At 43.6% G+C, this 57,671-nt stretch carries 57 protein-coding genes (2 of these 57 running past the window's edge); 18 read left to right on the top strand and 39 right to left on the bottom strand.

Annotated features, from left to right (window positions below; all coding sequences use genetic code 11):
* Nucleotides 1-1,625 carry the 5' portion of an LTA synthase family protein gene (locus BK120_RS17510; protein ID WP_305953891.1) on the bottom strand. Its footprint begins 262 nt before the window's first position, so only the first 1,625 of its 1,887 coding nucleotides appear in the window; the start codon lies at nucleotides 1,623-1,625; its stop codon lies beyond the left edge, outside the window.
* Nucleotides 1,626-1,751: 126 nt separating this feature from the next.
* The gene (locus BK120_RS17505; RefSeq protein ID WP_076268779.1) at nucleotides 1,752-2,219 is read right to left on the bottom strand and encodes a RidA family protein; all 468 of its coding nucleotides are present in this window, start codon (nucleotides 2,217-2,219) and stop codon (nucleotides 1,752-1,754) included.
* A 130-nt stretch (nucleotides 2,220-2,349) separates the two neighbouring features.
* Here BK120_RS17505 and pdxR point away from each other — a divergent pair, with 130 nt between their 5' ends.
* On the top strand, nucleotides 2,350-3,777 hold the full coding sequence (gene pdxR, locus BK120_RS17500) for a MocR-like pyridoxine biosynthesis transcription factor PdxR (RefSeq protein ID WP_076268778.1): 1,428 nt from the start codon (nucleotides 2,350-2,352) through the stop codon (nucleotides 3,775-3,777).
* A 15-nt stretch (nucleotides 3,778-3,792) separates the two neighbouring features.
* Nucleotides 3,793-4,638 (top strand): Cof-type HAD-IIB family hydrolase, encoded by an 846-nt coding sequence (locus BK120_RS17495; RefSeq protein WP_076268777.1) that lies wholly within the window; start codon nucleotides 3,793-3,795, stop codon nucleotides 4,636-4,638.
* Nucleotides 4,639-4,819: 181 nt separating this feature from the next.
* Here the strand turns inward: BK120_RS17495 and BK120_RS17490 are convergent, their stop codons facing one another.
* Nucleotides 4,820-5,425 (bottom strand): hypothetical protein, encoded by a 606-nt coding sequence (locus BK120_RS17490; protein WP_083682116.1) that lies wholly within the window; start codon nucleotides 5,423-5,425, stop codon nucleotides 4,820-4,822.
* A gap of 185 nt (nucleotides 5,426-5,610) precedes the next feature.
* Between BK120_RS17490 and BK120_RS17485 the strand changes: the two genes are divergently transcribed.
* A complete protein-coding gene (locus tag BK120_RS17485; protein ID WP_054026376.1) occupies nucleotides 5,611-6,000 on the top strand; it encodes an SET domain-containing protein in 390 nt (129 codons plus the stop codon).
* Nucleotides 6,001-6,102: 102 nt separating this feature from the next.
* Here the strand turns inward: BK120_RS17485 and BK120_RS17480 are convergent, their stop codons facing one another.
* The 5 genes from BK120_RS17480 to BK120_RS17460 all read right to left on the bottom strand — a co-directional run bounded on the left by BK120_RS17480 (nucleotide 6,103) and on the right by BK120_RS17460 (nucleotide 10,026).
* Nucleotides 6,103-6,846, bottom strand: a complete 744-nt coding sequence (locus BK120_RS17480; protein ID WP_076268775.1) for an SDR family oxidoreductase — start codon at nucleotides 6,844-6,846, stop codon at nucleotides 6,103-6,105.
* A 159-nt stretch (nucleotides 6,847-7,005) separates the two neighbouring features.
* Nucleotides 7,006-7,614: a TetR/AcrR family transcriptional regulator gene (locus BK120_RS17475; RefSeq protein ID WP_256710938.1), complete on the bottom strand. Its 609-nt coding sequence runs from the start codon at nucleotides 7,612-7,614 to the stop codon at nucleotides 7,006-7,008.
* Between the two features lie 306 nt (nucleotides 7,615-7,920).
* Nucleotides 7,921-8,373 (bottom strand): hypothetical protein, encoded by a 453-nt coding sequence (locus BK120_RS17470; protein ID WP_076268774.1) that lies wholly within the window; start codon nucleotides 8,371-8,373, stop codon nucleotides 7,921-7,923.
* 188 nt (nucleotides 8,374-8,561) lie between these two features.
* Complete coding sequence (locus BK120_RS17465; RefSeq protein ID WP_076268773.1) at nucleotides 8,562-9,005, bottom strand: OsmC family protein; 444 nt, start codon at nucleotides 9,003-9,005, stop codon at nucleotides 8,562-8,564.
* 136 nt (nucleotides 9,006-9,141) lie between these two features.
* Nucleotides 9,142-10,026: a helix-turn-helix transcriptional regulator gene (locus BK120_RS17460; protein ID WP_083682114.1), complete on the bottom strand. Its 885-nt coding sequence runs from the start codon at nucleotides 10,024-10,026 to the stop codon at nucleotides 9,142-9,144.
* Nucleotides 10,027-10,383: 357 nt separating this feature from the next.
* Between BK120_RS17460 and BK120_RS17455 the strand changes: the two genes are divergently transcribed.
* From BK120_RS17455 to BK120_RS17440, 4 genes are all read left to right on the top strand, one after another.
* Nucleotides 10,384-11,538, top strand: a complete 1,155-nt coding sequence (locus BK120_RS17455; protein ID WP_076268772.1) for a GNAT family N-acetyltransferase — start codon at nucleotides 10,384-10,386, stop codon at nucleotides 11,536-11,538.
* A gap of 76 nt (nucleotides 11,539-11,614) precedes the next feature.
* Entirely contained in the window at nucleotides 11,615-11,839 is a 225-nt protein-coding gene (locus BK120_RS17450) for a hypothetical protein (RefSeq protein ID WP_076268884.1), read from the top strand.
* 626 nt (nucleotides 11,840-12,465) lie between these two features.
* Nucleotides 12,466-14,079 carry an ABC transporter substrate-binding protein gene (locus BK120_RS17445; RefSeq protein ID WP_076268771.1) on the top strand — a complete coding sequence of 538 codons (1,614 nt, stop codon included), beginning with the start codon at nucleotides 12,466-12,468 and terminating at the stop codon, nucleotides 14,077-14,079.
* Nucleotides 14,080-14,165: 86 nt separating this feature from the next.
* Nucleotides 14,166-15,173, top strand: coding sequence for an ABC transporter substrate-binding protein (locus BK120_RS17440; RefSeq protein WP_144376786.1), 1,008 nt, complete (start codon nucleotides 14,166-14,168; stop codon nucleotides 15,171-15,173).
* A gap of 90 nt (nucleotides 15,174-15,263) precedes the next feature.
* On the opposite strand, the gene BK120_RS17435 is transcribed toward BK120_RS17440, so the two are convergent.
* The 5 genes from BK120_RS17435 to BK120_RS17415 are packed head-to-tail and all read right to left on the bottom strand — an operon-like array spanning nucleotide 15,264 to nucleotide 20,971.
* Nucleotides 15,264-17,120, bottom strand: coding sequence for an oligopeptide ABC transporter substrate-binding protein (locus BK120_RS17435; RefSeq protein ID WP_076268769.1), 1,857 nt, complete (start codon nucleotides 17,118-17,120; stop codon nucleotides 15,264-15,266).
* 15 nt (nucleotides 17,121-17,135) lie between these two features.
* Nucleotides 17,136-18,041, bottom strand: a complete 906-nt coding sequence (locus BK120_RS17430) for an ABC transporter permease (RefSeq protein WP_076268768.1) — start codon at nucleotides 18,039-18,041, stop codon at nucleotides 17,136-17,138.
* Nucleotides 18,042-18,067: 26 nt separating this feature from the next.
* Nucleotides 18,068-19,030, bottom strand: a complete 963-nt coding sequence (opp4B, locus tag BK120_RS17425) for an oligopeptide ABC transporter permease (RefSeq protein WP_076268767.1) — start codon at nucleotides 19,028-19,030, stop codon at nucleotides 18,068-18,070.
* 5 nt (nucleotides 19,031-19,035) lie between these two features.
* Nucleotides 19,036-19,971, bottom strand: coding sequence for an ABC transporter ATP-binding protein (locus BK120_RS17420; protein ID WP_076268766.1), 936 nt, complete (start codon nucleotides 19,969-19,971; stop codon nucleotides 19,036-19,038).
* Nucleotides 19,958-20,971 carry an ABC transporter ATP-binding protein gene (locus BK120_RS17415; RefSeq protein WP_076268765.1) on the bottom strand — a complete coding sequence of 338 codons (1,014 nt, stop codon included), beginning with the start codon at nucleotides 20,969-20,971 and terminating at the stop codon, nucleotides 19,958-19,960. Before BK120_RS17415 ends, BK120_RS17420 begins: the two co-directional genes overlap by 14 nt.
* Before the next feature lie 562 nt (nucleotides 20,972-21,533).
* On the opposite strand from BK120_RS17415, the gene BK120_RS17410 reads away from it, so the two are divergent.
* A complete protein-coding gene (locus BK120_RS17410) occupies nucleotides 21,534-22,613 on the top strand; it encodes an AI-2E family transporter (protein WP_076268883.1) in 1,080 nt (359 codons plus the stop codon).
* A 166-nt stretch (nucleotides 22,614-22,779) separates the two neighbouring features.
* On the opposite strand, the gene BK120_RS17405 is transcribed toward BK120_RS17410, so the two are convergent.
* The 11 genes from BK120_RS17405 to BK120_RS17360 form a co-directional block, all read right to left on the bottom strand.
* Nucleotides 22,780-23,472, bottom strand: a complete 693-nt coding sequence (locus BK120_RS17405; protein WP_076268764.1) for an ABC transporter permease — start codon at nucleotides 23,470-23,472, stop codon at nucleotides 22,780-22,782.
* Entirely contained in the window at nucleotides 23,469-24,395 is a 927-nt protein-coding gene (locus BK120_RS17400) for an ATP-binding cassette domain-containing protein (protein ID WP_076268763.1), read from the bottom strand. Before BK120_RS17400 ends, BK120_RS17405 begins: the two co-directional genes overlap by 4 nt.
* A gap of 95 nt (nucleotides 24,396-24,490) precedes the next feature.
* The gene (locus BK120_RS17395; RefSeq protein ID WP_076268762.1) at nucleotides 24,491-25,426 is read right to left on the bottom strand and encodes a sensor histidine kinase; all 936 of its coding nucleotides are present in this window, start codon (nucleotides 25,424-25,426) and stop codon (nucleotides 24,491-24,493) included.
* A 1-nt stretch (nucleotide 25,427) separates the two neighbouring features.
* Nucleotides 25,428-26,126 carry a response regulator transcription factor gene (locus tag BK120_RS17390; RefSeq protein WP_305953890.1) on the bottom strand — a complete coding sequence of 233 codons (699 nt, stop codon included), beginning with the start codon at nucleotides 26,124-26,126 and terminating at the stop codon, nucleotides 25,428-25,430.
* 147 nt (nucleotides 26,127-26,273) lie between these two features.
* Nucleotides 26,274-27,152 (bottom strand): hypothetical protein, encoded by an 879-nt coding sequence (locus tag BK120_RS17385; protein ID WP_076268761.1) that lies wholly within the window; start codon nucleotides 27,150-27,152, stop codon nucleotides 26,274-26,276.
* Between the two features lie 25 nt (nucleotides 27,153-27,177).
* The gene (locus tag BK120_RS17380) at nucleotides 27,178-29,607 is read right to left on the bottom strand and encodes a heavy metal translocating P-type ATPase (protein WP_076268881.1); all 2,430 of its coding nucleotides are present in this window, start codon (nucleotides 29,605-29,607) and stop codon (nucleotides 27,178-27,180) included.
* A gap of 50 nt (nucleotides 29,608-29,657) precedes the next feature.
* Complete coding sequence (locus BK120_RS17375; protein WP_076268760.1) at nucleotides 29,658-29,861, bottom strand: cation transporter; 204 nt, start codon at nucleotides 29,859-29,861, stop codon at nucleotides 29,658-29,660.
* Between the two features lie 100 nt (nucleotides 29,862-29,961).
* Entirely contained in the window at nucleotides 29,962-30,099 is a 138-nt protein-coding gene (locus tag BK120_RS35300) for a hypothetical protein (protein ID WP_179089819.1), read from the bottom strand.
* Nucleotides 30,100-30,278: 179 nt separating this feature from the next.
* Nucleotides 30,279-30,608, bottom strand: coding sequence for a metal-sensitive transcriptional regulator (locus BK120_RS17370; protein WP_076268759.1), 330 nt, complete (start codon nucleotides 30,606-30,608; stop codon nucleotides 30,279-30,281).
* A 116-nt stretch (nucleotides 30,609-30,724) separates the two neighbouring features.
* The gene (locus tag BK120_RS17365) at nucleotides 30,725-32,155 is read right to left on the bottom strand and encodes an MFS transporter (protein ID WP_076268758.1); all 1,431 of its coding nucleotides are present in this window, start codon (nucleotides 32,153-32,155) and stop codon (nucleotides 30,725-30,727) included.
* A gap of 127 nt (nucleotides 32,156-32,282) precedes the next feature.
* Entirely contained in the window at nucleotides 32,283-32,603 is a 321-nt protein-coding gene (locus BK120_RS17360) for a thioredoxin family protein (protein ID WP_076268757.1), read from the bottom strand.
* Between the two features lie 342 nt (nucleotides 32,604-32,945).
* Here BK120_RS17360 and BK120_RS17355 point away from each other — a divergent pair, with 342 nt between their 5' ends.
* Nucleotides 32,946-33,617 (top strand): DUF2306 domain-containing protein, encoded by a 672-nt coding sequence (locus BK120_RS17355; protein ID WP_076268756.1) that lies wholly within the window; start codon nucleotides 32,946-32,948, stop codon nucleotides 33,615-33,617.
* 63 nt (nucleotides 33,618-33,680) lie between these two features.
* On the opposite strand, the gene BK120_RS17350 is transcribed toward BK120_RS17355, so the two are convergent.
* Both BK120_RS17350 and BK120_RS35980 read right to left on the bottom strand, forming a co-directional pair.
* The gene (locus BK120_RS17350; protein WP_083682108.1) at nucleotides 33,681-34,112 is read right to left on the bottom strand and encodes a DUF6526 family protein; all 432 of its coding nucleotides are present in this window, start codon (nucleotides 34,110-34,112) and stop codon (nucleotides 33,681-33,683) included.
* 28 nt (nucleotides 34,113-34,140) lie between these two features.
* Nucleotides 34,141-34,275, bottom strand: coding sequence for a hypothetical protein (locus tag BK120_RS35980; RefSeq protein WP_256710933.1), 135 nt, complete (start codon nucleotides 34,273-34,275; stop codon nucleotides 34,141-34,143).
* Nucleotides 34,276-34,486: 211 nt separating this feature from the next.
* Here BK120_RS35980 and BK120_RS17345 point away from each other — a divergent pair, with 211 nt between their 5' ends.
* Complete coding sequence (locus BK120_RS17345; protein WP_076268755.1) at nucleotides 34,487-35,572, top strand: DUF3626 domain-containing protein; 1,086 nt, start codon at nucleotides 34,487-34,489, stop codon at nucleotides 35,570-35,572.
* A gap of 64 nt (nucleotides 35,573-35,636) precedes the next feature.
* Here BK120_RS17345 and BK120_RS17340 read toward each other — a convergent pair whose 3' ends face one another.
* The 6 genes from BK120_RS17340 to BK120_RS17315 form a co-directional block, all read right to left on the bottom strand.
* Nucleotides 35,637-37,235 carry a response regulator transcription factor gene (locus BK120_RS17340; RefSeq protein ID WP_076268754.1) on the bottom strand — a complete coding sequence of 533 codons (1,599 nt, stop codon included), beginning with the start codon at nucleotides 37,233-37,235 and terminating at the stop codon, nucleotides 35,637-35,639.
* The gene (locus BK120_RS17335; protein WP_256710932.1) at nucleotides 37,210-39,156 is read right to left on the bottom strand and encodes a sensor histidine kinase; all 1,947 of its coding nucleotides are present in this window, start codon (nucleotides 39,154-39,156) and stop codon (nucleotides 37,210-37,212) included. The genes BK120_RS17340 and BK120_RS17335 overlap by 26 nt, the downstream gene beginning before the upstream one ends.
* A gap of 125 nt (nucleotides 39,157-39,281) precedes the next feature.
* Nucleotides 39,282-40,946 carry an extracellular solute-binding protein gene (locus BK120_RS17330; RefSeq protein WP_076268753.1) on the bottom strand — a complete coding sequence of 555 codons (1,665 nt, stop codon included), beginning with the start codon at nucleotides 40,944-40,946 and terminating at the stop codon, nucleotides 39,282-39,284.
* 79 nt (nucleotides 40,947-41,025) lie between these two features.
* Nucleotides 41,026-41,850 carry a carbohydrate ABC transporter permease gene (locus tag BK120_RS17325; RefSeq protein ID WP_083682147.1) on the bottom strand — a complete coding sequence of 275 codons (825 nt, stop codon included), beginning with the start codon at nucleotides 41,848-41,850 and terminating at the stop codon, nucleotides 41,026-41,028.
* A gap of 81 nt (nucleotides 41,851-41,931) precedes the next feature.
* On the bottom strand, nucleotides 41,932-42,867 hold the full coding sequence (locus BK120_RS17320) for an ABC transporter permease (protein ID WP_076268878.1): 936 nt from the start codon (nucleotides 42,865-42,867) through the stop codon (nucleotides 41,932-41,934).
* A gap of 241 nt (nucleotides 42,868-43,108) precedes the next feature.
* Complete coding sequence (locus tag BK120_RS17315) at nucleotides 43,109-44,737, bottom strand: cellulase family glycosylhydrolase (RefSeq protein ID WP_256710931.1); 1,629 nt, start codon at nucleotides 44,735-44,737, stop codon at nucleotides 43,109-43,111.
* Nucleotides 44,738-45,641: 904 nt separating this feature from the next.
* On the opposite strand from BK120_RS17315, the gene BK120_RS17310 reads away from it, so the two are divergent.
* Complete coding sequence (locus BK120_RS17310; RefSeq protein ID WP_076268751.1) at nucleotides 45,642-46,094, top strand: hypothetical protein; 453 nt, start codon at nucleotides 45,642-45,644, stop codon at nucleotides 46,092-46,094.
* On the opposite strand, the gene BK120_RS17305 is transcribed toward BK120_RS17310, so the two are convergent.
* A complete protein-coding gene (locus BK120_RS17305) occupies nucleotides 46,081-46,434 on the bottom strand; it encodes a DUF3221 domain-containing protein (protein WP_076268750.1) in 354 nt (117 codons plus the stop codon). The genes BK120_RS17310 and BK120_RS17305 overlap by 14 nt on opposite strands.
* Before the next feature lie 27 nt (nucleotides 46,435-46,461).
* Nucleotides 46,462-47,088 (bottom strand): hypothetical protein, encoded by a 627-nt coding sequence (locus BK120_RS17300; RefSeq protein ID WP_076268749.1) that lies wholly within the window; start codon nucleotides 47,086-47,088, stop codon nucleotides 46,462-46,464.
* A 207-nt stretch (nucleotides 47,089-47,295) separates the two neighbouring features.
* Here BK120_RS17300 and BK120_RS17295 point away from each other — a divergent pair, with 207 nt between their 5' ends.
* Nucleotides 47,296-48,498: a carboxylate--amine ligase gene (locus BK120_RS17295; protein WP_076268876.1), complete on the top strand. Its 1,203-nt coding sequence runs from the start codon at nucleotides 47,296-47,298 to the stop codon at nucleotides 48,496-48,498.
* Nucleotides 48,499-48,596: 98 nt separating this feature from the next.
* Here the strand turns inward: BK120_RS17295 and BK120_RS17290 are convergent, their stop codons facing one another.
* Both BK120_RS17290 and BK120_RS17285 read right to left on the bottom strand, forming a co-directional pair.
* A complete protein-coding gene (locus BK120_RS17290) occupies nucleotides 48,597-49,217 on the bottom strand; it encodes a DUF1361 domain-containing protein (protein WP_076268748.1) in 621 nt (206 codons plus the stop codon).
* Nucleotides 49,218-49,307: 90 nt separating this feature from the next.
* Nucleotides 49,308-49,814, bottom strand: coding sequence for a HEAT repeat domain-containing protein (locus BK120_RS17285; protein WP_076268747.1), 507 nt, complete (start codon nucleotides 49,812-49,814; stop codon nucleotides 49,308-49,310).
* A gap of 285 nt (nucleotides 49,815-50,099) precedes the next feature.
* On the opposite strand from BK120_RS17285, the gene deoC reads away from it, so the two are divergent.
* From deoC to BK120_RS17255, 6 genes are all read left to right on the top strand, one after another.
* Nucleotides 50,100-50,768 (top strand): deoxyribose-phosphate aldolase, encoded by a 669-nt coding sequence (gene deoC, locus BK120_RS17280; RefSeq protein WP_076268746.1) that lies wholly within the window; start codon nucleotides 50,100-50,102, stop codon nucleotides 50,766-50,768.
* Nucleotides 50,769-50,793: 25 nt separating this feature from the next.
* A complete protein-coding gene (locus tag BK120_RS17275) occupies nucleotides 50,794-51,216 on the top strand; it encodes a cytidine deaminase (RefSeq protein WP_256710930.1) in 423 nt (140 codons plus the stop codon).
* A 76-nt stretch (nucleotides 51,217-51,292) separates the two neighbouring features.
* Complete coding sequence (locus BK120_RS17270; protein ID WP_076268744.1) at nucleotides 51,293-52,474, top strand: NupC/NupG family nucleoside CNT transporter; 1,182 nt, start codon at nucleotides 51,293-51,295, stop codon at nucleotides 52,472-52,474.
* A gap of 17 nt (nucleotides 52,475-52,491) precedes the next feature.
* A complete protein-coding gene (deoB, locus tag BK120_RS17265; RefSeq protein ID WP_076268743.1) occupies nucleotides 52,492-53,673 on the top strand; it encodes a phosphopentomutase in 1,182 nt (393 codons plus the stop codon).
* 21 nt (nucleotides 53,674-53,694) lie between these two features.
* Nucleotides 53,695-54,402, top strand: coding sequence for a purine-nucleoside phosphorylase (gene deoD, locus BK120_RS17260; RefSeq protein WP_076268742.1), 708 nt, complete (start codon nucleotides 53,695-53,697; stop codon nucleotides 54,400-54,402).
* A gap of 41 nt (nucleotides 54,403-54,443) precedes the next feature.
* Nucleotides 54,444-55,745, top strand: coding sequence for a pyrimidine-nucleoside phosphorylase (locus BK120_RS17255; protein WP_076268741.1), 1,302 nt, complete (start codon nucleotides 54,444-54,446; stop codon nucleotides 55,743-55,745).
* 79 nt (nucleotides 55,746-55,824) lie between these two features.
* On the opposite strand, the gene BK120_RS17250 is transcribed toward BK120_RS17255, so the two are convergent.
* The 3 genes from BK120_RS17250 to BK120_RS17240 form a co-directional block, all read right to left on the bottom strand.
* On the bottom strand, nucleotides 55,825-56,238 hold the full coding sequence (locus BK120_RS17250) for a rhodanese-like domain-containing protein (protein ID WP_076268740.1): 414 nt from the start codon (nucleotides 56,236-56,238) through the stop codon (nucleotides 55,825-55,827).
* 110 nt (nucleotides 56,239-56,348) lie between these two features.
* Nucleotides 56,349-57,233 (bottom strand): LysR family transcriptional regulator, encoded by an 885-nt coding sequence (locus tag BK120_RS17245; RefSeq protein ID WP_076268739.1) that lies wholly within the window; start codon nucleotides 57,231-57,233, stop codon nucleotides 56,349-56,351.
* Nucleotides 57,234-57,317: 84 nt separating this feature from the next.
* Nucleotides 57,318-57,671, bottom strand: the 3' portion of a protein-coding gene (locus BK120_RS17240) for a hypothetical protein (protein WP_076268738.1). It continues 234 nt past the right edge of the window; only the last 354 of its 588 coding nucleotides appear in the window; the start codon falls outside the window, past its right edge; its stop codon occupies nucleotides 57,318-57,320.

Here is a 57,671-nt window from a genome sequence, read left to right as displayed (position 1 = left end):
GCTTGGTCATCAAGCGATATGCCTAGCAGATTTGTAACGGTCGGCATAATATCAACCTGACCGCCAACCTGATTAACGGTTTTCCCCTCTACGCCTGGTACATGAACAATAAGCGGGATGTTTAAGCGGCTAATTTGCTCGTCATAGTCGATGCCAAGCTGCTCACTAACCCATGCAGGATCATTGTCTGTCGTTTGTAGACCAGCGTGATCGCCATAGGCGACCAAAACCGTGTTTTCCCACATGCCGCTCGCTTTGAGCCCCTCAATAAAACGGCCAAGTTCATAATCGGTATAATTTAATGCCGTCAAATAATTGCCCAGCTGCGTACCCTGCAAGGAATCCGGCATCGTAATATGCTGAAGCTCCGTTGGAACCTTAAAAGGATGATGACTCGATGCAGTTACGAATTGAGCATAAAAAGACTTGCCTTGCTCCTTCATATCCTGAAGCTTTTCAAGACCGACCCTGTAAAGCTCCTCATCCGATGCGCCAAAAGAATTAAAATGATCATTTTTAAATGATGCTTTATCATAATATGCCGTAAAACCTAGCGCAGGATACATTCGGTTGCGATCCCAAAAAGTCACATCATTGATATGAAAGGTTTCAGATTCGTACCCGCTTTCTCCAAGCAGTCTGGGAAGACTCGGCAGCTCTCGATCACCATAGCCTGTAGACATCGCCATATCCCCGGTTGGATAGATTGAAGTATTCGACATGAATTCAGCGTCCGCAGTATTCCCTTGTCCAATTTGTTGGAATACATAAGGAAAATAGAAGCTTTCCTTCGCTAGCTGATTAAGAACAGGTGTAACCGCCTGACCACCGACAGACAAATTGATGGCAAAGTTTTGGAATGCCTCCATTTGAACGACAATTACATTCTTACCTTCGGCAGATCCGAAATAATTAGGCATGCCTGCAACGACCATATCTCCAGCTTGATCAAAATAGGAGGATTTGAGCGCTATCGCATCAGCCCCTGTTTCTTCTACATTGCCATTTTTCAGCGCAGCCTGCTCTGTGCTCGCCTTAACCGCTGCCGCTACCTGATAATTGATATAGCCTAAATTCTCAGCTTTCACAATCTCGTTCGGAATCGTACTCGCAGACCAAATGAATCCACCCGAGATTGCAATACATAGAACAGCTGCAATAGCTGTATACAGAGGTTTCGCAATTCGCTTGCGCCCATCGCTGCGTACTCCTCTGACACGTTTAACAATATATAGAGCTGCCAAGACGGCAACATCCAGAAAGTAAATATAATAAGCAGGCAAAATAATTGACCCTACGCTTGTCCTAATTTGCAGCACCTGGTCAAGTCCGTGCAGTGCGGTATAAGTAGGCACTGTTCCGTAATAACTGACATACACCGTTGAAGCAAATAGCAGCAAGGAAAACACGGCATTCACGAGCCCATATACGGCTCCTCTCCACCTCGCAGAGGTGATTAGCTCCAGCAGCAGAAGCAGTGCAAGTACGGCTGCCGCATCAGGCAGCAAGCTCTTCACCTGTATGCCCGAAAAGACGAAATGGCGAAACAGGAGCATTTTCAACATCATAAAGATGAATATAACGATAAACAGTGATCTGTCATAACGTTTAGGGAAAAACTGCAAGACGCTCACTCCTTAGATATTTGCACTTCATTAAATATAAAAAAACCGTCATCACCTGACGGCTTTCTTAAACTTTAATGTTAAGGCAATATAAAAGCAAATGCAACGGCTAATAATTAGTAGACTTTATGCCGTGGCCACTTCAAAAATAGAATCAACAATGATCGGCAGCTGATTTCTTAAGGAGCTCGCCCCCATGACCGAACGTGCATGAATTCCTCTCTCGCCAAATACCTCCACCATCAAATCCGAGAAGCCATCGAGCACCTTATGATGCTCTTCATAGCTCGGATCAGCATTCACAAAACCTTGTACCTTTACTACGCGGGTCACAAGATCCAACCGCTCTAGTGAATGCTTTAATACGGCGAGAACTTCAATTCCTGTCTGCCTAGCAAGTTGATAACCTTCTGCTGTCGTGAACTCGTTGCCAAGCTTCCCTTTTATCGCGGCCGAAGGACCTTTTCCCGAAACAAACAGAAGTCCATTTGAAAATACACAGTTAGCGTATTTAGCTGCGGGCTCGCTCGCCTTCGGTACAATAATTCCCAATGTTGCTAATCTACTTTCTATAGTTCCTTCTACTTGCGGCATAGCAACCCCTTCTCTCCATTTATATTTCTTGTTATTGATGGAAGCCTATGCCAAAGTTTATACTGAAATTGACCTCTAAAACAGCGTCAGATTTATATGAATTTTAAGGGTCAGATTGTGTGGAGATAAGATGGATATCAACCTTTCAGAAGAAGAGCAAGGTCCTGTCTATTTGGTGTTGTACAGACATTTACGGAAACTCATCCAATCTGGTGCTTTAGCGGATGGAACAAAGCTGCCATCAATACGATCGCTCCGCGAGCAATCGAAGCTTAGCAAAACGACAATTGAAACGGCGTATCACATGCTGCTGGAAGAAGGTTATGCGGTTAGCAAGCCGCGCGCCGGTCTATTTGTCATACAATCACAATTAACTCCTGCTGCCGCAACGTTTCATAAAGAGATCTCGGAAGAGCATGCTAGCTTACACCGTCATTCCATTCCGATTCCTATCCAAAACGACGCAGTCGTCGATTTCAGCCTGCTCGCCGTGGACGGACAATCATTCCCCATTCGCGCATGGAAATCCGTTCTTCATGATGCATTATCTCTCCATGCGAACTATGTTCATCAGTATGGCGATCCGCGGGGCGAATATGATTTGCGTTTGCAATTGTCTTACTATTTAAAGCGTTCAAGAGGCGTCAATTGCACGCCTGAACAAATCATTATCGGATCAGGTTTTTCTTACAGCACACAAATTCTCGCTAAATTGCTACAAGGTGCATCGACAATTGCAGTCGAAGAAGCCGGTATCGCTCAGGTAAGAGCTGCCTTCCAGCAGCACGGCTACAACGTCGCTCCTGTCCCCGTCCATAACATGGAGAACTTCGTATCTATATTAGAAGACAAACAAATTCGAATCTTATATGTCACTCCTTCACATCGTCCTACTGGGAGCTCATTGCCGTACTCCACTAGGCAGCTGCTGCTCCACTGGGCCAGCACAAACAGCGCCTATATCATTGAGGATGACTACGACGGAGAATTTCGTTATTCGGGCAAAACCATCCCTTCCCTCCAAGGAATGGATCATCAGGGCAGCGTCATTTATATTGGGACGTTTTCCAAAGCCTTCACACCCGCGCTGCGTATGAATTATATGGTTGTCCCGACTCCGCTGCTCAGCAAGCTGCAATCTATAGAGCACACACTTACAAGTCCATCGCGCATCGATCAGTGGGCCATGCAGCTGTTCATGGAACGAGGGCATTGGTACAGGCATGTAAGGAAGGTTCGCAATCTTTATCGTAAAAAACGTGCAAAGCTGCTTGAACTCATTGACAATTATTTGCCCGAGTATGTGCAAGTTCATGGTGATTCTGCAGGGATGCATGTGGAAATCGCTGTTCAAACAACGTGCAGTGCCGAGGAGCTGATTAAGCTTGCTGCTTCGGAGGATGTTTACGTGTATGCTGCACAGGATACGCCTGTCCTGCCCAGTCGTTTTGCAAGATTATACTTGGGGTTCGGCGGACTAAACGAGAAAGAAATGGAACGAGGGATACGCCGGCTCGCGAAAGCATGGGTGGGAGCCCTATCTCCTAATCTTGAATAACAGGGGGCTTTATTAATGGCAAACAATCATTTCCTTACAGATCTCGATGGAACGCTGCTTCAATCGGATGCTACCTTGTCCAAGCATACGATTAACGTCATAAAGCATGCGATGAAGCAAGGTATCATCATTAGTTATGCAACGGCAAGAAGCTATATGAGCTCCAACAAAATTGTATCTGTCATTCCGTGGAAGTATCCGATCGTTTTATATAATGGCGCGGTTGTCTTTGATCCCCTTTCATCTAAGGTCATAGGCGGATACTGGCTGGATAACGAATCAACAAATCAAATTATTGATCTAGGAAGAAAACAAGGTCTAATTCCCTTCTTGTTCGCGCTTGATGCGGAGGATAAGGAACGTGTATTTCATGAGAAGCTGCTGCGAATTGGCGACATAACCTTCTACGAGAGCCGCCCTAATGATCCTCGTTTTGGAGAAATGCCGCTGCTCGAATGCTCGAATGCCTTTAGGACGCTGATTGTGACCTATATTGGCTTGCTGCATGAGCTTGAGCCGCTTAAGGATGAAGTACAGCGCACATTCGGCGATCGGGTTCATGTTCATCTCATGAAGGATCAATATATAAAAGATCATTATTTTCTAGAATTTAGCCACAGCAAAGCCAATAAAAAAGAAGGCTTGAAGCAGTGGGCGGAGCTGATGCAATGTACGCCTGAGGACGTTACAGTGTTCGGTGATAATTTGAATGACTTAGGGATGTTTGAAGCTGCCGGCACCAAGGTCGCTGTTTCCAATGCGCATCCCACTCTCATTGAGCTGTCCACGTTAGTCGTAGAGAGCAACGATGAGGATGGAGTAGCGAAGTATATTGAGCGTGTGATTGAGGAGCAGTCTTAGGCTGTATATCTAAAAGCATCATTGCTGGATAGCTGCTTCCTTTGCGCGAAGTACAATAAAAACCTATCGTGTGAATGAAAGAAGAAGCTGCCCCAAGGTCATCGACCTTCTGAGACAGCTTCTTCTTCGTTCTCGTCTTTTTGCACATATACAACCTATAAATATAACATTCCTCATCGCTTTATTGACGACGTCTTGCTCGCACAACAACAATCCCAATGATCATAAAAAGGGCTAGCGCACCTATGATGATCTGCAGCTTTGTTGGTCCGCTTTCGTTAGCCTTACCACCGTTGCTAGGCAAAACCTCGCCAGCGCTTAAGGGCAGCGGATTATAACCATTGCCTAATACCTTCAACTCTTCTCCTGCAGCAGAAACCAGCTTCGTTAAATCACATATCCCTGTTTCAAGCTTTCCTGATCTGTCATTAGCAGACACGATATAGGTATCACCTGCATTAAATTTTTCATATCCGCAGCTTGCAGAACTCATCGCTGTATATACAGCTGTCTGCTGCTTGAGTTTTCCTTTCCATACCGTTGCTACTTCAAAGTCTACTTGAACGAGATCAGCAGATGACATCGTTTTTTTCTTAGGAGGCTGTGTTACCTTTATTACTTTTCCAGTGAAAATGGCGGTCTTGCGTCCAAGCTCATCTTTTACCTGCGTCTCTGCAGACGGCGACATTGCACACGAGCATGCGAAAGCTGCTTTAGGGTTAACAATAAGTGCTGTACTTAACAGAATGACTCCACATAAAAGGTATATCAGAATTTTTTGGTTCATCATCATCACCTCATAACCTAGACGGGCTGAAAATGATAAATGTTCCCACAATAATGGATCGTTATGAAATAACGTTTACCGAAGCCGCTGGCTATTTACTCATTAAATTGATATATTACCTAAGGTGAGCGAGCTTAATGCAATGGCAACGAGCTCCTTAGACTAAAGAACCGTAGGTGACTAACATGATTGAGGTAAAGACTTCTAAGCTTAGCGATGGAGAATTTAATAGAGGAGTATTTGCGAAGGTTGATATTGCAAAAGGCGTACTGTTTCATGAAGCCCCAGTCATTCCTTTCCCGAATGAGGAGCATGAGCACATAGAGAAAACAATGCTTGCTGATTACGTGTTTGAGTATGGCGCTAATCACACTGCGATCCTGCTTGGATACGGCATGTTGTTCAACCATTCCTATACCCCAAATGCTTATCACGATCTTGATTTTGACAATCATGTCGTTAACTTCTTTACTTACTCAGACGTAAAAGCTGGCGAAGAGCTTCTTATCAACTACAACGTGGATAACGATGATCCGATGTGGTTTGATGAGAAAGTGAATGAGGACGAAAAATAGCAAGTGAGCTTTCCGCCCTTATTCTAAGCTTCACGGCGTAAATAAAGACGAGCCCGTTCCGCAGAAACTGCGATCGGACTCGTCTTTTTCGTTCACAACAAATTATACAAAACCACCATTCACCCGAATCGTCTGACCTGTCACCCACTGTGACTCGTCACTGGACAAAAACAGCACCACACTCGAAATATCCTCAGGTTCACCCAATCTTCCGAATGCATTCATATTGGCAATACCCGCTATTTGCTCTTCTGATTTCCCTACCTTAAAGAGCTCCGTGTTAACAGGACCAGGTGCAATCGCATTAATGGTGATCCCCTTTGGACCAAGCTCCTTCGCCAGCTGGCGAGTGATCTGTTCAACTGCGCCTTTCGTCGCTGCATATACGCTATACGTTGGGAACATCGCGCCAACAACCGAAGTCGAGAAATTGATAATTCTTCCGTTAGCGTTCATATGCAAAGCCGCTTGCTGGCAAGCAAAAAATGTGCCCTTCACATTAATAGCGAACTGCTTATCGAAGTCTTCCTCTGTCATATTAGCAATCGGCTTCGTGATCATAATACCCGCGTTATTCACAAGAATATCTATTTGTCCAAAAGCTTCTATCGTTTTGCTGAACATAGCCTCTACTTCTGCCACGATACTAATATCAGCTTGAATCGCTATGGCTTCACCACCTAAACGCTTAATACCATTTACTACTTCTTCTGCTTTACCTGGGCTACTCGTGAAGTTCACAACAACCTTTGCACCTTTACCCGCTAATTGCTCTGCAATCTCCCGACCAATTCCCCTTGACGCTCCCGTTACCAATGCTACTTTCCCAGCTAAACGATTCTCCAAAACTATTCCCTCCTTGGCATCTACATCATTATGCTCTGATTATATTCTCGTGACAGACAAATATCAAGTGACATTTTTTATTATTTGTCATTTTGTTTAAAGAAGATTTATCTATAAATAAAAAAGCCCCTCTGATTAAAATCATCATGGGGCTTCACATTATAGGATTCCACTAAGCAGTAAATTCCATACGAATTTGAATTGTTCATCAATGTCTTCTGCCAACCATTCATTGGCATGTGCAGGATGATGAAATTTCGATGTTGCAAAAAAAACGGCCTTCGCCAGACTCTCGGCATTTCCAGACTTAAATTCGTTTGAACGTATCCCTTCATCTATAATTTGCGTGACCTGCCCAATCAATCGATTCACATGATCGGTGATCATATCAACCGCATTTACAGTAACAGCCGCGTACATCGCAAACATCTCTGAATCATTGGCTGCATAATTCCGTTTGCTGCTGATGAGTGTCTCCATCCATAAACGCAAGCGCTCTGAAGAGCTGCCGCCGGTTTGATTGGCTATCGCTTCTAAAGGCAATGCGATGCATCTCTCCAGCCAGCGCCCCGTTACCGCTTCTCGCAATGCAGCTTTACTTGCAAAATGGCGATACAACGTACCATGGCTTACTTGCAGCACCTTAGCTACATCCACAACCGAGCTTTTATCAGGCCCATAACGTCTAAGCACCTGTTCAGCTGCATCTAAAATCGTTTCTTTATTCAACGGAAGATCATTTGTCATATTGGGCAGCGAGCGATTCATCCAGTACAAACAGCTGGAAGATCCTATAGCTCAGCACTCTCCCCCTCTCGGTGATTTTAGCCTACTATATCAAATCAAGAGTGTAATGACAATATCGTTATTTTGTTATTCGTTTATATGCTGTTAAAATATAAGCCAATTTAATTCGCAAGCAAACATGATAGACAATATTTAAGATCTTAACGTATGCTTGCAACATAATGACTTTGTAATAATAAAGCCGAATGTCCTCTAGTAAGAGGCATTCGGCTTTATTTGCGCTTATGACTTAAAGGTATAGCCCGCCCTTTTATGAAAAAAAGAGAGCTATTGACCAATAAAGGTTGCAGAGCCGTTATCACCAGTAAAAGGAGGTGCGCCAGGCGTTGTTACGTAACAAATAATCATTTTGTAGGACTTACCCTTGGATATGTTCTGGTTAAAGGTAAGCACAAAGCTTTGGTTTTGACTGTCTGCCGCAGCTATCGATACTTTACTCGCTGTTAATGAATTGCTTGGATTAACTTGATCATTTTTGCCAAGGGTTGCAATGCCTGTTGGCGTAACATCCGTTGTACTCTGAATCCAATAATTTGTTGGCGTTATGCCTTTTGTTCTGTCAACCGGCTGGTCGTAAGTGATGAGCAGCTGATTAGGCGATGTTTGCTTCACCTCGCGCAGCATTGGTATGGTCTGCTCCCTAGCACTTGCTGCCTGAGGAGCAACAATCGCCAGAGCAAAAATGCTGATCAACACGAGCTTTGTCATAAACCTACTCATTTTGTTCCTCCCTATTCAATAAGTGAAGTATTTGTTACTTTTAAGGATAATGCCCTTACGAGTAATCATTTATCCAAAAAGAAAAAAAATGTATAGCACAAAAAAAGACCAGGCTCCCCTCATAAAGGAGAAACCTAGCCTGCTTTGTCTTTATGTATGAACATTTAATGATAGCGAACAGCTTAAAATTAATGATCAATAACGATGCTTTCTAGTTTCACGTTAACCGGATGAGCGATTGTGTCGCCAACTGGACATTTGCTCTCTAGAAACTTCACGAATTCCTCAACCTTTTCTTTTGGTGAATCGGTTTTGATATGAAAGGTATAGCGAATATCCGAGTAGCCAGGACGTACATCCGATTTATTGAAAAATCCATCAAGATCGATGTCGCCTTCTACCTCTACTCTGAAATCATCCAGTTTAACATCAAACTTTGGAGCGTAAACTCTAGCAACAATCGATTGGCAAGCTCCTAATGAAGCGAGCAGCGCTTCAACAGGATTCATCCCCGTATCTGTCCCGCCCAAGCTTTTGGGCTCATCGATCGTGAGCTCGAAATGTCTAGACTTCGTTAAAACCTTTACTCCTTCTTGTAATTGAGCAGTTGCTTTAAACGTTTGAACAGCCATTTTGTAGTCTCCTCTAGTTCATTGGCTTTTTTGTAGACCATTTACAAAAAACCAAGTTATTTACTAGGTATTATATGTTCATTCTAAATTTATGTCAATCCTTGGAATCGCAGCCATCAAGCTTATCTACTCTTTATTATTCCTCGAATGAAAGATTAGACGGTCCATCCAGCAGCTCGCTTTCCATCTCAAGATTAGTTATTGGCACGCTAAGATCAACCTCTTCGAACTTGAAGCTATCCACCCATACATGCCCTTTGCCCATAAGCAGTACACCAATGGATATGGTCGCGCTGTTAGCAGGAACATCTAATACGATAGCGTAATGATTCCAGCCCGTATCGCCAATAATTTTTCTATTATTCATATTATCAAACTGCAAAATATCCTGTGCGTTGTTGTCGACCCTCATCCACAAGCCGCAATATTCCTGAACCCCGCTTGTCCTTACAAAACCTGTGAATCTCATTCTGCGACCGACAAACTTCTCAGCTTTAAATTGCTGCATCATCGTCCCAAATTGACCCGGGTCCTCTGCAATAAGCGCCTTCAAATACCCCGATGCATTTCCTTGATGAACGATGCTGCGGTCAATTCCCATTTCATAGTTTTGAGGCTGGCTTCCCGTCAGGAACCAGTCTTTCACAGGTGAAGCTTGATCCATATAATCTCCTCCTAAAGTAGAATACGTATGCGGTGTAAACATTTTACGGTAACGGCCCGGCGGCATGCTGTACATCTTCTTGAATGCTCTTGTAAATGCTTCCTGGCTTTCAAAATAGCAGTTCAACGAAATCGTAATGATCGTTTCATCCGTGTTTAGCAGCAGTCTAGATGCATAACAGAGACGGCGGCTTCTCAAATAATCCGCTATGTTTATGCCTACTTCCTTTCGGAATAAACGGTGAAAATGGTATGGAGAAAAACCAGCGTGTGCAGCTATTTGTTCAAGTGTCAGTTCATCCTGAAGGTTATCCTCCATGTACTGGATACTTTTTTGAATGATGTTGTGAGTAATCAAAGGTGCGCCTCCTTTGACTCTAGAATAGCAGAAGGAAGAAGGCTGTTTTTGATATTTTTTGCTAAGTTGTCATTGCTGCAAGCTTAATTCTCTATTTTAATAAAAATCACTTTTGGTGATATTGCACTTGTGTGAAATCAGTAAAGTTTAAATATAAATAAACAACACCTTGCCGTGCCTATTTCCACTAAGCATAATGAATTTAGACATGGTATAACCAGCACCTAGAGTATGACCTCTACTACGTTCAAAGGAGTGATGATGTTTGAATAAGAACAATCAAATCAAAAAACATGTGAGAGGTTTACATTTATAATCAAATAAACCTCTCACATACTTCTGGGAGGAAATAAGTTTATGTATATTTCGAAAGCGATAGGAACGGAACTTGCCAGCGAAAACTTCACTAAAGCAGCAGCACTTTTTGGAGCTTTGAAGCACCATTTATCGATTCAAGGTGTCATTGAAGGTGTTTTGCACGGTAGAGTTTTCTTGTCCATTGACAGCGCTACAGCTGTATTAACAAGCCCTCAAGGTATATTTTTAGGCGGCAGTCCGGAAAATCATTTGTTTTTCGAAGAAGTTAACAAGCTGTTTAAAGAAGAGTTTTTGCCCAAGCTTGCAGCGATCGGACGGCTGGATTATGTGCTCTTCTATCCCTCGGATGAGAAATGGGAAAATATGCTCAGCCTCGTGATGAAGGATCTGCTACCTCTGCGAAGCGGCCGAATGACGTTTACTCACGATCTGGACGGCATAGAGACTACGCTTGCTGATCATATTTATCAGGTAGATAGCAGCTTTCTTAAAAGAGAAGAGTTAATAGGGCTCGATGGCATCATCAGTGAAATTCAAGGTGGCTGGGCCTCCATTGAAGCTTATGAGGATAGAGGTTTTGGATGCGCTGCAATTCAAGACACGGATGAAGGACCCGCCATCATCAGCTGGTGCCTGACCGATTGGGTAGTCGGGGATGAATGTGAGCTCGGCATTCAAACAGATGAACAATATCGAGGCAACGGATGGGCTCGAAAAACAGCGTTAGGTGCACTCTCACTTGCGAAGCAACGAGGCATGACAAGAGTAGGCTGGCAATGCTGGTCAAGCAATATAGGCTCGCAAAAAACCGCTATAGCTGCTGGGTTCAAGCTTCTTATTGATTTCCCCGTATTGTTCGGGTGGAATCTGCCTTTAAACAATCTCCTCGTTAACGGGAACCACTATCTGCGCGGCGATACAAGGTATGGCGTGGAACGAGACTATGCCCGCGCAGCATGGAGCTACGCACAAGCGCTTGATCAAGGCTGGGATTGGAACGGAGATGCCGCGCTGTATTGGAATGCCGCTTGCTTGTTTTATTTGACCGGAGAGCAGGATCGTGCCCTACATTATTACAAAAGCGCGGTGGAAAAAGGTTGGCAGGGCATTCATAAGCCCCATTATCATGATTATGTCTATAGAGAAGCGGACAGTGAGCAGATGGCTCGTATTTTCGCTGAAGCATGTAAGTAACAGAGGTTGACCTCTGTTACCCTCCGCCAATGTCTAACATACAATGCATGGTGGAGGTGATTCTTTTATGCTTCAAATGTCATGGTATTCAAAGGCTTTAGGATTAGTCGGCCAGCCAGTTGGGGTCTCTTTACTGAACGGACAAGGTGTAACGGGCGTTTTATGCAGCATTACCGGCGGTAATTTAGTGCTGCAGGAATACTTGTATCAGAGTCAATTTGCGACGAAGCAATATCCCCTTAATACGATTCAAGATGTTAATTCCTTTCCAGGCTGCAGCGTGCCTGGTCCGTTATTCTAATACCAATTCACAGACCACCAAGAGTACGGGGCGTTTTAAAAGTCATATTGCGATTTTTTGAGCACTACTTATAACTTATTATTCGAGAAAAAGGACCTCAAGCTCCACTATACAGTGGAATTAGGGGTCCTTTCATTTGAAAACGAGGATGTTCCCCTGTCATGCGAAGACTTTTACGGCAGCGCCTGCAGCAGCTTCATCTAAGCACAGAAATGCACTTATTTAACCAAATCTTTTTCAATTCTGCTCAATTTAGAGGTATTTGTACACCTATTTGCATCATTTCAATCTTGTTTATTAAAAACAGATGCACTTTTGCACTTGTTTACTCTCCACTATCGGTTCACGCACATTACAATCATACAACATGCATCGCAGATGCTGGATATGGTGGAGAAGAGAATTACGCTAAAAATAGCAGTACAGGAATAGCTCTCCTGTACTGCTATTTTTCATATATTTACCAATTATTCCGTTCAACGCGAGCTATTCCTCCGTGAACTTGATGCTTATGGGACAGCCCCTTTTCTTTATGATAAGCGCTATCCATTGTAATTGAGAACAGTTATCATTTATAATGATAGAAGTCGATGGAATTATCATCATCCAGAAAGAGTGAACTGCCTATGTCCCCTGCTTGTGAAGAAATGTCCCTTGCCTCCCATTTATTTTATATGCCTGTCCAAGTAACTAGAATAGATAATGAAACGGTGGCAGACCGCTTCTTTGAAGAATTGGCGCCATTCTCCCGTATTCTCATCGTATCGAGCGGTGCAGCTGAGCTTTCTATTAACGATCAGCTGTATGAGATAGCGCGTGGAAGCGTCGTGTTATGCGATGCCCATCAGCGATTAAAATGGAAGGCATCTCCCTCGCTGCGCGGTATCCAGATTTCCTACCGCTGCTTGACTGCAGAGGGCTCCGAGCATCGTGGGCTCAATCACCCTGCACCGCTGCATCGCTGTCCAGTCGGAATCCTTAGATTAGCCGGCGAGCTGGAAACGGTGTGGAGAGAGCCCCAATTAAGTGAACCGCTTCAGTCTCAACAGTTGTTTATTGAGCTGCTTGTCGAGCTGTACAAAGAACGTAATGCTTTGCAGCAGCCCTCCAACTACTGGTTGGAACATGCCATTCAATATATGGAGACGCATTATAATAAGGATCTGACGCGGGAGCAAATGGCTGAACAAGCTCATGTAAGCCAAGAGCATTTCTCACGTACATTCCGCAAAAATACAGGACGCACTTTCAATGCCTATCTGACCTTGCTGAGAATTCGCAGCGCGCAGCGGCGTATCCTTGTCGGAGCTCCTGATCTGAATACTCTCGCTCAAGAAGTCGGCTATAAGGAAGGCTTTTATTTAAGCCGTAAATTCAAAGAAGCTGTCGGGCTTTCCCCCACCGCTTATCAACGGAAGCACAAACGGATTGCCGCATTGAATCTAAATCACACTGCTAGCCTAATGGCGCTCGGCGTTATCCCAGAGCTAGGCGTCTATACAACCTGGTTGGAGCATTCCAATAACAAGTTGAATGTAAACACCAGTCAGAAGCTAAATACCTATGGCCAAACTCCCTCCACCTATTATGAAGCGATCGCCGCCGCAAGGCCTGATGTCATTATCAGCTACAACATGGCTGAAGAGAATAAAGGCCTGCTTCCGCTCGCGCCAGTGGTGGAACTTCCTTTTATGACGATGAACTGGCGCGAACAATTCCTTATGATTGCTGACATTGTAGATAAACGTCAGACAGCTGAAGCATGGCTCGCCTATTATGATCAATTGATTATTAGAAGCAATCATAGGCTGGATCGCCAGCTTGGCTATCGTGGTACCGCCGTTGTATGGGAGATTGATTCGAACAAAGCTTATTGCTGCAGCAGCAGTCACGGCAGAGGCAGTCAAATTCTTTATGATGATCTCGGCTTTCAGCCTCCCTCCGAATTGCTGGAACAAGGCTTTTTCGCTCGTGGATATGTGGAAGCAGATATCGAAACCATTGCTTCTTATCCGGCCGACCATATTTTCATTACTTCATTGCCTTCTTGCCCGCGTGAACTGAGCCAAATGGATCGTTTATTTCGCTCCCCTCGCTGGCTTGAGCTGAAAGCTGTCCAGAATAAGCAGGTATACCTACTCAATGAGCCAGATATGTTTTGCGGATACGACCCGATCTCTACGCAAGCGCAGCTTCGAGAGCTGCTTCGTGCGATGACCTCACGTCACAAATCTGCATGACTACACATCATTTTAGTCCATAGTCATTTTCAAGATTACACGGTAAAGTGTTACTGAGAATGATTATCGTTTTAAATAAGGGGGATATGACATTGTTTTCTTTTCAACAGAAGTTTTACAGCAGCCGTCGTTTCATTTTTGCCGTTTCATTACTACTATTAGCGGTTCTCGTTTCCGCTTGTGGAACAGAAAAAGCTCCAACCAACGCTGGAGCACCATCAAGCAGCACCGAAGAGACTACACCGGAAACGGCCGTGCCGGAAGCTGCGAAATTTAAGACGGTGTCCACGGTTAAAGGCGACATCGAAATTCCGGTTCATCCGAAGCGAATTGTAGCTGAAGAATACTTGGGCAGCCTGATTGCTCTTGATGTAATTCCGGTAGGATCTCCGGGTGTTACGATAGAAAACTACTATTTCAAAGAAGCGCTGGCTGGCGTTGCAGATACAGGAGTTTATGGAGAGCCATCCGCTGAAAACATAATCAGCCTCTCCCCCGATCTCATCATTACAGCCAACGGAGACAGCTACGAGCAGCTCCGTAAAATTGCGCCAACGATTGTTATCCCATACGGAGAATTAAAAAATGTTCATGCAGAGTTGACCTATTTCGGAGATTTATTCGGCAAAGAAGATGTAGCTAAGTCATGGCTGGCCGAATATGACCGCCGCATTGCGGAAGCCAAAGCTAAAGTAGATAAAGCTATTCCTGCTGGTGCAACCTTCTCCATCATGGAGTACAGCGATAAAACGACTTGGGTTTACGGTGACAACTTCGGTCGCGGCGGCCAGCCCATCTATCAATCATTAGGCCGTAAGCCTCCTGTCGATGTTGCCGATGAAATCATGAAGAAGCAGTGGGCTGAAATTCCATCAGAAACGCTGTCCAAGTATGCAGGCGATTATATTATTTTGACATCCAATGATCGTACGTTAGAATATTTTCAAAACGACCCGATCTGGGGCAATCTTCCGGCTGTAAAAAATGGTCACATCTACATATGGCCTGAAGAGAGATCCTGGTATTTTGACCCCATCGCTGTTCTAGCTCAATCTGAAGAGCTGACAGAGTGGCTCGTCAATCAAGGAAAATAATAAAAAGCCTTCAAAACCACTAGCAGCGTGGCTTTGAAGGCTCTTTTAACTATAATAAGTTCTACTTAGTCGAAAATAATAGCCACCGCTTTACTTCGCTACAACCGGTTTATCTTGAGATACTGCAAGCTGATGCAGATAAATGCCCGTTCCATCTCCAATAGCGTAATTGAGTACCCGTTTATTAACTGGAACGATAACGGCGCGATACAGCGTTGGGAATACAGGAATGTCTTTCACCATCAGCTCCTGCCATTCCTTATAAATGCCTTGACGTACCTTCACATCAAAGGCCGCTTCTGAAATCCCTTCTTTAAGCAAGCGATCCTGTTCGTCACTAGCATAACGCGGGAAGTTATAGATCGCATCGCGCCCGTATAGGCCAGCTGGATCGACGTCAATGCCTACGCCCCAAGCCCCTTGATACACATCTACTGTTGGATCGTCTTTTCCTGTGCTGCCTACACGATCATAGAAAGTGTTGAACTCCACCATTTCCAGCTTTACGTTCAAGCCAATTGCTTGCCATGACTGTACATAATATTGAGCAAGCGGCTGTGCAATATCTCCGCCTGTCATGGAAATAAAGTTAATAGCTAATTCGCTGCCATCTGGATTTGTGCGGAATTTGCCATTCATTTTGTAGCCGGCATCATCCAAAATCTTGTTAGCCAAATCTTTATCAAAGGCAAGGCCTTTATTAGTAGCATCATGGTACTCTGGGTGAGAAGGCGGAATAAGTGTCGTCGCATTCCAGCGCAGGCCGTGATAGAATTGCTTGCCGACCTGATCGTTATCGACCGCATGCCACATCGCTTTCCGCAGGTTTACATCGCCCATTTTCGATTTTGGATCAGGAACGACTTTGCCAGCCTCAGCATCCCACTTGCCTAGTTTAAAGCCAATATACGTATATGCACGGTCAATTGCACCTAAGTATTCAAGATTTGATAGACTCGCATTATCTGGATATTGATCCGCCGGGAAGGAATCAACGAGATCGACACCGCCAGTTTTCAATTGTTGTACGACGGTTGTTTGATTAATTACTTTCAATACAACCTCATCTAGTGCAGGCTCACCGCGCCAGTAATCTGTATTTTTCTCAAAAACAACAGATTCCCCAGGAACGATGCTTTTTACTTTAAATGGCCCGAAGCCGATTGGTTTCTCACGAACCTCTGGAGAAGCCGAAATTTTAGCTACATCCATATTGCCGAATATGTGCTTCGCTAATGGATAATTCCATACACCACCGGTCAAAAGGGAAGGAGATGATTGAATATACGTAATTTTAAGCTTTTTCTCGCCTAAAACTTCAATTCCTGAGATCGTTTTTGCTTTTCCTTCATGGAATTCCGTCATCCCTACGATATTAGTGAAATTCGAATCATACCGTGGTCCGTCATATTTGGGGTTGCCGATGACTTCATGAGCGAATAACCAATCCTCTGCAGTTACTGGCTTGCCGTCATGCCAGTTTACATTATCGCGAATCGTAAGCGTAAATGTTTTGCCATCCTCAGACACTTCATACGTTGCTGCCCCATCATTCGTATATACATAGCTTTTATCCCAAGTAAGCAGCCCTTCATCAAACCAGTTTAGTACTTGTGAATCCGGATCACCGGAATAAAAGTTCCAGTTCAGCGTCCCTTCAAATGGTGTATCTGATACAAGGCCAAATGTAATGGAACCACCCTTTATGGCTTCGCCCTCATTTTTCTTCACATTGCTGAAATCCTCAATGGAATAAAGACCATCGTCTGGAGCAGGCTTCTCGGTTTCCGCAGGAGCGGCACTCTCCGTGGGCTTCGCCGCACCATCAGTCGGGCTCGGCGTGTCTACACTCCCATTATTAGATGAACAAGCTGCAAGAAAGACTAGCAATGCCACCATAAGCGGTAAAAATAAAGACCTTGAAAACATCGTGTTCTTCTTCACCATCATTCTCCTCCTTTATTATCCTTTTCTTTGTCTTGCATCTGTCGCACGCTTTAGCGCTTGACCGACATTGTTTATACTCAACATCAGTACCAAAATCAGTATCGATGCAGGTAACCATATCCACCATCTAAGCTCGAGCGTTTGCGGGTCTCTAGCATAGCTGACTAACGTGCCTAAGCTGGGCATGCTCTCTGGAAACCCGAAGCCAAGAAACGATAGTCCAGACTCTAAACCGATATTTGCCGCCAAGTTCAAAGTCATCGTAACAATTATGATGGAGCTTAAATTCGGCAATACCTGGACCATCATGATTTTAAAATTGGAGGAGCCTAATGTTTTGGATGCCTGAACATAATCAAGCTCCTTCTCCTGCAGCGCTTTTGAACGAATTAATCTTGCAATCCCCATCCATAAAAAAGCGGTCATAATAAGCGAGAAAGACCAAATATTATATTTGGGTACGGCTGTCACAAACGCAATCACGATCATCAAGGTCGGCAGGATCATAAAAAAGTCAACAAATCTCATAAAGATGTTATCAACCGTACCACCGAAATAACCGGAAATGAGTCCAACACATACGCCAATTACTCCTGTAAATGCAGTAACAATAATAGCAATCGTTAATGAATTTCGAGTCCCAATAATTAATTGCCCAAAAACATCGCGGCCTCCATAGTCCGTACCTAACAAATGCTCGGATGACGGCGGCTTTTTCAGTGCGAATAAATCAACCGATACAATTTGCTCCTGATTCAGAACAAGAGAGATCCCATACACAGAAAGAATAACTACGCTCAAAAAAATTAATGATACGAATGCGACTTTGTCTCGTACGATTTCCCGCCAAATAATATTCAAGCTTGACGGGCTTTTATCCGGCACCTGGAGCGCGGTTATGGGAATGTTTGTCTTTCTCATTTCTTTCACCTCAACATCTCGAGTTCTTATTTAATTCGAATACGAGGATCAACGATACTCAAAACAATGTCAGAGATTAATGCCCCTACAATAGAAGCCACTCCATACAATAAAACAAGCGCAGTAACGACGCTGAAATCCCGCAGAGCGATAGAGCTTAAGAATAGTTGACCCATTCCTGGATAACTGAAGATACCCTCTATGAACACCGTGCCTCCGATGAGTCCAGTAATTTCATAACCAAAAAAAGCTGCGATCGGCAATAACGAATTTCTTAAAATATGGCGATTATAAACGCGGGATTCTGAGGCGCCTTTCGCTCTTGCTGTGATAATGAAATCCTTTTGCTTCGTATCAATGATTTCGCTTCGAAGATATTGAACCGTCGACACGGTTGCGATAAGAGCCATCGAAATGGCTGGGAGCAGCAAATGATAAAATTTGCTCATAACATATTGAAGAGTACTTGGTTCCAGTCCTGGAGCGGCGCTTCCTCCCGTTGGAAACCAACCAAAATGAAAGCCGAACACCCATAACATCAATAAAGCGAAAATAAATAGTGGGGCTGCAAATCCAATATAGGTATAGCCTGTAATCAATCGATCTCCCCACGTGTCGTTATAACGGCCGCTTGTAATCCCAAGCGGTATTGCTATCAAGTAAGTAAGGATGAGAGTGACGATGGATAACCAAACGGTATTCATCATGCGCTGGCCAATCAGATCAGACACTGGCATTTTAAAACGAAACGACTGTCCGAAGTCACCTTGCACAGCTTTCGTAATCCAGTCCCAATACTGTACATACCACGGATTGTTAAGGCCCAGCCTCTCACGCTGTGCATCCATTGCAGCTGGATCTATACTCGGATCGATCATTCCAGTCAATGCGTCCCCCGGCATAGCCTTCGCTATTAGAAAGACGAGGATGCTTAACAATATAATTTGAGGGATCATAATGACTATTCTTCGTGAAACTGTGCGCCACATCGTCCTCACCCTCTCCCAGGCAAAGCCACGAAATGTGTTTCTGAAACGGGTTTTAACGGATAAGCCAAACCGTCCTCGTCAAAATAATTCTCATAGGCTTGTTCATATTCCGCCTTAACCGCCTTGCGAAACGAATGTTTTTCCTCTCGTTTCGTTGGATCAATATCAGGTATAGCCGAGATAAGACGCTTGGTATAAATATGCTGAGGTTGATTGAAAATATCAGCTGTCGTTCCTCGTTCAACGTAACGGCCTTTGTACATAATGCCAATATGATCGCACATATGCCTTATAATGCCGAGATCATGACTAATGATCAGATAAGTAAGGTTTAGCTCTTTCTGAATATCCTGCATGAAGTTTAGTACCTGCGCTTGAACGGATACGTCCAGCGCTGACACGGGTTCATCGGCTATAATCAGCTTTGGTTTTAAAGCGATAGCTCTCGCAATCCCAATTCGCTGACGCTGGCCTCCTGAAAATTCATGAGGATATTTATAAATCGATTCTGGGCTCAAGCCCACTTGCTCCAACAATTGTTGTACACTGCGCTTCTCTTCGCCAGCAGACTGCTTCTCAAAATTTCGCAGCGGCTCAGCGATAATATCAAGCACGCGTTTCTTAGGATTCAAGGAGGAATAGGGATCTTGGAAGATCATTTGAATATCTCTGCGGAAGCCTGCATGGCTTCGAAGTCCGCCAGCAGCAAGCTGCTGACCTTGGAAGAGAACACTTCCTGATGTAATTGCATTTAAGCCTATGATGGCTCTGCCTGTCGTGGTCTTGCCAGAGCCAGACTCGCCTACTAGTCCATAGGTCTGTCCCTGCTCCAAGGAGAATTGTATACCGTCTACCGCTTTGATCGGTGGACCCTTTTTACTGAAAAGACTCCCGCGATTCGGAAAATGTACCTTTAGATCGCTGATCTCAAGAAATGACATGTTGATGATCCTCCTTCTCGTCAGGGAAGTGAAAATGCTTGTAGCAGCTGCATCTGACGAAATGGCCCGGAGAAATCTCATGCATTTCCGGGTTCGCTTCATGAGCAGCCTCAGCAATCCAAGGCGTCCTCGATCGAAAACGGCAGCCCTGCCTCGGGAGGTTCTGAAGAGACGGCACAATTCCCTGAATAACATGGAGCTTAGACTTTGCTTCATTCACAGTTGGTATCGATTGCAATAATGATTTGGTATAGGGATGCTGTGCTTTAGCAATGATTGTGTAGATATCGGCAATTTCAACAATTTGTCCGGCATACATAACAGCAACTCGGTCAGCCATCTCGGCCACAACGCCCAAGTCATGCGTGATTAAGACGATGCCAGCCTTGCTTTCATCCTTCAAACGCCGCAGCAATTCAAGAATTTGCAATTGTATCGTTACATCCAGTGCTGTAGTCGGTTCATCTGCAATTAATAGCTTAGGATCATTGGCAATCGCGATAGCAATAATGACACGCTGCCTCATCCCGCCGGACAATTCATGGGGGTAACGCCCGTATGTATGCTCTGGGCGAGGAATACCCACTTTAGTTAAAAGCTCGATCGCCCTGTCCGCTCTTTCCTTACTAGAGAGTTTGGGCTGGTGCAGGAGAATAACTTCTTCAATCTGAGAACCGATAATCATAAGGGGATTTAATGCGGATAATGGGTCTTGGAAGATCATGCCTATTTCTTTCCCTCTCAGCTTATTTAGCGTGGAGGGTGACATCTGGACAATATCCTGTCCTTGGTAATAAATATTTCCTTCTATTTTCGCTCTCGTATGGAGGCCCATGATGGAGTAGGCCAGCGCACTCTTGCCAGAGCCCGACTCCCCCACTATGGCAAGAACCTCATTTTCTTTTACCGTTAGCGTCACATCATCCACTGCTGCATAATAATGATCCGCAATGCGAAAAGAAGTCGTCAAATTCTCAATTTTCAGCAGCTCTTTTTTCAATAGAATCCTCCTAACGTAGTGATTCTAAACTTGCAATATTCATAATTTTCGGAATTTTCAAACCATAGATTTATCATATCTAATATAAGCATAAAACAATTTAACTGCAACTACAATTTATAGCATATTCAATATATATATTCTTGTTTTTGGATTTCATTACTCTAATGGATCATATACTAATGTCTATAGTAAACGCTGTCAAGCTTTAATGTGATGTATTACATTTTGGTGATAGTTATTTGTTAGGTTTGTACTGTTATATAATTACATTTAACAAAATATGTATTTTCTTTTTGTAAATATAATCTCCGTTTTACTCATTACTTCAATCATTACTTTAAAAATATTTAAGAAATTTTCAGCAAACGAAACTCTTATAAACTATTTTTCAATATTAGTTTACGTGTTAGATTCCTCTCTGTTTTTATGCAATAATATGTACATAATCTTTTAAAATGAAACAAAAACAGAAAAGATTTCCCTTAGTCTAAACGAATTTATTAATGGCGATAATAATATTCGATACTAAAAACAATTCATAGCAGATGGAGTGAGCGCCCTGATTTCTTTAAACCGATTTATTAAAATTTGTTTCGCTGTTATTTTAGTTCTTGCCATTATTTATTTAGCATCACTTGTCGATTTTATTTTCAAACCCTTCGTTTCTTTGTTCAGTATTGTTATGATTCCATTGATGCTCGCCTCTTTTTTCTATTATCTACTACGCCCGCTTGTAAACTGGATGGAGCGACCTAAATTAAAGAGACCTTGGGTCATTCTCATTATTTATTTAGCAGCTGCTGTGCTGTTTAGTTTATTTATCGTTGGCGTATTTCCTTCGCTTCGCACTCAGTTTTTCAATTTAGTAAATAATGCGCCTAATCTTTTCAATACGCTGGGCAAGCAGCTGCAAGATCTGGAACAGAACGGGTTTTTAGCAGACATTTTGCCTGAAGATGTAAGTCCTTTTTCAAAAATAACCGAATACCTGAATAAAGGATTTTCATTGTTGACTAACTATTTAACGGGGATGTTTTCTTTTATCTCTAATTTCGCACTCATTTTGTTCACCTTCCCTATTCTTCTTTTTTACATGTTGAAGGAAGGGGACAAATTCGCCCAGAAAATCGTCAGCTTCATGCCTAAGAGATACCATGCTGAAGGTGAAAAAACGATGCAGGAGATTGATACGGCTCTAAGCGGATTCATTGTGGGGAGAGTCGTTGTAAATCTGGCGCTCGGTGTTCTGATGTATATCGGCTTCCTTATCATCGGTTTGCCCTATGCTCTTTTACTGACTGTCGTTGCTGTTATTATGAACTTTATTCCTTTTATAGGCGCCATACTGTCTGCTGTACCGATCGTCATTATTGGTTTAATTGAATCGCCATCTGTTGCGATTTGGTCATTAGTGGTCATCCTACTCTCACAACAAATACAGGATAATATTATTTCACCTTATATTTTCGGAAAACAGCTCGATATTCACCCTATTACAACTATTCTATTGGTGCTGGTGGGCAGTGACGCTTTTGGAATCATAGGCGTAATCATTATTATACCGGTATATATGATGCTGAAAATCGTTGCTACCAAGGTATATCAGCTGTTCTTCAAACAGAAATGGGAAGACGCATAAGTATTTACAAGCAAAAGGGGATCACATCGATGTGGTCCCCTTTTGCTTACCCGTAGCCATTGTTGATTTCTGTTTTTGCCAAAATCGTATTGCCGTCATCCACCACCAATCTCGATTCTAATTTTTTCACCCTCAAATATTCTATGATAATTAATAGATTTTGGTGTTACAAAACATCCCTATTCTCGATATGCCGAACCGTTGACCAGGCGATCGCTACGCCAAATACTGCTAAAGCAAGCGGAATGTAAATGATGGTTGCCAGTGAGAAGACAGGATTACTCGAACTTGTCAGTATGACGATTAGGAGTGAAGAGAGAATAGTTGCAGGCACCGAATGCTTGCGCATGCCGAAATAAAGCGGCACTAAACTTGCTCCTGCTGCTGCAAAGGCAAAGCTTACGATGCTTGCTAGCTGCGCAGCATAATCCATCGGTACAGGCGCTTCCTCAATAATATGAAAAAAGTGATTTATGCCAATAAGCATAGATAATGTGAAAATATGCGAGATGACGATTGCAACAAAAGTAAGGATAGCTACAATCGCCAGCTTGGAAGCAAACAGCTTTTTGCGACTAACCGGGTACATAAACATAACTAGAATTGTCTTTTTCTTATACTCATCAATGATTAACTTGCTAATTAGAACGGCAGCCATGACGATAAACGTCGACCTAACCATAGCGCCAGCTATAATATACAGCTCTCCAATATTTGTGATCTCGTTTTTAACTTCCACACCCTCAAAGTAACCGATCATGAACATTAGCGTAACAATCACGACGTTCGCTATGATCGCTGCCTTCACATACCAGCCTAATCCCATTTTTGCTATTTCCAGCTTCATAAGTTTAATCACGGATGCTTCACCTCGTCTCCTTGAATCAAATCGAGGAAATACTGCTCCAAAGAAGTGTACTTCTTGTTCAGCGACTCGATATTCACATCGTTTAGTGCAAGCGACTTTGAAATCGTCGTCTGCATCGCTCCTGATTCAAAGATGCGAATCATATTGTCATCTATAATTTTAAAATTAGTGAGCTGGAGCTCGTTGGCTAGCACAGCGCATGCCTTTGTCCGATCCGGCGTTATGAGCTCGATATATTCTGAGTTCTGGCCCCGTACATCTACCATCGACACCTGTTTAATGAGCCTGCCGCCGCTGATCACGCCAATCGTATTGGCCATTTGCTCTATTTCACTGAGCAAATGGCTCGATATGAGAATAGTAACTCCATAATCTGTACTTAGCATTTGAAGCAGATTACGAATTTCTTTAATGCCGGCAGGATCAAGCCCATTAATCGGCTCATCCAATATGAGCAATTCAGGTCTGTTCATAATCGCTCTAGCGATCGCCAGTCTTTGCTTCATCCCGAGCGAGAAGTTTTTAACCGCTTTATCATCCACGTTACGCAGGGCAACCATGCCGAGCACCTCTCCGATAACCTTGTCATCATGGCAGCCCATGTACTCGTTATGCAGCTGCAGGTTTTGTTTGGCAGTCAGCTTGTCATAAAAAACCGGCATTTCAATGATGCTTCCCATTCTTTTAAATACATCATACGTGTTAGGCCTAAGCGGCTCATTAAACAATTCGATCTGACCCGCAGTCGGCTTAATCAAATTCGTGAGCATTTTCATAACGGTCGTTTTCCCTGCGCCATTTGGGCCAAGGAAGCCATATATTTCGCCCTTCCGCACGCTCATGCTTACATTGCTTACGACTTCTTTGCCCTCAAATGCTTTCGTCAGGCCGCTCGTTCTCAAAATATAATCCACTCGTTCTCTCCTTCTTTCCATGTTGTAACTAGTTCTCAGTTTATCGAACACCTTTATCTTATTTGTTGCTTATTTCTAACAAAAATCTTAAGTTGCTAATAGGTCATGCGTTTGAGCTTAACCGTGAACGTCGTTTTCTCAAACGGGATGCTATGCAATGTGATCTCGCCATTCATTTCCTCCACGAGTCTTTTCGTAATCGTTAAGCCCAATCCACTTCCCTGGAAAGCCTTGTTTCTAGACTCCTCCAGCGTAAACATCCTTTCAAAAACAAGCTCCTGATTTCGAGCCCTAATCCCTTTGCCGCAATCCGAAACGTCAATCCTAACATGCGAAGCGTCAACGCTCATAGCAAGCCCAATTCTCTTCCCATCGCTGCCGTAACGAATGGCATTGGACAATAAATTGCTGAGCACCCGCTCCAGCGCTTCCTCGTTCCCTAAAGCATAGATCGCTTCTTCTGGAATTTGAATATCTGCTTCATAGCCGCTTGCCTGCACCAGATCGTAAAAGGACAAAATGCTTTTTTTGCACAGCTCGTTCATATGTATTCGCGATAGCGTGATATCGTTGTCACCCGCTTCTAATCTAGCTAAATCGAAAAAACCGTTCATCAGCTTAATGATCTCCAGCGTTTTTTCATGAATCAGCCGAAGAAGACGTTCTCTTTCTTCAGATGCCATCTCGCGGCTGCCTTGTATCATCTCGGCATAGCCGAGTACGACGGTTAGCGGTGTTTTTAGATCATGCGAGAAGTTAGCAAGCATTTTCCTCATGGAATGGTTCGTTTTAGTAAACTGCGCCAGCTTATTTTGATTATCTGTGAAGAGGCGGTTTAACTCGACCAGCAGCAGCTTCAATTCGCGATCATCTGTCATGAGGAGCAGCATTTCCGAAGAGTGCTGCTCCAGCTGTCTGCTGATCTGGTTTGCAATATACCGTAAGTCGGAGCTTCTAGCCCGCTTCATTTGATACTGAATGACATTTAAAATGGCGAGTATGACAATGATACCTACTAAGCTATAAACCATATTAAAATTCTCCCAGCTTATATCCGATGCCCCATAACGTCTTAATATATTGCGGCGCTGATGGATCGTCTTCGATCTTCTCTCTCAAACGGCTGATATGAACGTTTATAACATTCTCATCTCCAAAGTAATCATCGTTCCAGACAGATCTGTAAATTTGCTCCTTCGTAAACACTTTGGTTGGGTTCATCGTTAGAAGCTTTATGATCTGCCATTCCTTTGAAGTAAGCTTAATCGACTTGCCCCGTTTACTTACATCAATATTGTCCGTATCGATCGTAAGCTCATGAACACGAAGTACACTAGGCGCTGCCTGATTCTGAACACCTGAGTATTGCGTTGCTCTGCGAATTGCAGCTTTTACTCTTGCGAGCAGTTCGATCATAGAGAACGGTTTGGCCAGATAGTCATCCGCTCCGAAGCCTAATCCTAAAGCTTTGTCCACATCGCCATCCTTAGCAGATAAAATGAGGACTGGAAGCAGACTATGCTCCCTAATCTTCTTCAGAAAATCAATGCCATTCAGCTTAGGCAGCATGACATCCAGCAATATTAAATCATACGTTTCCTGAGAAAATAACCGCAGTGCTTCTTCACCATCTGCCGCATGTACGATATGGAAGCCTTCCAACGTCAAATAAGCCTCTACCATTTCGCTAATCGATCGATCGTCCTCTACGAGCAATATGCGTTGTTTCAAGCCGTCCCACCTATCCTATCTATGTAAAGTCATTATATATTTTCAATCTGTTTCCTTACTATACCATAGCCTATTTGTGTCAGATGACAGGAACATTGTCCAATAACTAAAAAAAAGCCCGCGATTTTACGCGGACTTAAGATTCGTTTATTTCACTTCAACTACAAAAGGGCTGATAAACGTTTTACCGTTTCGTTGAAATTGCCCCCAGATCTTATATACACCAGCACTCGGGAAAGTCGTCATGAATTTCGCATCCGGGCCTTTCGCTTTTTCCTCCAGCGGGTGTACATGCAAATACTGCTCTGTATCTTCGCTAAGAATCACAACGTGCCCAACTGCGCCTAAGTAAGGCTCTAAATCCGTTATTGGATCTTTGGACTTCGCATCCGTAAGTTTGAAGTTCAACTCCATTTCTTTGCCGGCTTCCGAATGATTGTTTTCGAGTGTGATTTCTACCCCGTCCACAATCACGGACTGTTCATCCGATGGCTTAATCGGAACTTGTTCAGCGGCTAGCCCTTCTACCTTGATCCATTCAGACTTCGTTGTGGCGGAGCCGCCGGTAGGGATATAGTCGGCGAATAACTTATAGTCTCCACCCAAAGGGAACGATGTCGTGATTTCAAATTGCCCATTCCCTTTGTACTCCGGATGGATGTGGTCAAAGTAAGATAAATCTTTGCTGACTGCGATGAGATGAAGCTTCTTCTCGTGATTAATATCAAATGCCTCGATGGCCATTCCGTCCGTATCTTGAATTTGTACGGTTATTACGGTGTTCTCTCCAGATTTCGGCGTTTCTTCTGACCATTTCCAATCGGCATTCGTCTCTAGCTTCTTCGTCTCGCCAGCATGTTCTTCTCCGTGAGCTCCGTGCTCTTCGGCACTGGATGCAGCGGGTGATGCTGCTTGAGAATTCCCGCCATGAGCACCATGATTATCTGTTTCTTGTTTATTTTGTTTTCCGCAAGCAGCAACAAAAACGAGTACAGCTAGCAATCCGATCAAATAAATTCGTTTCATTTTAGCCTCCAGGATATGAATAACTTTAAACTTTTGCCCTTTGTAGACGCAGCGCATTCAGCACAACGGAAACGGAGCTTAAAGCCATAGCTGCTCCAGCGAGCCATGGTGCAAGGAATCCAAGCGCTGCAATCGGGATGCCGATGACGTTATAAGCAAGCGCCCAGAACAAGTTTTGCTTAATGTTTACCATCGTTTTCTTACTCATCGAGATCGCGTCCGGAATACTGTTCAAGTCACCGCGCATTAAAGTAACATCCGCAGCCTCCATGGCCACATCAGTTCCCGTTCCGATAGCCATTCCGATATCCGCAATAGCCAATGCCGGCGCATCGTTAATTCCATCTCCAACCATCGCGACCTTCTTACCGCTTTCTTGCAATCGCTTGACCTCGTTGGCTTTGCCACCCGGCAGCACTTCCGCCAGCACATGGTCGATTCCAACTTGGCTCGCAATGGCTTTCGCCGTACGTTCATTGTCGCCTGTCATCATCACGACTTCCAAACCGAGCTGCTTTAATCTGGCAACTGCCTGCTTTGACGTATCTTTAATCGTGTCCGCTACGGCTACCATACCAGCGTACTTCCCGTTAACCGCAACCAGCATCGCTGTTTTTCCAACCGACTCCAGTCGGCTCATTTCTTCAAAAGCGGACTCCGCGTTCACGCTAGCTTTCGCCAATAACTTTCGGGTCCCTATTAGCAATTCGTTCCCTTCGACTGTAGCTTCAATGCCAAACCCAGGTATCGCTTGAAAGGAATCGGTCGATGGGAGAGAAATACCTTGCTCTTGAATACCAGCCACGATCGCTTCCGCTAACGGATGCTCCGAATTTTTCTCCGCTGCAGCAATCCAGGACAAGAGCTGTTCCCGATTATAGCCTTGCTCAATCCGTACATCCGTCAATTCCGGCTTGCCTTTTGTTACCGTTCCCGTTTTATCCAATATAATGGTGTTAATGCGATGCGTGGATTCTAAATGCTCGCCGCCTTTGAACAAAATACCGAGTTCAGCGGATCGACCCGAACCGGCCATAATCGATGTTGGCGTAGCAAGACCTAGCGCACACGGGCATGCTATAACCAGAACGGCAATTGCCTTCTCCAACGCCTCTGCGAAATTGCCTGCATCAACAGCGAAGTACCAGATCAAGAAAGTGACGATCGCGATCCCTACAACGATCGGGACGAATATTCCCGAGATCACGTCGGCTACCCTTTGAATCGGCGCTTTCGAGCCTTGCGCTTCCTCTACAACTTTGATGATTTGGGAAAGCGCCGTTTCTTTGCCAACTTTAGTCGCTCTAACTTTAAGCACGCCGTTTTTGTTCAGCGTTGCTCCAATGACTTGATCTCCTGTCTGCTTATCTACCGGGATACTTTCACCGGTTAACATCGATTCATCAACTGCCGATAACCCTTCAAGCACTACACCATCGACTGGCACTTTCTCGCCGGGTTTAACTAGGAATACATCTCCAGTTACTACGTCTTCTATTGGAATACTAACTTCCTGACCATCCCGTATGACGATAGCCGACTTGGCTTGTAAGCCCATCAATGCTTTAATCGCTTCGGAAGATCGGCCTTTCGCCAGCGTTTCGAATAATTTACCCAGCAATATTAACGTAATCAGCACGGCACTCGTCTCATAATACATCTCAACCTGATGATGTGCGGATGCATTTATTGATTCGATGGTTAAGTAAACACTATAGAAGTAGGCGGCAGATGTGCCGAGCGCTACCAATACATCCATATTCGCACTGCCATTGCGCAGCGCCTTGTAGGCTCCGACATAGAATCGGCTGCCAATAATGAACTGTACTGGGGTAGCCAATATCAATTGGAACCATGGATTCATGAAAATCTCAGGCACCCATATCCATGACGTAAAGGAGAAATGCCCAACCATAGCCCAGAGAAGCGGCAAAGAGAGAATAGCTGATACAATCAACCGGATCTGCAGGCTGCGGACTTCCTTTTTCTTATGATCGCTTTCACTCGTCTGCTCGTTCTTTGGTTTAGCTTTATAGCCGATCTGTTCGACTTTCTTGATCATATCCGCAGCACTTGTCATGGATGGAATAAATTCCACATGCGCCGTCTCCAAAGCTAAGTTTACCGTCGCTTTTACACCGCTCATTTTGTTAAGGCCCTTCTCGATGCGCGTGGCGCACGCTGCGCAGGTCATGCCTACAATATCGAAGTCAATGGACTCCTTTACCGTACCGTATCCCAAGGCTTGAATTTTCTGTTCCAATTGGGACATGTTCACTTGAGAAGGGTCAAAGTTGACGGATGCTTGCTCCATGGCGAAGTTCACGTTTGCTTGTGCAACGCCTTCCAGCTTATTCAGACCTTTCTCTATACGGCTCGCACATGCTGCGCAAGTCATGCCAGTGATCTGTAGTGTGGCTTGTTGATTAGATACTGCTTGATTAGAACTGCTCATGATCATCACCTATTCTTCTGTCGTATTACCATCTTAACTATGTGACGTTTTTACTTCACGACATCGTAACCCTGTTTCTCAATCGTTTCGACAATGGCTTCCAATGAGGTTTCACTGTCGTCATACACCAATTCAACCAGGCCTGCGGCTCGATCAACAGTCGCTTTGGCACCGAGAGTTTCGACTGCACCTTCAATCCTACGAACACAACTGCCGCAAGTCATTCCTTCTACATTTAACATTACGTTTTTCATTTTTAATTCCTCCGTCTCATTTATTTTGTTAATATACAATACTACCCTATAGTATATTAACGACAAAATAATAATTATTGATGACTTCCTTGAAGTTGATTCAACCGACAAGCTTAGTCACACTTCCCTTTCGCAAACGGTTCACTTGCTCCAAGGGTGCAGCCTGCATATCCGATTTTATTAGAATCGACACTCTCAAGCCCGTGAACGCTTTATCCAGCCAATGAACGAATGGCATGCCCACTTCTTCCGCACCTTTACGAGAGTGGAGTTGCTACGAAGAGTCAAGCTCCAACACAACCTTTGTAATTAATGGTAACGATAAATATAGAATACCCCCGTACCCTATGTAATGTCAAGCGAAGTTGATGAATAAAATTTAAAAGCAAATGTACACAAGCACATTTGCTCCGATTATCATTTCATTAGTTTATTTATTGTCGTCAACAACTCATCAATGACTCCATGTTCACCCGATTGAATTTTTTCAACGACACAGCTTTTCATATGGTTCTCGAGAAGTAATTTTCCGACGCCGTTTAGAGCCGATTGAACCGACGCGATCTGATTGAGCACATCATCGCAATACGTATCTTTTTCAATTAACCCTTTGATCCCTCGAATTTGCCCTTCAATTCGGTTCAAGCGACTGGTCAGGTTTATCTTGGTCTTCTCGGAGTGATGGCTATGTTGATGGTGGTGATGATTTTCATGTCCAGCGGATGCAACCGTTAATTCATTTTCCATGGCTTATCCCCTCCCCTTAAGCCCTATTATACCCCCTAACCCTATCCGATGCAAAGTTCTGATAAAGCAGCAAATCAGCCGTGAATAACACGACTGATTATTATGCTATCTCATTTTCAATTCTCTGACGTTTTCCCTTTACGAATAAAAATCAACGCGATAAGCGCACCCACGATAGCTATGATAGCTGCTCCAACGAATGCGGAGTGAAACCCCGTATTTAATGCTGCAATTTGATCGATCCCTTTATCCAGCTCCCCTTTTGTCCAGGAAGAAGATACGGCAACCATGACAGCTAATCCGATGGCTGAACCAATCTGATAGCTCATATTGGATAAGCCCGACGCCAAACCGGATTCTTCCGGCCTTGCCCCCGACAAGGAGGAAATCGTTGCCGGGATATAAGCCATTGACATGCCAAGTGCCCCGAGTAGAGAAGCCCATAGTACGTTGGTAACGAAGTTTCCATCCTCTGGCGTATTCCCAGCGAACAGCAACAGTGATCCTGCTAATATAAGCATACCAATGACGAGATTTCCTTTGATGCCGAACTTGCCGACAAGCCTTCCCATGACTGCGACCATCAAGATCATGATGAGGATCGTCATCGGCACCAGAGCAACCCCGCCCATGAATGCCGAATAGTTCAAAACCTGTTGAAGATACAGATTTAAGAAAAACCAAAGCGGAATCCAAGCACCTGAAAGAGTTGCCAAAATGATATTGCTCGCAAGTAGATTTGGAGCTCTAAATATCCGTAGAGGTACGAGCGGGTCTTTTTTCTTCGCTTGCACGATCAGAAACAGAATGAACAGTACAGCAGCAATGGCCAATAGACCAAATGTTTGCGCCCCCCATCCGTTATGCTCCGAAGTGACGATCGCATATACCGCCAGCACCAACGCAGCTGTGACCGTCAGTGATCCTAAGATATCGATGCTGCCTTTACTTTTTGTTCCTTTTGGAAGGACATACAGACTGTACAAAATAGCGAACAAGCCCACGGGGATGTTGATTAGGAATGTCCAATTCCAACTGAGCCATTCCGTGATGACTCCTCCAAGGAAAACCCCGGCGGTTCCGCCTGCTGCTGCGGATGCTCCCCAGAAGCCGAAAGCTTTGTTTAACTCCTTAGGGTTAGCGGCAAAGAGTTGCATGATGATGGTCAATGCAGCTGGAGCGATTAGCGCAGATCCAAATCCTTGAATGGCACGGCCGATATTCATCGACTCCTGGGACCAAGCTAATCCGGCTAACAGCGAAGCAAGTGACAAAATTATAAAGCCGAGCATAAACATCTTGCGTTGACCGAATAGATCGGAAAGTCGGCCTCCTAGCAGCAATAATCCCCCGAAGAAAATGACATACGCATTAAATACCCATTGCAGGTTGTTTTGCGAGTAACCAAGTGCTTCTTTAACAGCTGGCAGAGCAACCCCGATGATGGATGTATCCATGATAACGATGAACTGAGCCAAGCATAGCAAGAACAATGCCTTCCATCTTAGCGGATTCACATTAGTCAAAGCCTTTGAATTTCCTGACATTTCGTATTCCTCCTTGATTTGATTTACATTCGTATAGTATACCCCCCTACCCTATATTGTCAACAACTATTTCCATAAAAAAACTGCTGACTTTAGATCAGCAGTGACTTGATTTGATTTAAATCCACTATGGGATGAGTTGATTGATGGCGCCCGTTAACGTTTCTTTCGGTACAAATCCTGTCACTTTCCCGACTAGCTCACCCTTTTTGTAAATAAACAAAGCTGGTAAACTCATGACTCCCATTTGCTCTGTCACCTTCGTTTCCGTCGCTACATCCACCATGGCCACCGTTACTTTTCCTGCATAAGCTTGGTCGATTTCCTCTAGAATCGGCTTCATTTGTTTACAGAGCGTACACCATTCCGCCCAAAATTCCACCAAGACGGCATCCTGTTCAGAAACCAACTTATCGTACGTGTTGTCCGTTAAATTTAAGATAGCCATTGCTATATCCCTCCTCTTATGTAATTCTCCCTGATAGGTACATAACCACCACACGCAACACACAGTTTTTGTTGATGGAGAATCTTAATATACTTTAACTTCATAAAATCTGACAAACACTATAATAACTCTAATATCGCCAAATTGAAATTTAAGATAAAAATCTATTTATAAGTTAACATCATCTCCGTCGGAATTGAGGCAATTTGGTCTTTAGCAGCGGATCGACCTATTAGACTTAAGACGTAGTCGCAGCTCCGTCGCCAGCCGCTTGAGGCGGAATAAGCTTAAATGATACATTTTCATTAACAGTAAATAACGATGAAATTCGGAGGTAAACTGATGCGTGTACGAGGAAGTGCCGGTCGTTCATGGTCGCTTGGACTATTGGCTTTTTTGGCGTTAGTGGTTGGGGCATACGCCTTGTTTTTGTACGGATCACCTGATGGCATTAAGGAGCAGGGCTTTGTCACAGAAAAAGGAAGCATGCCAGACCTATGGTACAGCGTTCTATGGGGCCATGCCGTCTCTGCTGGAATAGCGATTGCAATCGGCTGGTTTCAATTCATCAAGCGGTTTCGGCATCGCTCGCCAAAAGTACACCGCACGATCGGCTATATTTATGCTGCAATGATTGGAATTGGCGGCATCACTGGCCTGTATCTCGCTTTTTACGCGAACGGCGGGCTGATCGCTAAGGTTGGCTTCGGCACCTTATCTATTTTATGGCTGTATTCCCTTTATCGCGCGTTAAAAAGCATTATCGTCCACCGGAATAAGGCTGAGCATGGACGCTGGATGGCGAGAAACTATGCTCTTACCTGCGCTGCAATTACACTCCGCTTGTATACTGCACTCGCAGCTGGCATTTGGAAAATAACCGATACGAATGAATCGTTTTTCGTTATTGCTTGGATTTGCTGGGTACCAAATCTACTGTTTATTGAAATGCTAATGAGTAGAAAAAAGCGTATTGGCATGACGCATGAGACCGGCATACATCCAAAGATATAAACAAAAAAAAGAGCAAGGACGGCTGCAACCCATCCTTGCTCTTTCCTTGTTATCGTCCTGCTTTTAAACGCGGTTATGATCCGCTCGCCAATTCGTAATCGATTTCTTGATCGTCCCGGAATTCATTCCCGCTTCAACTGCCTTCACGCATAATGCAGGAAAATCATCATCCTCCGCAAAACGTAGAGCAATGATTTGCTGCACGCTAAGTCTTGTATCCAATGGTTTGCCTGTAAGCCTGAAATGCCGAAAGTTCTCCTCGTGAACAATGCTGCGATCCTGCAGCTTCGTTGCGAACTGACGGACAACCGCACCCAAGAGAACTACACATACAGCAAGACCAAAAATTAATAGCGAAGAGAAGCTGAATTGCTCTTTAAATATATGAACAATCGACGCGATAAATAAGATAAGCGCAATGGGCGCCAGTATAAAATGATACAAAGGTGCATATTGCCCATGGTTCTCATAGCTTTGCGTTTTCACATTGCTCATAACGATTTCCCCCAATGTAATGTCTAATTCATTCTTTTTTGAAAAACTGAATCACGCCAAAAGCAACAATTGCTGCTTTTACAGCGACTTCATGATCAGATTCCGTCGTTTGCTTCAAGCCTGCCGTCTTTTTTTCGTAAACTTCTTGAACGGAGTGACTCACACCATTACTACCCCACCTCTGCCATGTAGTCTTCCTATTAGAATCATTAAACATGGTGACGTTGAATACTTACAACATATGTAAATCATTATACATGATAACTTTCTATTGTCAGAAAAAAATAAAGTATTTTTAATAACGTTATCTGCATTTCCCTTACTGTCCATCCTGTATTATGATTCTATAAAAAAGGGAAGGGACTCTTCTGCCTATGGAATTATCGAGGTCTCAGCAATTAGCTCAAGAGTATATTACAAATTACGCAAAAAGCCGCAAAAATGAGGCGGAGCAAACTATTAGGGAAATCCTTCAAATGTCCAGCATCGAGCTGAAGACATTTGAAGATGCTATCACTAAACTAAAATCTCATGCAAGTATTGCGCTGCACTTTCACCCTGATCGACTAGATCCGAACATGAAAAGCGTCGCTGAAGCACTGCTTGAGCAGGGGATTTATAAAAGCCAGTTCGAGACTTTCCTATCGAATGGAAGTGTTTCAGCATTTCCAGGTGGTGAACGAGACCTTTGGGAAAATAAAATGTTTGGCGGAGCGTACCAAATAAATGGCTCAACCAATAGCGAACGGCCCAAGTATGGGGCACTCAATGTCATGTTACATCCCGATGGACCTGCTCCACGGTTTGGATCATGTTATTTTCTTTTATCCGCTGAGGTCTCCCATCGTTGCACTTATACTTATTTAGATTCTCACCAAGACCCTAAGGAAAAGGGGACGTATAAGGAATTTGACCTTATTTTAACTGCTCTCATGAGGGATGCGTTCTTTAATAATTTTGCCATTGGTGAAAGCAATCTGACGGTTCGAAAGCTAATCGACCATATGCTCGTCAATCTTGAGAAACCATTCCAAAATCCTTCAAACAAAGAGCCTAATCGAAATCTGGACCACTATATCGAAGCTCAGGTTCATGGTGACATTTCTCTTAAAGAAGACGTTAAGACGCTTGTTGCCGATCCATCATTTAAGGGCACGCATACAGGACGAATCTTAGAACAGCTATGTTTAAAGTATTCCATTGATCTTTACTGGCATAGGGGCTTTACCCTTTTAGTGGATGAGGTTCCTATCAATTTCAGAGGTCCTTCGATGCCTTCACTAGCCAAAAGAATTGCACAAAGTGATTTTATTGATGTCAATATGATTGGCGCAGCAGCTATGGACTTGAAACGAAATCCAAATCATTGGAGCGATAGAGGAACCTACACAGAAGTTTTGCAAGAATTAAAATTACTCTGGCATGTTTTAGTGAGATATGGAAAGTCAATGGAAAAGTGAAAGTTAGCGTAATCGGAGGTTAACTAAGGAAAATAAAAAAAGAGGAGCCCGCAGCTCCTCTCCTCTAAACCCTATGTTCTTCCGATTCTTTGCTCTGATCAGCATCTGATCTCACCTTGATTCGATATTCCTGCGGCGATATTCCCTCAAGCTCCTTAAACACACGAGAAAACTGCTTGCTGTTCTCAAAGCCAACGGCACTGCCGATTTCCTGCATCTTCTGATTGCCTTCGAGCAGCAGCTCTTTGCTTTTGCGAATGCGAATTTTTTTTAGAAACAATACAAAATTCTCACCCGTATGAACCTTAAACGCTTCACTGAAATAGGAGTAATTAAGGCCAACATAATTGCTCACGACAGCCATATTAAGCGGGCGATAATAGTTTTCCTCCATATAGTTAACCGCTGCTTTAATCTCCGAATGCTCGCTGTAAGCTGAGCGTATGCCTCTGACATAGTCGTTCACGCTTGAGAGCAGCAGCTCCAAGCTCCGATAATAATCGTGAAAGCTGCGGAAATTATCCATACTGCCCACTTTACGATACAGCTTCAATACTTCGATCGACTCTTCGCCGTAAATACGGAATACTTCGTCCAAAACTTGCTCATTGATCATTTTGCCTACCAGCTTTAAGTAGCCAATATCTACATTCGGTATATCCTCGGTATGGAAAATCAGCTTCAGCAGCTCCTGAACCTCCCGTTCCCGATCAGTTCCGAGCATGTTGCCAAGCTTGCGAATTTCTTCTTCTGGCACCGGATAATACTGCCGCTTCGCTCGAATGTCTTCATGATGCAGCAGACGGCAATTCGAATACATGAATGAATACTGAAGCGCCTCAGAAGCTTGCTTATAACAATGAAACAAATCTTCGATTTCATTCCCCTCTGCGCTTATCCCCATGCGCAGTCCATCCAGTTCCTTCCCGCCAGCCTGCCTAAACAATTCTTCGAACTGAAAGCGCGGGCTGCCGATCAGAACAAGCTTGCATTCACTATCTAGAAACGAGACATCCAGTACACCCTTAATCGGCTGCATCATTTTCTCCACTAGCAGCTTGAACTCTTCTTTGTTCATGGAGTCGCCGCTCTCCGATTTATAGTTCAGGACGGCAACAGAAAATGGTCTAGTGAACTGTTCGAATCCGACTTTAGCTTCCAGATCATTTGCAAAATCGTAGGCAGGGTCATCTTGTCTAAACCATTCCTTCAGACTATTTATTCGCAGCTGTTCGCGGTACGTATCGCTTACCGCTACCCGCTCAGCTAATTCAGCTTGCGCTTGCAGCGTGGTCTCGCTCTTTGTGAGTGATTCAAACAGCTCGTCCCGCCGAATCGGCTTGAGCAAGTAATCTTTAACCTGATATTCTATCGCAGCCTTCGCATAGGAGAAATCGTCATAGCCGCTTAAAATAATAAAGATCGGTTTCTGCACCGGCGCAGGTTCCTGAGTAAGCCGCTTAATGAGTTCAATGCCATCCATCACGGGCATGCGAATATCTGTAATTACGATATCTGCCCGTTCACTGCGATATTGTGCTAACGCATCTTCTCCATGTATCGCCATTCGAATCTGATATAATTGTGGAAACTCTCTCTCTATCATCGTCTTGAGCCCTAATCGGATATTTTTCTCGTCATCTACGATCAGCATTGTTCTCATATCCGGAACTTCCTCCCATCAACAGTACCTTAGGAAGGGTAATGACTACTTCTGTGAATTGCCCTTCTCTGCTATATACCTGTAATCCATATGGCTTGCCATAATAAAGCCGAATACGTTGATGAACATTGCGCAGGCCGATTCCAAACGCTTGTTTTCCGTTTCCAGCTTCTTTCTCTGAAGAAATCCCGTTACTATTATCGGTGTGAATCATTTCATTTAACCGCTCCAAGCGGGCCGCTTTAATACCCATGCCGTTATCTCTCAGCCTGATGATAATGCCTGCTTCCTCATCCTCAATAACATCAATTAATATTTTGCTCGTGCTCTCTTCCACACCCGTCCATGCATGTTTTACTGCATTTTCTACGATTGGCTGCAATGACATCTTAAGCACTTCAATCTCCAGCAGCTTCGGTGGAATATTTAGCTCCAGCTGAATCGGTTCGTCGAACCGAATATTCATGACGGCAATATAATTCTGAATATGGCGAAGCTCATCCTGTAAGCTTACATATTCGCCAGACCACTTGAAATTATAACGCATCATACCGCCAAGCGAGGTAAGCGAATCGGATATCGTCCGCTGGTTTTCCATCTCTGCGAGCATCTTAATATTCTCGAGCGTATTGTACAAAAAATGCGAGTCGATCTGACTGTGCAGGGTGCGCAGCTCCGCCTCTTTCGTTAGCGCCTGCTTCTTAACTCCCTGGGCAATTAACTCATTAATGGTATGAATTAATTTGTTAAAATGATGCGCTAGCTCGCCTATTTCTCCGCCTCCGCCCAAAGGAAGCCCCGTTGGCATTTCTCCTCTTCTTACTTTCTTCATTGCCTCTGTGAGACGACTCAGGTTTTTAAGAATAAAGGAGTTCATTAAATACGTAATGAAGGATAATAGACCGATCAGAATAATATTAGCAGCGATGATTTGTCTCTCGGCTTTGGATACGCGTTCATCAACATTTTTTAACGACACCACATTAAGAATATGCGCACTGACTTGTTCCACGGGCGTGGAGACCAGCAAATAAGGATGCTTATTTACAGAAAATCGCTTCTCTTTAACCCCGTGCTCATTCATTTCCCGGAACTCTTGCAAAATGGCTTGATGAAGCTCTGGATCACTGCCGACAAACGGTTGATTGTCATCCATAAAAATAGTTCCGCTGCCATCAGCAAGCATCATCTGCGACCCGTCATCCTTAATATTGGCAAACGCTTTAGGCGAGAACTGCTTCAGCAGCATTTCGACTTGGATAATCCCAATACGCTTGCTTCCGGAATTCACGACGCGCAGGAGTGAAACCTTCGGCATTTGATCGTTAACATCCGTCACGTAACGATGCAAAATGTCCAGGTCCCGCTCTTTGAATATCCACATTTCCTTCCCTTCCAATTGATCCAGCTTGGCGTACCACGGCTCTTTCTGAATCCGGCGTTCATGGAAAATAATCGGCCAAACTTCGGACATATGATCATTGTTTGCAAACAAACGAAGATGGGCAATATTCGGATTATTGATTTGAATGTTGATCATGTCGGTAAGGGCGCCACGATATAAGTCGAGGAGCTCTTCAACAGGAAGATCTTCATCCTTTGATATATAATCCAAAATTTCAGATTTCGATAAAGTGAGCTGGGCAGCCCGTTCCATAGCTTCAATCTGATTTAGAACATTCACTTTCTCCATTTCAAGCAAGTATTGGCTTTGCTTAAAGGTATCGTTAATATAACTATCCCTAATCTGATTAAAGAGATAGTTCGATACGCCGATGCTAGGAATTAATAATATGACGATATAAGCCGCCACAAGGCGGCTTTGCATCGATCGATGCCCTAGCCAATTCGTAGCAGACTGAAGATGTAACCGAAATTTTCTGCCCATAATGCTCTCACTTCCGCTCTGTATTTCATTCAATCGATTAACTTCCCCATCAAGCAAAACCAACTATTCTTATATTGCACAAAAAGCACCCCAGACCGTTTCCGGTTCTGGAGTACCTTTCGCTGGGGTCTTCCCCCTAAGTGGTAGAAATGATTATATTATTTGGCTGCGTCCAACTTCGCTACATTTTCTTCGTATTTCTTTTGTTTGTAGGCTTGTACTTTGCTGAATCCAAGAGTCTCACGTTTCTTTAGGAAATCTCCCCAAATTTTATCGAACTCTGCATCCGATTTAGCAAGCACCAGTTTTGGCAATACTTTACCAAACTCTTGATCTATCTTTGTATTCATAATACCTTCGGCTGAAGTGCCTGTTGGGTTCAGTTGGTCGAATTCCGACAAGCTCTTCGCCTTGCCGCGAGTCCAATCTTCCAATTGCTTGAATGGCTCAACAGCTGGCGGAGACCAGATTGGCGTTAGGTTCGTATCCATCATCATCCAGAACGTGTGGGATGCGCCAAGCTGCTTGTCGAAAGCGCCACGATCTGTATTCAATAGATTCAATGCGTCTGGCAAGAACTGATCTTTGCCATCAATGTTATCCCAAGTTACGCCTTGTTTACCGAAGAACGTATCATGCTGTCCTTCTTCCGAGATCAAATAGTCTAGGAAACGAATCGCGCGTGCTTTGTCTTTCACATCTTTGGAGATCAGTGTAACTGTCCAACCTGAGATCGATGGACCAGCAAGCGTCGGCTGATCAAGGTTAGTATTAGCAGGACCGTCTACAGCGATGTAGATGGAGTTCGGATCATTTGCAAATAGTGCATTTTGTTGGTTTGCATGGTCAGATCTAGAGTAAAGCATTGCGAAATAACGGCCTTGTGCAATTTTTTCTTCCATTTGCGGGCGCTTGTCAATGAAGATATCTTTCGACAACAAGCCGTCTTCGTTCGCTTGACGCATTGTTTTCAGCCATTTTACGTATTCAGGATCTGTATTGCGATCATACAGCTGACCATCTTTATCGTAAGGAATAGCAAGGAAGTTCTGAATATAATGTTGAAGCGACGCATTGCCTGTGTCGCTGAAATCATACATGCCTAGTGGAATAAGCGGTTGGCCATTCACATCAGGATACATTTTTTTCGCAGCCTCAAGTGCATTCAAGAAGCCTTCCGGCGTACGCATATCCGGTTTGCCTAGTGCTTCGTACATATCTTTGCGCACAAGGAAGGTTTGCGTGGATGTAATGTTATCTCCGAATTTCTCATAGTCCTTAGGTGATGAGGAAGAGTTCGGATAACCGTATACATTGCCGTTTTCTTGTTTGTACCAAGAAAGCTTAGCAGGGTCTGTTACTTTGTAGAAGTAAGGGTCATATTGATCAGCAAGCTCGTTCAGCGGAAGAACTAGATCGCCTTCGATCATTTTCTTAACCGCATCTTCGTACCAGCCTAGTGTAATAAAGTCAGGCAAAGAGCCCGAAGCGATCATTGTATTCATCTTCTCAGCTTCGTTGCCGGCTGGAACGATGAAGTTAATGTTAACGCCAGTTTTTTCAGTAATATATTTCGAAGTCGCATCTACGCCCCATTTGTTAGGGAACCAAGAGAAGTTGATGTACCAGTCGAACGTAATCGGGCTTTTATCCACTTCCCAGCCCTTATCGTCCTGAGTAAGCTTCACTTGCTCAGCAGGAGCGCCATTACCCTCTTCTTTGCCATTGTTTTTGTTGCCGCCTGAAGAGCAAGCGGTCGTAAAGACTAGAACCGTTGCGACCATCAGCATCAATACATTTTTGAGCTTAAGCTTCTTGTTCATGTTTGTCTTCCCCTTCTCTGTATGAATGATTATATATGCAATCCTCTGCGCTATAAAGGGCGGAAGGTACTGCCATAAGTTAACCTTTAATCGAACCGATCATCATTCCTTTTACGAAATACTTCTGCAGGAACGGATAAGCGATAACGATTGGAAGGGTCGTGACAACCATCGTAGCCAGCTTGATGGATTGTGTAGTAACGGATTTCCCTATTCCTCCAGGGATAGCGGCCAACATTTGGCTAGAACTGGACTGAGCAACAATACGGTACAAATAAGTTTGGATCGGCTGCATGTCCATGTTGTTCATGTAGATAACGCCGGCAAAATAATCATTCCATTGGTATACCCCGTGGAACAAAGCGATTGTAGCAATAACCGGCATCGATACTGGCAAAATCACTCGCACAAAGATCGACCAGTCATTTGCTCCGTCAATTTTGGCAGCTTCCTCAAGGCCATCCGGAATATCCCGGAAGAAGGTCATGAAGATAATAAGATCGAAGAAGCTGAACATGGCAGGAATGATATAGACCATGAAGTTATCCAGCAAATGCAGATCTCTCATAAGCAGGTAGGTCGGAATTAGACCGCCGCCGAAGAACAAAGTAACCGTTCCGAAGAGAATATATATTTTGCCGCCGATGAGGCCTTTGCGTGAGAATGCATAAGCAACCATCGCCGTAAAAAACACGTGAAGCACCGTGCCAAGCAGTGTTTTGGCTACGGTAATTCCCATCGCAGTCATGATGCCGCTGCTTTGGAATACCGCGTCGAAGCTCTCGATGCTGAAAACCCGCGGCCACCAGTAGATCCCGCCGCGCATGCCGTCCTGCCCTTCATTAAAGGCATTGACCAGCACATACCAAATCGGATATAGGGTCGCGAAGCAAATGAGCAGCATTCCGAAATTGTTGAAGATATCGAAAAATGCTTCTCCTTTTGTTTTACGTTTAATATTAAACACGGTTAGTCGCCTCCGTTTCTAGAACAGTGAAGTATCGTTCATTTTTTTCGTTACTCGGTTTGCAATAAGCAATAGAATTAATGCGATTAAAGACTTAAACAATCCAACAGCAGTGGAGTAAGAATAACGTCCTTGCTGCATACCCGTCTGATAAACATAAATATCGATAACGTTGCTCGCGCTCTCGTTCAATGAGTTGCGCAGCACTAGAATCTGATCGAAGTTCGAGTTAAGCACGCCGCTCACTGCAAGAATGAACAGGATGGAGATCGTCGCCTTAATGCTAGGCAAAGTAACGTACCACATTTTTTGAAAACGCCCTGCGCCATCAATCGTTGCTGCTTCATACAGCTCCGGCGATACGCTGGCAATAGCCGCAAGATAGATAATGGCGGACCAGCCAAGCTCTTTCCATATATCTGATGTAATGATGATGCTCCAGAAGTAGCTAGGCTCTGCCAAATAGGAAATCGGCTCATCGATGAAATTAAGAGCAAGAAGAACGTTGTTAATAATCCCAACATCCGAAAGCCAAGTAGCAAGAATACCGCCGAGAATAACCCATGACAAAAAGTGAGGCAAATACGAAATGGTCTGAATCGCTTTTTTGAAGCCGACCGAACGAACCTCGTTTAGAAATAATGCAAAAATAATAGGTAGCGGAAATCCGATCGCAAGTTTGATAAGACTAATGCCGAGTGTATTTTTCATGACATCAACGAAGCTCTCATCCTGGAAAAAATCCTTAAAGTGCATAAAGCCAACCCAAGGCGCCTCGCTTATGGATTTAACAATGTTGAATTCTTTAAAGGCGATAATAACGCCATACATAGGAACGTAGTTGAATATAATCATCCATAGCACGCCTAGTAACGCCATAATTTGAATGTGCCGTTGGCTGTACAACTTTTTGAACCATTTGCTTCTTGCTGCCTTTGCGTCCGCAGCAGGCAAGGAAGCAGGCGCTGAACCTAGCTGTGTTTTCAAAATAATAACCCCCATGCTGTTGAAAATCTGATGTAAGCCTTTGCATCTCTTATACTTTAATTGTAGATTGTTAGTCCTTGTCTCGTAAGGCTTTAGATTTCGTATTCAGGTGACCATTTTTCGGTTTTGGGTGCATCTACCGTTTTTTGCGCACAAAAAAATGTGATGCTGGCAGAACCTGCCTCGCATCACATTTTGGTTTTTCATTCTATTTAGCAAACGAAAATTCAATCCAATCCAAATCCACGCTGCCGCTTAAAATACGGATAATGACACGAACTGCTCCAGCTGGTAGATGGATGTCCTTTAGTAGCAGGCTCTCCGTCCACTCCTCACCGTTTACCTCACAGCTCACCGGCTCTTGGCCTTCCAGTTCAATGGATAATGTCGCTTGTCCCGCAGCGGCTAGCAGGCGCGCATGCAGATCAAATGACCTTGCTTCAACGCACAAAGCATCATACGCGAGCCAAACCCCTTGATGCAGCTCTACACAAAGCGTATTATCCTCTGCCCAAACCTTGCCGCCCTCTGAATGATAGCTTGGTATCTCGGTCTTGCCCGTAATCATTCTCATCGGTACGCCATCACTTGCACGCAGCCCCGTCTTGTTCGTTTTTTTGTTCACGATGCCGAAGCCGACACCCTCGCCTTGTCCATAAAATTCAGCAGGAATCTGGAGCGGAAGGTGACGCAGCAGCGCACGGGATATGCCTGGGAACGCATCACAATTGTCCACTTTAAGATTATCGAGATATTCATTTAAGATCGCTTCCGCAGTTGCTTCATCCGGTTTAGCGCCGCCCTCCAAATAAGCCGTCAGCAGATTCCAGCCTTCCGGCATACGAATAGAGTACGGAGAATTTGATGTGTTCATCTTTTTCCACGTCCAGAAATTCCACGAAATCTGATGGTCCTCGAACATTTGGAATGCTCCGCTGTACCACTGTGCGTTATTTTCACCGCCTTCGCCCATGAAGATCGGCACATTCCACTCCTCGCGCTTATCTATATACTTTTGAATACTTTCCGTATCAGGGTTGTTCCAATACTTATGGAATTGCAGCATTAAATTATCATCAAATTTCTCTGTGAATACACTCCAGTCCGTTGACCAATGTACCCCTTCAATAATGATCATATGACGCTTGTCCACTTCACGGATCGCTGCTGTAATTTCCTTGTGCAGCGGCTCTACAAGGTCGTTATATTGGTTAAACCAATCCGGAAGAGGTTCATTAAAGAGGTCATATCCAGCAATAATCCAATCGTCTTTATAGCGCTCTGCGAACATTCGCCAAATCGCGATCGTCAGCTCTTGGTTGCGGCGATCCGTAAACAGCTCCGGCAAATCATTTTCCGAATCGTCAATGTTGGCTCCCGTCTGCCCGCCTGGCGCCCCGTGCAAATCTAAAATGACATACAGCTTATACTTTCTGCACCATTCAATCACTTCATGAATTCGTGCAAGCCTCTTTTCATTAAAAATGATCTCGTCGCCTTGTTCTAGAATTCCGCGGGCATTGATAGGAAACCTCACGGAATTAAAGCCCTGCTTCGCCACTTCGCGGACATCAATCTCATCCACATAACGCTCCACATAACTATCCCAGAACTGTGCTGCTTTCTCTTCGCCGATTAATTCCTTGACCATCGCTTCGATTTTGCGCGGACGGTCTCCGCCTTGCGGGAATTTCCACATATATCCTTCCGGCAGCAGCCAGCTTCCGAACCCAACGCCTCTCAGCACAATTTCTTTGCCGTCTCCATTAAGCAACTTTTTACCTTCCGCCCTTACGAAACCGCTTACATCATTGTTGTTGCTATGCACGCTCATCATCGGATTGCCTCCTTATATGTATGGATTAGAACTATCATTGCCACTCTCTCAAAATATAGCACAAGACCACAGCTTACGGTGAGCATTCCGAAATATGGAGAGCATATCCGAAAGGCGCAGCCTTTTAGCTGCCAATTTGCGTTGATTTGTGTATAGCAAGCAAAGCAATACATCTAACTGCACTTGCATGCGAAAAGGCAAAATAACACGTCGAACTATCCACCAGAAGTATCATGAGTATCAGGAAGGTGACAGCAAGTACCAGCGGTACCAGCGATACCAGCAGTACCAGAAGTACCAGAAGTACCAACACTTCCAGCAGTTCCAGAGGCACCTTCATTTTCTGTAACGAACCTGAGAAACGTTAATTGCCTACATTTTCACCTTAAAAAAATGTAACGAACACCAGCAACCTTATTTCCTTCAAATCGTCCCTTTTCGTGTACAAAAGCACCTAATAGCGTTGCTGTGATTCGTTAGCATCTTCAAACATCACTTTTCCGCAAAATAAGCTCTTTACGATTCGTTAGACTTTACAAATGGGTAAAACAACTAAATAATGCAACCTTAACAATCATTATGGGTACCAACAGTATCATCATTATCTGTAACGAATCTAACACACGTTATCCGCCTACATTTCCGCTTTTAAAAATTGTAACGAACGCCAGCAACCTTATTTCCTTCAAATGGTCCCTTTTCGTGTACAAAAGCACCTAATAGCGTTGCTGTGATTCGTTAGCATCTTCAAACCTCACTTTTCCGCAAAATAAGCTCTTTACGATTCGTTAGACTTTAACTAATCATCCATATAATGCAACCTTAACAATCATTCGAGAGTCTATATGATTACAAATAGATGTCTCAAAAGCATTATTATTATGTTGGGGGTGTACTATCGGTTATGTTGAAAATAAATCCAGTATTTCTCATTTTATTATGCATCATCATCTTAGGCGGATGCTCCAAAGATACAAACAGCAAGGAAAATAAGTTTATTTTAGAAGATGTAACTAAAGCGATTGAAGCTCAGAAGTTAGAGCTAATATCCTATGGGATAACAGGTTACCCACCGAAATTAAACGATGTTATTCCCGAGGTCTATTCCGTAGGAATGCCACTAGATAAGAAAGAAAATGAACCTGATTTTATGCATTTTTATATTTTTCAATCTGAAAAAGATCGTATTAATGGGGCTGAAGAACTCAATAAACAAACAGAAAATGCCAATTCCAAATCGTTTCCGAGATTATATCAGGAAGGAAACGTTCTGATCGTTTATTGGAGCGACATCAAGGAGAATACACGACTAGACAAACCTATTGAAGCGGCGTTAAAGCAGCTCAATAATGCCTAATAATCTCATCCGCTACCGCTTGAGGTGGGGATGACAACATCGTGTAACCCTTTGTTTTGATCGTTACTCTTTCGCCGATCCTCAGGTCATTATAAAGCTCTCTATCATCAACGCGAATAATCATCACATCGTTATGATTTTCGTTATTCAAAAAATCAGAAAGCGATTTTGTTTTAGCCTCTTTTTTGGAAATGTTATAGACAACAAATAGGGTTGGAGCGTCATTGCTGTTAAGTTGTTTCTCTAGAATATAATCGCCTTTTTCAAATGGTTTATTAATGCCAATGATTAACCCGCAGACTGCAATTGCGACTACCAAATACGCTATCCATTTTCTCATCTTTTTCCTCCCTATTTGATTTGGTGGTTATTTAATTTCCAGACTAAGCCACTCACAATATTTCAAGAAAAGCTTGTCCAATAGCTCAGCATTAACCATCGATAATTGTTTGACCAATGCGTAATTAAAGAAATCCAATAGATCAGCTTCAACACTCTCCAGTTGTTCAATCAATTCAATATCGTTATATTCAATAAAAAACATTTGCTGCTGCTCTTGTTTTGTTGGTGGTTTTACATTCATCACTCCATAGTAATCATTCGACCAAATCCTTACTGATTGATCCATGTATTCGATAGATGGAAAGGGATCATGTCCTAGCCAGGCACTTTTCTTATTTATGACCGCGTCAAGGACCTCCTTCCATTGCTCCAATCCACAGCAACAACTGGGAAGTATCTCATGGCTTTGACTCTCAAAAGCAATTCCGCCGCTCAGTACAATTTCATCTGCATTAATGAGTTCTTTTACCACTTCATTAGGCTCTTTATTTATATCAATATCATTCATGCCACATAGCACTGTCAGAAAAATAACAACATCCTCTGCGCTTGAATTTTTTGATAAATATGCATTTTCTCGGCCTTCTGCTTTAGGAAGCCATAAAGGCTTATCGAAAAAGGGATTAGTAATTACGGCTTGAACACATGTCATGGCCATTCTCCTCTTACAAGATACTTATGCTTGCAATAATTCCCTACATAACTATTCTAATACAGTAGAACAGGCAATGGCTATATTCATCAAAATGTGTTTGATAATGAAATACCCTCATGATATATTTAGCAATATTTAGGAGCGATTGAAAACAACGCGAATGACATAACTATTTCATATGACTAAGGAAGCGAGTGTTGTTTGGTGGAAAATAAAGCTGTCATACTTGGCTCAAACTTTTACACTGGTTTAAGCATTATAAGAGGCCTCGGCTCCAAGGGCATCTATACAGTAGCAATGGATTATTCCAAGCAAAATACATATGGCGCCAAATCCAAATACTTAAGCGAGCAAATTATTGTTCCTCATTATAAACAGCAGAAGGAACAGCTTCTGCACTATTTAATCGAATACGCAAAAAAGCAGGACAAGAAGCCTGTCCTTTTTCCGAGCGTCGACCCTTATGTGGAGTTTGTTGATTCTTATTTGAACGAGCTCAAAAAGTACTACCATATTAATATGAACGTACAAGGCTTTTGGAGCAATATTATGGACAAGGAGTATCTCCATACCCTTACAACAAAACACGGTGTATTAGTGCCAGAATCGATCAGCCCAGCTGAGGAACGATTTGAAGAACGAGTCGTTGCTGAGATCGGCTTTCCATGTATCGTGAAACCCACGGACTCCCCAGCTTTCGTGGACTTTTTTCGAGCCAAAATATTCACATGCCATAACTTGGAGGAAATGAGAGCTGCAATCGAGAAATCGAGGCAAGCTAAACTTCAGGTTATCGTGCAAAGAATTATTCCCGGCTTCGATGACCATGTCTACACATTTGATGCTTACTTGGATCAGAGTTCAAAGGTAACTCACTGGATGACCTGTCAAAAACTACGGCAATTCCCAATTAACTTTGGCGCCTCTTCCTTTACAAAGCAAAAGTACATAGAGGAGCTTTACCACATCGGAGCCCCTTTTCTAGAAGCGATTGGCTATAAAGGCTTCGCCGAAATTGAATTCAAGAAGGATGCGGTAACCGGCAAGTTTTATTTGCTGGAGATTAATGCAAGAACGACTACACTGGACCCTCTCCTTCAAAAATGTGGCGTTAACTTCCCACTGCTCGCCTACAACGAGCTTGTAGGCAAGCCGATTGGAAGCTATGCGATTACAAGCGATACAGGGATCGCTTTCTGCTTTTTGTTTGAAGATCTTATTTCATCGCGCGATTATGTCCGAACCAAACAGTTAAGCGTCCTGCCAATCGTTAAATCCCATTTTGTCAAAAGAGCGCCTGCCATCTGGAGCCTACGTGACCCAGCGCCTGCCGTATCATTCTGCTATATGGTATTTAAAAAAATAGTGAGGAAAGTTTCACAACGGAGGGTAATACGGCAGCCGTAACTATAACTATAGGAAAACCTCCTGTTAAAGCAGCTGAATCAGCTCAATTAACAAGAGGTTTTTATTAAATTTCGCTATAAGTTAGGCTGTTCCCTCCATCAAGCTTCATTCCTTTTTGAATCTACAAAAAACCAATAAACGATAAATTGTAAAACACTCATCCATAGGATGAACAGCAATGAATTTCCGTTTAGTGAATCAAGCACTTGTTTCAATAAAGACAAAGGCTCCGTAAACAAATGAATAGAATGAAAGCGTAAAAATCTTCCTATATATATCCCTAGGCCGCCGAGCAGCATAAATACTAATAAAATCAGTTTATTCCACTTTGTATTTATAAGAAGCAGTTGAATCTCTTTGATCATTACTATGTAAAAAAATAGAGCTATGAAAACCCCGCTGATTAATACAAAGAAGTTCCACCACTCATTAACGTGAAGTCCCTCCATATAATCAAACGAAAAGAAATTGAGATGAATCAGATCGGTTACAACATAGAACACATTTGGCGAGAGCAGGATGAAAACGATAAAGAAAACAAAACTAACCAGCATATTTCTTTTCTTATGCGACTTAAATAAAGGCAGTAAAAAAGACAGCTCCAGTGCTGCAAAAGCAAGAAATAAATTAAAAATCATAAATGAATAATAGTTATCCAAAGTAAACAGAAGCGCTATATACGCAAAAAAAGAAATTCTCGCCTTAAAACGATTATTCATCCAAACACTCCTATTGTTATCCATTTTATGCATTTTCGGGTGAAAAGGTATCAAAAGCCTTGCGAGATTGCCTCGCAAGGCTTTTTCGTTCTACTTTTGAAGCCGATTGGCTAATATTTTCCCTAATGCCTCTTCCGCTGCAAAAACTTCAATTGGGCTATCAGGATTTTCTCGGGTATGCTTTAACCGTTCAATTGTTTCATCATTAATGTGAGCGGGATCAATGAAAGACAATGCCCATGCTGCCCAAAAACAAGCTTTATCATTTGTGGAAGCGAGTATTTGCAGTAAATAAGGGAGGCTATGGCTGCCTATTCTCGTTAAAGTTAATGCAGAGGCCATTCTGAGCTGTTCATTGTCCTCCTTCAACAAGGCAGCAACCTGAGCAGCAGATTCTGATGCTGCTTCGCCAAACTCACCTAGTACAACAACGATCATAGTACGTACAGATACATCCGTTACATGCAGTTGTTCGATTAAAGCTGGAATTACACTTGTCCCTTGTTTTTTCAAATTATGTATCGCATGAAACGCTTCTTGTGTATTTGTGCTGCCTAGTTTCATGATATTAGCATCAAATGGTTTTAAGTCAGACATTGTTTTATCTCCTTTTTATAAGATGAAAAAAACAAATCCATTAATGTATACAAATCTTAAAAAGATGACACACTACATTTTTCCATTCCAAATGTAAAACGTTTTTTTGTGAAAGAATGTTGCGAATCAGCCCAATGTAAGTACAACTCATGAATTTTTCCTTATAATCTACATTATCCAACATTAGGATTGAACATTTGTTCATTTATGATTTTACATATGTTCAAAGTCGTGTTATTATAAGCGTGAAATTAAGCATTCGTATAAGGGGAAGGTGAACTGGCTATGTTAAATTTGTCTGGAATGATTGATCATACGCTTTTGCGTGCAGATGCAACAAAGTCTGAGATTACAAAATTAACGGCAGAAGCGAGAAAATATAGTTTTGCTTCCGTTTGCGTCAATCCAACTTGGGTAGCTTACGCTGCTGAGCAATTGGCAGGCAGCACCGTTAAGGTTTGTACAGTAATCGGATTTCCATTAGGGGCTTCTACTACGGAGACAAAGGCCTTTGAAGCTAAGAACGCTATTACAAATGGAGCGACTGAAGTTGATATGGTCATTAACATTGGTGCACTCAAAGATGGCGACGACGACTTTGTACAAAAAGATATTCAAGCCGTTGTTGAAGCCGCTGCTGGTAAAGCTATTGTGAAAGTAATTATCGAAGCATCGCTGCTTACAGACGATGAAAAAGTACGCGCTAGTCAGTTGTCTGATCGTGCGGGTGCGGATTTCGTGAAAACATCGACAGGTTTTTCAACTGGCGGAGCAACTGCTGAAGACGTAGCGCTTATGCGCAAAACCGTTGGGGACAAGCTCGGCGTTAAAGCTTCCGGCGGCATTCGCAGTCTTGAAGATATGGAAAAAATGATTGCAGCAGGCGCATCACGAATCGGTGCCAGCTCAGGCGTGAAGATTATGGAAGGCGAGCAATCGACCTCTTCTTACTAAATAGATATGATGGTGCTGCTCCAATTTGGAGCAGCCTTTACAGGAGGATTGTAGGATGAAGGAACAGTTAATTAAAGAAGCCATTGAAGCCCGTCAGCATGCTCATATCCCCTACTCGCATTTTGCAGTTGGTGCCGCTCTACTAACAGGCAGCAAACGTATTTACCGAGGCTGTAATATTGAGAATGCATCATTTGGATTAACGAATTGCGCGGAGCGAACGGCTATTTTCAAAGCGGTATCCGAAGGTGAACGCATCATTGAAGCTATTGCAGTGGTGGCAGATACCGAAGGTCCTGTATCTCCATGCGGAGCTTGTCGACAGGTATTGGCCGAATTTTGTGATGAGAATACAAAAATCTATTTAACAAATCTCCATGGACATACAGAAGAATGGACTATGGCACAGCTGCTGCCAGGTGCTTTTCAAGCCTCCGATATGAAATAGTAATCTGTGAATCTATTGTAAGCGCTTCATAGTAATTCTAAACTCGCACAATATTAACTAACTAGGAGAATGAACCATGAAATTTTTAATCGCTATATTAGGTTTGCTTGTTGTTCTTGGGCTTTCTTACATCGCGAGCAATAACAAAAAGAACATTCGCTATAAACCACTCATTATCATGGTCGTCCTGCAGGTGATTTTAGCCTTCGTTCTATTAAACACCTTAGCTGGTGCTGTTTTAATTAAAGGGTTCTCCAGTATGTTTGAGAAATTGCTTGGCTATGCCCATACCGGGATTGAATTCGTATTTGGCGGCTTGCTGAATGAAGGACAGTTTTCTTTCTTCTTAAGTGTGCTGCTGCCAATCGTGTTTATTTCCGCGCTCATTGGTATATTGCAATACATCAAGGTTCTGCCGTTTATCGTCAAATATATCGGTCTTGTCTTGAGCAAAATAAATGGCATGGGCAAATTGGAGTCCTATAATGCGGTAGCTTCTGCAATTTTGGGACAATCAGAGGTTTTCATTTCCGTTAAAAAACAAATCGGGTTGCTGCCTAAACATCGGTTGTATACGTTGTGTGCCTCGGCGATGTCTACGGTGTCGATGTCGATTGTCGGCTCGTACATGCAAATACTCGATCCAAAATATGTAGTTACAGCGCTTGTGCTGAATCTGTTTGGCGGTTTCATCATCGCTTCCATTCTTAACCCTTATAAGGTTGAGCCGGAAGACGATATTTTGCAGGTGCAAGAAGAAGAAAAACAATCCTTCTTTGAAGTGTTGGGCGAATATATATTAGATGGCTTCAAGGTTGCTATCATCGTCGCAGCCATGCTTATCGGTTTTATCGCCATGATCGCGCTCGTAAATGGACTTTTCAGCGGTATCATTGGCATCTCGTTCCAAGAACTGTTAGGCTATATTTTTGCTCCCTTCGCTTTTATCATGGGTATTCCATGGAAAGACGCAGTCGACGCAGGAAGCATTATGGCTACAAAAATGGTATCCAACGAGTTTGTCGCTATGCTTGAGCTAGAAAAATATCCTAATTTGTCCGCTCGCGCTGTCGGCATTGTCTCTGTATTTTTAGTTTCATTCGCCAACTTCTCATCGATCGGCATCATTGCCGGCGCTGTGAAAGGGCTGCATGAAAAACAAGGTAACGTCGTGGCTCGATTTGGGTTAAAATTGTTGTACGGGGCTACTTTAGTTAGCGTCTTGTCTGCCATTATTGCCGGACTGTTTATTAAATAACAAGGAGCCTAAAACCAATGAACAAGTTTCAAAGAATTCACCTTGTAGTCATGGACTCTGTAGGTATCGGCGAGTCGCCGGATGCAGCCAGCTTCGGGGACGTTGATGTCGATACACTCGGTCATATCGCACGGGAATGCGGTGGTCTGGAGATGCCTAATATGGCTAAGCTCGGACTATCCAACATTAAGGAAATTGCTGGAGTGAAGGTCGCAGACCAGCCGCTTGCTTATTATACAAAAATGCAAGAAGCATCCAATGGCAAAGATACAATGACGGGTCACTGGGAGATCATGGGACTCCATATTGCAGTACCTTTTCGTGTCTTCGCAGATGGATTCCCACAGGAATTGATTGCTCGCATTGAAGCTCATACCGGTCGCAAGGTCATTGGAAACAAACCTGCAAGCGGCACTGAGATTATCGACGAGCTTGGTGAAGAGCATATGCAGACGGGTGCGCTAATTGTCTACACCTCTGCTGATTCCGTGCTGCAAATTGCTGCTCATGAAGAGGTTGTTCCGCTCTCCGAGCTTTATGAAATTTGTGAATTTTGCCGGGAAATCACACTGGAAGATCCCTACATGCTGGGAAGAATTATCGCACGTCCTTTTGTTGGTGAGCCCGGCCATTTCAAAAGAACATCCAATCGCCATGACTATGCGTTGAAGCCATTTAATAGAACAGTTATGAATGAGCTAAAAGATGGTGGATTCGATGTCATCGCTCTTGGTAAAATATCCGATATATACGATGGTGAAGGTGTTACGAAAACCGTGCGTACAGTGTCCAATGCAGACGGCATGGATCAATTTATCAGGGCCCTTGACGAATCGTTTACGGGAATCAGCTTCTTGAACCTCGTTGATTTTGATGCGCTATTCGGGCATCGCCGCGATCCAAAGGGCTATGGACAAGCATTGGAAGAATATGATGCTCGTTTGCCAGAGGTTTTCGCCAAATTAACAGATCAGGACTTGCTGATCATTACAGCCGATCACGGCAATGATCCGACTTATCATGGTACGGATCACACTCGCGAATATGTGCCTCTACTCGCATACTCGCCGCGTTTTCAACAAGCTGGTCAAGCTCTGCCTATAAGCGAAACCTTTGCAGATATTGGGGCAACCATTGCTGAAAACTTCGGAGTGAAGATGCCTGAGCATGGCAAAAGCTTTTTGGGACAATTAAAATAACAATTTTAGAGGAGAATGTTGATGAGCGTTCATATTGCAGCCGAACAAGGCCAAATTGCAGAAACTATTTTATTGCCGGGAGATCCGCTGAGAGCCAAATATATTGCGGATACGTATTTGGAGGATGTCATCTGCTATAACGAAGTTAGGGGCATGCTAGGTTTTACAGGTACTTATAAAGGAAATCGCATTTCCGTGCAGGGAACTGGAATGGGCGTCCCTTCCATCAGTATTTATGTGAATGAATTGATTAAGGAATACGGCGTTAAAAATCTAGTTCGTGTAGGCACTTGCGGCGCTATGCAGGAAAGTGTACATGTTCGTGAAGTCATTTTGGCACAAGCCGCTTGTACAGACTCCAGCGTGAATCGCCATGTTTTTGGCGGATATGATTTCTCGCCAATCGGCAGCTTCTCCTTGTTAAAGGCAGCCTATGAGCGCGGTATTGAAAAAGGGCTAAAATTGCATGTTGGCAATATTTTCTGCTCGGATACTTTCTACCGCGATGATAAAACAATTGTTCAAAGACTAATGGATCACGGCGTTCTAGGTGTAGAAATGGAAACAACAGCACTTTATACTCTTGCAGCTAAATACGGCGTCAACGCTCTAACGATTCTAACGGTAAGCGACCATCTTCTAACTGGCGAAGAAACGACTTCGGCAGAGCGTCAAAGCACCTTTAACGATATGATGGAAGTTGCTCTTGAAACCGTAATTTCACTATAATTTGATATTAAATAATCAATGAACAGCGAGGAGACAACAACATGAGAATGGTTGACCTAATTGAGAAAAAACGTGACGGCGGAGAGCTTACAACAGAGGAAATCAACTTTATTATTGAAGGTTATACGAAGGATGAAATTCCTGACTATCAGGTTAGCGCCTTGGCTATGGCTATCTTCTTCAAGGATATGACAGAGCGCGAACGCGCTGACTTAACGATGGCGATCGTGAATTCCGGCGATACGATTGATCTGTCGGCAATTGAAGGCGTGAAGGTAGATAAGCACTCCACTGGCGGTGTTGGCGATACAACTACGCTTGTACTTGCTCCACTTGTTGCTGCACTGGATATCCCGGTTGCCAAAATGTCAGGCCGCGGCCTTGGCCACACTGGCGGTACGATCGACAAGCTGGAAGCCATTGCTGGATTCCATGTGGAAATCGGCAAGGATGAATTTGTGAACCTCGTGAACAAGGATAAAATTGCGGTTATCGGACAATCCGGCAATTTGACGCCAGCTGATAAGAAGCTATACGCTTTGCGCGATGTTACAGCAACGGTTGATTCTATTCCGCTCATTGCCAGCTCGATTATGAGCAAGAAGATTGCTGCCGGTTCAGATGCTATCGTGCTGGATGTGAAAACAGGCGCTGGTGCGTTTATGAAAACTGTTGAAGATGCCAAAGAGCTTGCACATGCTATGGTAAGCATCGGCAATAACGTTGGCCGTAAGACGATGGCTGTCATTTCGGATATGAGCCAGCCGCTTGGCCTTGCAATCGGCAACGCGCTTGAAGTGAAAGAAGCAATCGATACACTTCAAGGAAATGGACCTAAAGATTTGGAAGAGCTTTGCCTTGCACTAGGCAGCCAAATGGTGTTTCTTGCGAATAAAGCTAGCTCTCTAGAAGAAGCCGAGGAAATGCTGAAGGAAGTTATCCGTAACGGCAAAGCACTCGAAAAGTTCAAATCATTTATCGCTAATCAAGGCGGCGATCCATCTGTTGTGGATCATCCTGAGAAATTGCCACAAGCGCCTTATCTTATTGAAGTGCCTGCCAAAGCAGACGGCGTGGTTACTGAAATTATTGCCGATGAGATCGGAACTGCAGCGATGCTGCTAGGAGCTGGACGGGCGACGAAGGAATCGGAAATTGATTTGGCTGTTGGCCTCATGCTGAATAAAAAAATCGGCGATGCGGTTAAAACAGGTGAATCCCTCGTTACGATTCATTCCAACCGTGAGAATGTTGATGATGTGCTTAACATCATTTACGAAAATATCCGCATCGGCAGCAGCGTAACACCACCCGTACTCATTTACGGAATTGTGACAGAATAGTATTTCTAAAATGATCAAAAAGGACTGTTGCAGCTTGCCCTTCGGCAGCTACAACAGTCCTTTTCTTTGATTCCTGCAACTATAAGCTGCCCTCTACCTCATTGCCTTCCTTACGCCAATATTCCATGCCGCCAAGCATCTCCTTTACCTTAAAGCCAAGCCCAGATAAACGAGCGGCACCTTTCGCAGCTCCATTGCATGCCGGCCCCCAGCAGTATACAACAATGACTTGTTCCTTTAAGAAGGATGAAGTCCTCTCCTCATTAATCATATTAGAGGGCAGGTTAATCGCACCAGGAACATGGCACTCTTCATAAGCTTTTGCGCTGCGAACATCGATGAGCAGAAAGTCATTAACGCCCCGCTTCATATCATGACATACATCAGATACATCTGTTTCTACAGCCAGTTTGTTCATAAAATAACGATGGGTATCCTCCGGTGAAGCTGCTGGTGTTTCAAGAACAAGCGATTCATAAGTTTCGTTTTCCATTTCCGCTGCCTCCATTTGAGCTGTTATATTTAAGCCGTTCGCTTTCTTAAATACAATGTAGCACAGCCTTAAACAATGGAGTTATCGATAGAAATCTATAGTACACTTCATTAATTTTGATGATTAGCCCCGCCGACAAGCTCTAAGAACCCCGTAAACGCTTTGGATTTCCATTTCTTCTTGGCATAGATGAGCTGTGTATAGAACTTACAATCGGGGTGCGCAAAAGGAACAGCAATCAACTCGCCTTTCTGAACCGCATCAGCAACGACAATACGCGGCAATAAAGCAATTCCAAGACCGTACATCACACACTGCTTAATCGCTTCTAAATTGCCAAACTCATACGATAATGTATAATTCACATGGTTATGTTGGAGTACCTTGAGCAGCATAGCCCGGTAGGTGCAGCCATTCTCTGTTAAAATCATCGATTCGTTCTCCAAGTCTTCAACCTGCACTTTATCAAAGCTTCCGAAGCGATGATCAGGACTTGTAATGATGACAAGCTCCTCTTCCCTCAAAATACAGCTGTGAAGCTCAGGATCAGTAAACGGCGGATCTAAGATGATCCCGACATCTAAAGCCCCTTCTTTTACACTCTCGATAATTACCGGCTCATTCCCCGGCTGAATGACAATGTTAACCTGCGGGTAGCTTAAACGATAAGCCTGTAGATGCGGGGGGAGGAAAAAAGCAGCCAATGTCTCAATCGTACCAATGGTCAGCGTGCCCTTCGACTGTGTGGAGAGAACTTCTTTTGACTCCTCATGCAGCCTAACGATATCGTCGGCATATTGCAATAGCGCTTCCCCGGCCATCGTTAGCCTCATTTTCCTCCCAAATCTCTCCACTAGAACTGCCCCATACGATTCTTCAAGCTTCTGAATTTGAGTCGTAATACTCGACTGCGCATAACCCAGAGCTTCAGCAGCTCGTGTGAAGCTCCCCCGCTTTGCTACTTCGCGAAATGTTTTTAAGTACGTTAATTCCAAGGCGCTATTCCCCTTTCTATAGGCGAGAATCGTTCCTCCTATTGTAACAAGGATTTAGCATTTGTTCATTCGTATGTCACAACATTAAATACGTCCTAACATGATGCGCAAGCCGACTATGATCATGGACGGCACTAATAACTTATCGCTTTTTCCCCAGACCGGAGAATGGTCATTTGGCGATTGGATCGTGTAGTCTTTTGATTGTGCAAAAGCTTGCAAACGATCTTCCAATGAGTCTGTTTCACCATTAGGATATCCAACGACGACCTGCCCATTTTCTACTTGAGACGCCGTTATCCAGCTTGGGGAAAGCAATTTAAGATTAGGAGGGATGTCAGATAAGAAAAAGACGTATTCTTCACCGGATTTGAACTTCATAGAAAAATCAGGACATGCATTTCCAGCTGGATATTTGCTTCTATTGTCTATCGTTTC

Origin of the sequence: Paenibacillus sp. FSL A5-0031 (assembly GCF_001956295.1) — a bacterium.
Lineage (GTDB): Bacteria > Bacillota > Bacilli > Paenibacillales > Paenibacillaceae > Pristimantibacillus.
The sequence above is the reverse complement of the archived record's forward strand: the minus strand, read 5'-3'. Positions and strand labels throughout refer to the sequence as shown.

Bases quoted from the DNA above. Each gene is read 5' to 3' on its own strand.
- BK120_RS17505 (WP_076268779.1), bottom strand. From the start codon at position 2,219: ATGCCGCAAGTAGAAGGAACTATAGAAAGTAGATTAGCAACATTGGGA.
- pdxR (WP_076268778.1), top strand. From the start codon at position 2,350: ATGGATATCAACCTTTCAGAAGAAGAGCAAGGTCCTGTCTATTTGGTG.
- BK120_RS17495 (WP_076268777.1), top strand. From the start codon at position 3,793: ATGGCAAACAATCATTTCCTTACAGATCTCGATGGAACGCTGCTTCAA.
- BK120_RS17490 (WP_083682116.1), bottom strand. From the start codon at position 5,425: ATGAACCAAAAAATTCTGATATACCTTTTATGTGGAGTCATTCTGTTA.
- BK120_RS17485 (WP_054026376.1), top strand. From the start codon at position 5,611: ATGATTGAGGTAAAGACTTCTAAGCTTAGCGATGGAGAATTTAATAGA.
- BK120_RS17475 (WP_256710938.1), bottom strand. From the start codon at position 7,614: ATGAATCGCTCGCTGCCCAATATGACAAATGATCTTCCGTTGAATAAA.
- BK120_RS17470 (WP_076268774.1), bottom strand. From the start codon at position 8,373: ATGAGTAGGTTTATGACAAAGCTCGTGTTGATCAGCATTTTTGCTCTG.
- BK120_RS17465 (WP_076268773.1), bottom strand. From the start codon at position 9,005: ATGGCTGTTCAAACGTTTAAAGCAACTGCTCAATTACAAGAAGGAGTA.
- BK120_RS17455 (WP_076268772.1), top strand. From the start codon at position 10,384: ATGTATATTTCGAAAGCGATAGGAACGGAACTTGCCAGCGAAAACTTC.
- BK120_RS17450 (WP_076268884.1), top strand. From the start codon at position 11,615: ATGTCATGGTATTCAAAGGCTTTAGGATTAGTCGGCCAGCCAGTTGGG.
- BK120_RS17445 (WP_076268771.1), top strand. From the start codon at position 12,466: ATGTCCCCTGCTTGTGAAGAAATGTCCCTTGCCTCCCATTTATTTTAT.
- BK120_RS17440 (WP_144376786.1), top strand. From the start codon at position 14,166: ATGACATTGTTTTCTTTTCAACAGAAGTTTTACAGCAGCCGTCGTTTC.
- BK120_RS17435 (WP_076268769.1), bottom strand. From the start codon at position 17,120: ATGGTGAAGAAGAACACGATGTTTTCAAGGTCTTTATTTTTACCGCTT.
- BK120_RS17430 (WP_076268768.1), bottom strand. From the start codon at position 18,041: ATGAGAAAGACAAACATTCCCATAACCGCGCTCCAGGTGCCGGATAAA.
- opp4B (WP_076268767.1), bottom strand. From the start codon at position 19,030: ATGTGGCGCACAGTTTCACGAAGAATAGTCATTATGATCCCTCAAATT.
- BK120_RS17420 (WP_076268766.1), bottom strand. From the start codon at position 19,971: ATGTCATTTCTTGAGATCAGCGATCTAAAGGTACATTTTCCGAATCGC.
- BK120_RS17395 (WP_076268762.1), bottom strand. From the start codon at position 25,426: ATGGTTTATAGCTTAGTAGGTATCATTGTCATACTCGCCATTTTAAAT.
- BK120_RS17385 (WP_076268761.1), bottom strand. From the start codon at position 27,152: ATGAAACGAATTTATTTGATCGGATTGCTAGCTGTACTCGTTTTTGTT.
- BK120_RS17380 (WP_076268881.1), bottom strand. From the start codon at position 29,607: ATGAGCAGTTCTAATCAAGCAGTATCTAATCAACAAGCCACACTACAG.
- BK120_RS17375 (WP_076268760.1), bottom strand. From the start codon at position 29,861: ATGAAAAACGTAATGTTAAATGTAGAAGGAATGACTTGCGGCAGTTGT.
- BK120_RS35300 (WP_179089819.1), bottom strand. From the start codon at position 30,099: ATGCCATTCGTTCATTGGCTGGATAAAGCGTTCACGGGCTTGAGAGTG.
- BK120_RS17370 (WP_076268759.1), bottom strand. From the start codon at position 30,608: ATGGAAAATGAATTAACGGTTGCATCCGCTGGACATGAAAATCATCAC.
- BK120_RS17365 (WP_076268758.1), bottom strand. From the start codon at position 32,155: ATGTCAGGAAATTCAAAGGCTTTGACTAATGTGAATCCGCTAAGATGG.
- BK120_RS17360 (WP_076268757.1), bottom strand. From the start codon at position 32,603: ATGGCTATCTTAAATTTAACGGACAACACGTACGATAAGTTGGTTTCT.
- BK120_RS17355 (WP_076268756.1), top strand. From the start codon at position 32,946: ATGCGTGTACGAGGAAGTGCCGGTCGTTCATGGTCGCTTGGACTATTG.
- BK120_RS17350 (WP_083682108.1), bottom strand. From the start codon at position 34,112: ATGAGCAATGTGAAAACGCAAAGCTATGAGAACCATGGGCAATATGCA.
- BK120_RS17345 (WP_076268755.1), top strand. From the start codon at position 34,487: ATGGAATTATCGAGGTCTCAGCAATTAGCTCAAGAGTATATTACAAAT.
- BK120_RS17340 (WP_076268754.1), bottom strand. From the start codon at position 37,235: ATGAGAACAATGCTGATCGTAGATGACGAGAAAAATATCCGATTAGGG.
- BK120_RS17330 (WP_076268753.1), bottom strand. From the start codon at position 40,946: ATGAACAAGAAGCTTAAGCTCAAAAATGTATTGATGCTGATGGTCGCA.
- BK120_RS17325 (WP_083682147.1), bottom strand. From the start codon at position 41,850: ATGCTGCTCATTTGCTTCGCGACCCTATATCCGATTTGGTATGTGCTG.
- BK120_RS17315 (WP_256710931.1), bottom strand. From the start codon at position 44,737: ATGATGAGCGTGCATAGCAACAACAATGATGTAAGCGGTTTCGTAAGG.
- BK120_RS17310 (WP_076268751.1), top strand. From the start codon at position 45,642: ATGTTGAAAATAAATCCAGTATTTCTCATTTTATTATGCATCATCATC.
- BK120_RS17305 (WP_076268750.1), bottom strand. From the start codon at position 46,434: ATGAGAAAATGGATAGCGTATTTGGTAGTCGCAATTGCAGTCTGCGGG.
- BK120_RS17300 (WP_076268749.1), bottom strand. From the start codon at position 47,088: ATGACATGTGTTCAAGCCGTAATTACTAATCCCTTTTTCGATAAGCCT.
- BK120_RS17290 (WP_076268748.1), bottom strand. From the start codon at position 49,217: ATGAATAATCGTTTTAAGGCGAGAATTTCTTTTTTTGCGTATATAGCG.
- BK120_RS17285 (WP_076268747.1), bottom strand. From the start codon at position 49,814: ATGTCTGACTTAAAACCATTTGATGCTAATATCATGAAACTAGGCAGC.
- deoC (WP_076268746.1), top strand. From the start codon at position 50,100: ATGTTAAATTTGTCTGGAATGATTGATCATACGCTTTTGCGTGCAGAT.
- BK120_RS17270 (WP_076268744.1), top strand. From the start codon at position 51,293: ATGAAATTTTTAATCGCTATATTAGGTTTGCTTGTTGTTCTTGGGCTT.
- deoB (WP_076268743.1), top strand. From the start codon at position 52,492: ATGAACAAGTTTCAAAGAATTCACCTTGTAGTCATGGACTCTGTAGGT.
- deoD (WP_076268742.1), top strand. From the start codon at position 53,695: ATGAGCGTTCATATTGCAGCCGAACAAGGCCAAATTGCAGAAACTATT.
- BK120_RS17255 (WP_076268741.1), top strand. From the start codon at position 54,444: ATGAGAATGGTTGACCTAATTGAGAAAAAACGTGACGGCGGAGAGCTT.
- BK120_RS17250 (WP_076268740.1), bottom strand. From the start codon at position 56,238: ATGGAAAACGAAACTTATGAATCGCTTGTTCTTGAAACACCAGCAGCT.